Annotated in this window: 52 protein-coding genes, 1 pseudogene and 1 riboswitch (1 of these 54 only partly in view); of the genes and pseudogenes, 11 read left to right on the top strand and 42 right to left on the bottom strand. The window is 64.2% G+C overall.

The annotated features are described in order from the left end of the window. Positions 1-46 precede the first annotated feature (46 nt). Positions 47-1732, bottom strand: a complete 1686-nt coding sequence (locus LQ954_RS02635; protein ID WP_231021833.1) for a type I secretion system permease/ATPase — start codon at positions 1730-1732, stop codon at positions 47-49. A 226-nt stretch (positions 1733-1958) separates the two neighbouring features. Here LQ954_RS02635 and welK point away from each other — a divergent pair, with 226 nt between their 5' ends. Continuing rightward, positions 1959-3089 (top strand): beta-1,4-glucuronosyltransferase WelK, encoded by a 1131-nt coding sequence (gene welK, locus LQ954_RS02630; RefSeq protein WP_443026596.1) that lies wholly within the window; start codon positions 1959-1961, stop codon positions 3087-3089. 462 nt (positions 3090-3551) lie between these two features. Here the strand turns inward: welK and LQ954_RS02625 are convergent, their stop codons facing one another. The 13 genes from LQ954_RS02625 to LQ954_RS02565 all read right to left on the bottom strand — a co-directional run bounded on the left by LQ954_RS02625 (position 3552) and on the right by LQ954_RS02565 (position 12985). Continuing rightward, the gene (locus LQ954_RS02625; protein ID WP_231021831.1) at positions 3552-4241 is read right to left on the bottom strand and encodes a DJ-1/PfpI family protein; all 690 of its coding nucleotides are present in this window, start codon (positions 4239-4241) and stop codon (positions 3552-3554) included. A 20-nt stretch (positions 4242-4261) separates the two neighbouring features. After that, positions 4262-4338: riboswitch (ZMP/ZTP riboswitch) on the bottom strand. A gap of 86 nt (positions 4339-4424) precedes the next feature. Further along, entirely contained in the window at positions 4425-4943 is a 519-nt protein-coding gene (locus tag LQ954_RS02620) for a hypothetical protein (RefSeq protein ID WP_227770982.1), read from the bottom strand. 14 nt (positions 4944-4957) lie between these two features. Continuing rightward, positions 4958-5491: a demethoxyubiquinone hydroxylase family protein gene (locus LQ954_RS02615; protein ID WP_231021829.1), complete on the bottom strand. Its 534-nt coding sequence runs from the start codon at positions 5489-5491 to the stop codon at positions 4958-4960. Next, positions 5488-5973 carry a disulfide bond formation protein B gene (locus LQ954_RS02610; RefSeq protein WP_231021827.1) on the bottom strand — a complete coding sequence of 162 codons (486 nt, stop codon included), beginning with the start codon at positions 5971-5973 and terminating at the stop codon, positions 5488-5490. The genes LQ954_RS02615 and LQ954_RS02610 overlap by 4 nt, the downstream gene beginning before the upstream one ends. Then, positions 5970-7319, bottom strand: a complete 1350-nt coding sequence (locus LQ954_RS02605; RefSeq protein ID WP_231021825.1) for a S41 family peptidase — start codon at positions 7317-7319, stop codon at positions 5970-5972. Before LQ954_RS02605 ends, LQ954_RS02610 begins: the two co-directional genes overlap by 4 nt. Before the next feature lie 143 nt (positions 7320-7462). Further along, on the bottom strand, positions 7463-8593 hold the full coding sequence (locus tag LQ954_RS02600; RefSeq protein ID WP_231021823.1) for a murein hydrolase activator EnvC family protein: 1131 nt from the start codon (positions 8591-8593) through the stop codon (positions 7463-7465). 27 nt (positions 8594-8620) lie between these two features. Beyond that, entirely contained in the window at positions 8621-9043 is a 423-nt protein-coding gene (locus LQ954_RS02595; protein ID WP_227771100.1) for a 23S rRNA (pseudouridine(1915)-N(3))-methyltransferase RlmH, read from the bottom strand. Between the two features lies 1 nt (position 9044). Further along, positions 9045-9440, bottom strand: a complete 396-nt coding sequence (gene rsfS, locus LQ954_RS02590) for a ribosome silencing factor (protein ID WP_231021820.1) — start codon at positions 9438-9440, stop codon at positions 9045-9047. Between the two features lie 2 nt (positions 9441-9442). After that, positions 9443-10078, bottom strand: a complete 636-nt coding sequence (locus tag LQ954_RS02585) for a nicotinate-nucleotide adenylyltransferase (RefSeq protein WP_231022704.1) — start codon at positions 10076-10078, stop codon at positions 9443-9445. A gap of 168 nt (positions 10079-10246) precedes the next feature. Further along, positions 10247-11620 carry a glutamate--cysteine ligase gene (locus tag LQ954_RS02580; RefSeq protein WP_231021817.1) on the bottom strand — a complete coding sequence of 458 codons (1374 nt, stop codon included), beginning with the start codon at positions 11618-11620 and terminating at the stop codon, positions 10247-10249. 58 nt (positions 11621-11678) lie between these two features. After that, a complete protein-coding gene (locus LQ954_RS02575; protein WP_231021815.1) occupies positions 11679-12413 on the bottom strand; it encodes a 16S rRNA (uracil(1498)-N(3))-methyltransferase in 735 nt (244 codons plus the stop codon). After that, positions 12413-12586 (bottom strand): hypothetical protein, encoded by a 174-nt coding sequence (locus LQ954_RS02570; protein WP_227770991.1) that lies wholly within the window; start codon positions 12584-12586, stop codon positions 12413-12415. Before LQ954_RS02570 ends, LQ954_RS02575 begins: the two co-directional genes overlap by 1 nt. Next, entirely contained in the window at positions 12587-12985 is a 399-nt protein-coding gene (locus LQ954_RS02565; protein ID WP_227770992.1) for a DUF2147 domain-containing protein, read from the bottom strand. It lies immediately after the preceding gene. A 153-nt stretch (positions 12986-13138) separates the two neighbouring features. On the opposite strand from LQ954_RS02565, the gene ubiA reads away from it, so the two are divergent. The 3 genes from ubiA to LQ954_RS02550 all read left to right on the top strand — a co-directional run bounded on the left by ubiA (position 13139) and on the right by LQ954_RS02550 (position 16278). Then, positions 13139-14053 (top strand): 4-hydroxybenzoate octaprenyltransferase, encoded by a 915-nt coding sequence (ubiA, locus tag LQ954_RS02560; RefSeq protein WP_231021813.1) that lies wholly within the window; start codon positions 13139-13141, stop codon positions 14051-14053. Positions 14054-14150: 97 nt separating this feature from the next. After that, positions 14151-15497 (top strand): TldD/PmbA family protein, encoded by a 1347-nt coding sequence (locus tag LQ954_RS02555; RefSeq protein WP_231021811.1) that lies wholly within the window; start codon positions 14151-14153, stop codon positions 15495-15497. Continuing rightward, entirely contained in the window at positions 15490-16278 is a 789-nt protein-coding gene (locus LQ954_RS02550) for a 3'(2'),5'-bisphosphate nucleotidase CysQ (RefSeq protein WP_330999930.1), read from the top strand. The genes LQ954_RS02555 and LQ954_RS02550 overlap by 8 nt, the downstream gene beginning before the upstream one ends. A 147-nt stretch (positions 16279-16425) precedes the next feature. On the opposite strand, the gene LQ954_RS02545 is transcribed toward LQ954_RS02550, so the two are convergent. The 7 genes and pseudogenes from LQ954_RS02545 to LQ954_RS02515 form a co-directional block, all read right to left on the bottom strand. Then, complete coding sequence (locus LQ954_RS02545) at positions 16426-17172, bottom strand: HAD-IIB family hydrolase (protein ID WP_231021810.1); 747 nt, start codon at positions 17170-17172, stop codon at positions 16426-16428. Beyond that, complete coding sequence (locus LQ954_RS02540) at positions 17169-17969, bottom strand: Cof-type HAD-IIB family hydrolase (RefSeq protein WP_231021808.1); 801 nt, start codon at positions 17967-17969, stop codon at positions 17169-17171. The genes LQ954_RS02545 and LQ954_RS02540 overlap by 4 nt, the downstream gene beginning before the upstream one ends. A 10-nt stretch (positions 17970-17979) precedes the next feature. Continuing rightward, positions 17980-18996, bottom strand: a pseudogene (gene gnd, locus LQ954_RS02535) (phosphogluconate dehydrogenase (NAD(+)-dependent, decarboxylating)); the annotation flags it as partial. Positions 18997-19099: 103 nt separating this feature from the next. Beyond that, positions 19100-20209 (bottom strand): transaldolase, encoded by a 1110-nt coding sequence (gene tal / locus LQ954_RS02530; RefSeq protein WP_227770998.1) that lies wholly within the window; start codon positions 20207-20209, stop codon positions 19100-19102. Positions 20210-20329: 120 nt separating this feature from the next. Continuing rightward, the gene (gene tkt / locus LQ954_RS02525) at positions 20330-22384 is read right to left on the bottom strand and encodes a transketolase (protein ID WP_231021801.1); all 2055 of its coding nucleotides are present in this window, start codon (positions 22382-22384) and stop codon (positions 20330-20332) included. Between the two features lie 65 nt (positions 22385-22449). After that, positions 22450-23127 carry a ribose-5-phosphate isomerase RpiA gene (rpiA, locus tag LQ954_RS02520; RefSeq protein ID WP_330999929.1) on the bottom strand — a complete coding sequence of 226 codons (678 nt, stop codon included), beginning with the start codon at positions 23125-23127 and terminating at the stop codon, positions 22450-22452. Positions 23128-23171: 44 nt separating this feature from the next. After that, positions 23172-24065: a crotonase/enoyl-CoA hydratase family protein gene (locus LQ954_RS02515; protein ID WP_231021800.1), complete on the bottom strand. Its 894-nt coding sequence runs from the start codon at positions 24063-24065 to the stop codon at positions 23172-23174. A 269-nt stretch (positions 24066-24334) separates the two neighbouring features. On the opposite strand from LQ954_RS02515, the gene LQ954_RS02510 reads away from it, so the two are divergent. From LQ954_RS02510 to LQ954_RS02500, 3 genes are all read left to right on the top strand, one after another. Next, positions 24335-24769 (top strand): MaoC family dehydratase, encoded by a 435-nt coding sequence (locus LQ954_RS02510; protein WP_227771102.1) that lies wholly within the window; start codon positions 24335-24337, stop codon positions 24767-24769. An 86-nt stretch (positions 24770-24855) separates the two neighbouring features. Beyond that, a complete protein-coding gene (locus LQ954_RS02505) occupies positions 24856-26034 on the top strand; it encodes an acetyl-CoA C-acyltransferase (protein WP_231021799.1) in 1179 nt (392 codons plus the stop codon). Between the two features lie 205 nt (positions 26035-26239). Next, on the top strand, positions 26240-26716 hold the full coding sequence (locus tag LQ954_RS02500; RefSeq protein WP_231021798.1) for a pyridoxamine 5'-phosphate oxidase family protein: 477 nt from the start codon (positions 26240-26242) through the stop codon (positions 26714-26716). Between the two features lie 163 nt (positions 26717-26879). Here LQ954_RS02500 and LQ954_RS02495 read toward each other — a convergent pair whose 3' ends face one another. Next, positions 26880-28097, bottom strand: a complete 1218-nt coding sequence (locus tag LQ954_RS02495; RefSeq protein WP_231021797.1) for a polyhydroxyalkanoate depolymerase — start codon at positions 28095-28097, stop codon at positions 26880-26882. 131 nt (positions 28098-28228) lie between these two features. On the opposite strand from LQ954_RS02495, the gene LQ954_RS02490 reads away from it, so the two are divergent. Further along, positions 28229-30007: an ABC transporter transmembrane domain-containing protein gene (locus LQ954_RS02490; protein ID WP_231021796.1), complete on the top strand. Its 1779-nt coding sequence runs from the start codon at positions 28229-28231 to the stop codon at positions 30005-30007. A gap of 12 nt (positions 30008-30019) precedes the next feature. After that, positions 30020-31180, top strand: coding sequence for a saccharopine dehydrogenase family protein (locus LQ954_RS02485; RefSeq protein WP_231021795.1), 1161 nt, complete (start codon positions 30020-30022; stop codon positions 31178-31180). Positions 31181-31275: 95 nt separating this feature from the next. On the opposite strand, the gene LQ954_RS02480 is transcribed toward LQ954_RS02485, so the two are convergent. The 3 genes from LQ954_RS02480 to parE are packed head-to-tail and all read right to left on the bottom strand — an operon-like array spanning position 31276 to position 35842. Continuing rightward, a complete protein-coding gene (locus LQ954_RS02480; RefSeq protein ID WP_227771007.1) occupies positions 31276-31587 on the bottom strand; it encodes a hypothetical protein in 312 nt (103 codons plus the stop codon). Between the two features lies 1 nt (position 31588). After that, positions 31589-33817 carry a ribonuclease R family protein gene (locus LQ954_RS02475; RefSeq protein ID WP_231021793.1) on the bottom strand — a complete coding sequence of 743 codons (2229 nt, stop codon included), beginning with the start codon at positions 33815-33817 and terminating at the stop codon, positions 31589-31591. Positions 33818-33862: 45 nt separating this feature from the next. Beyond that, positions 33863-35842, bottom strand: coding sequence for a DNA topoisomerase IV subunit B (gene parE, locus LQ954_RS02470; protein ID WP_231021790.1), 1980 nt, complete (start codon positions 35840-35842; stop codon positions 33863-33865). A gap of 153 nt (positions 35843-35995) precedes the next feature. Here parE and LQ954_RS02465 point away from each other — a divergent pair, with 153 nt between their 5' ends. Beyond that, positions 35996-36856: an outer membrane protein gene (locus LQ954_RS02465; RefSeq protein ID WP_231021788.1), complete on the top strand. Its 861-nt coding sequence runs from the start codon at positions 35996-35998 to the stop codon at positions 36854-36856. A gap of 266 nt (positions 36857-37122) precedes the next feature. On the opposite strand, the gene LQ954_RS02460 is transcribed toward LQ954_RS02465, so the two are convergent. After that, a complete protein-coding gene (locus LQ954_RS02460) occupies positions 37123-37815 on the bottom strand; it encodes a GcrA family cell cycle regulator (protein WP_231021787.1) in 693 nt (230 codons plus the stop codon). 69 nt (positions 37816-37884) lie between these two features. On the opposite strand from LQ954_RS02460, the gene LQ954_RS02455 reads away from it, so the two are divergent. Continuing rightward, entirely contained in the window at positions 37885-38751 is an 867-nt protein-coding gene (locus LQ954_RS02455) for an ABC transporter permease (protein WP_231021785.1), read from the top strand. 25 nt (positions 38752-38776) lie between these two features. On the opposite strand, the gene LQ954_RS02450 is transcribed toward LQ954_RS02455, so the two are convergent. The 16 genes from LQ954_RS02450 to LQ954_RS02380 form a co-directional block, all read right to left on the bottom strand. After that, positions 38777-39955 (bottom strand): deoxyguanosinetriphosphate triphosphohydrolase, encoded by a 1179-nt coding sequence (locus LQ954_RS02450; protein WP_231021783.1) that lies wholly within the window; start codon positions 39953-39955, stop codon positions 38777-38779. Next, entirely contained in the window at positions 39952-42195 is a 2244-nt protein-coding gene (locus tag LQ954_RS02445; RefSeq protein WP_231021782.1) for a tetratricopeptide repeat protein, read from the bottom strand. The genes LQ954_RS02450 and LQ954_RS02445 overlap by 4 nt, the downstream gene beginning before the upstream one ends. A 112-nt stretch (positions 42196-42307) precedes the next feature. Next, a complete protein-coding gene (ftsZ, locus tag LQ954_RS02440) occupies positions 42308-43837 on the bottom strand; it encodes a cell division protein FtsZ (protein ID WP_231021781.1) in 1530 nt (509 codons plus the stop codon). Positions 43838-43945: 108 nt separating this feature from the next. Then, on the bottom strand, positions 43946-45205 hold the full coding sequence (gene ftsA / locus LQ954_RS02435) for a cell division protein FtsA (protein ID WP_227771548.1): 1260 nt from the start codon (positions 45203-45205) through the stop codon (positions 43946-43948). A gap of 33 nt (positions 45206-45238) precedes the next feature. Continuing rightward, positions 45239-46156, bottom strand: a complete 918-nt coding sequence (locus tag LQ954_RS02430; protein ID WP_227771547.1) for a cell division protein FtsQ/DivIB — start codon at positions 46154-46156, stop codon at positions 45239-45241. Next, complete coding sequence (locus LQ954_RS02425; RefSeq protein ID WP_231022700.1) at positions 46153-47055, bottom strand: D-alanine--D-alanine ligase; 903 nt, start codon at positions 47053-47055, stop codon at positions 46153-46155. The genes LQ954_RS02430 and LQ954_RS02425 overlap by 4 nt, the downstream gene beginning before the upstream one ends. Before the next feature lie 126 nt (positions 47056-47181). Beyond that, positions 47182-48078, bottom strand: a complete 897-nt coding sequence (gene murB / locus LQ954_RS02420) for a UDP-N-acetylmuramate dehydrogenase (protein ID WP_231021780.1) — start codon at positions 48076-48078, stop codon at positions 47182-47184. Then, entirely contained in the window at positions 48075-49478 is a 1404-nt protein-coding gene (murC, locus tag LQ954_RS02415; RefSeq protein WP_227771544.1) for a UDP-N-acetylmuramate--L-alanine ligase, read from the bottom strand. Before murC ends, murB begins: the two co-directional genes overlap by 4 nt. Then, positions 49475-50620, bottom strand: a complete 1146-nt coding sequence (murG, locus tag LQ954_RS02410) for an undecaprenyldiphospho-muramoylpentapeptide beta-N-acetylglucosaminyltransferase (RefSeq protein ID WP_231021778.1) — start codon at positions 50618-50620, stop codon at positions 49475-49477. Before murG ends, murC begins: the two co-directional genes overlap by 4 nt. After that, positions 50617-51843 (bottom strand): putative lipid II flippase FtsW, encoded by a 1227-nt coding sequence (gene ftsW / locus LQ954_RS02405; RefSeq protein ID WP_227771542.1) that lies wholly within the window; start codon positions 51841-51843, stop codon positions 50617-50619. Before ftsW ends, murG begins: the two co-directional genes overlap by 4 nt. Continuing rightward, positions 51840-53144 carry a UDP-N-acetylmuramoyl-L-alanine--D-glutamate ligase gene (murD, locus tag LQ954_RS02400; protein WP_231021777.1) on the bottom strand — a complete coding sequence of 435 codons (1305 nt, stop codon included), beginning with the start codon at positions 53142-53144 and terminating at the stop codon, positions 51840-51842. The genes ftsW and murD overlap by 4 nt, the downstream gene beginning before the upstream one ends. Next, on the bottom strand, positions 53141-54211 hold the full coding sequence (gene mraY / locus LQ954_RS02395; protein WP_227771540.1) for a phospho-N-acetylmuramoyl-pentapeptide-transferase: 1071 nt from the start codon (positions 54209-54211) through the stop codon (positions 53141-53143). Before mraY ends, murD begins: the two co-directional genes overlap by 4 nt. After that, a complete protein-coding gene (locus tag LQ954_RS02390) occupies positions 54211-55584 on the bottom strand; it encodes a UDP-N-acetylmuramoyl-tripeptide--D-alanyl-D-alanine ligase (protein WP_231021776.1) in 1374 nt (457 codons plus the stop codon). Before LQ954_RS02390 ends, mraY begins: the two co-directional genes overlap by 1 nt. A 152-nt stretch (positions 55585-55736) precedes the next feature. Further along, positions 55737-55865: a hypothetical protein gene (locus LQ954_RS16080; RefSeq protein ID WP_269142115.1), complete on the bottom strand. Its 129-nt coding sequence runs from the start codon at positions 55863-55865 to the stop codon at positions 55737-55739. After that, complete coding sequence (locus tag LQ954_RS02385; RefSeq protein ID WP_231021775.1) at positions 55855-57276, bottom strand: UDP-N-acetylmuramoyl-L-alanyl-D-glutamate--2,6-diaminopimelate ligase; 1422 nt, start codon at positions 57274-57276, stop codon at positions 55855-55857. Before LQ954_RS02385 ends, LQ954_RS16080 begins: the two co-directional genes overlap by 11 nt. Beyond that, a protein-coding gene (locus LQ954_RS02380) for a peptidoglycan D,D-transpeptidase FtsI family protein (protein ID WP_231021774.1) crosses the window boundary here: on the bottom strand, positions 57273-57671 show its 3' portion. 1326 nt of this gene lie beyond the right edge of the window; 399 of the gene's 1725 nt are visible here — the last part of the coding sequence; its start codon lies beyond the right edge, outside the window — the gene reads right to left on this strand; it ends in the stop codon at positions 57273-57275. Before LQ954_RS02380 ends, LQ954_RS02385 begins: the two co-directional genes overlap by 4 nt.

The following is a 57671-nucleotide window of genomic DNA, read 5'->3' as shown; positions in this document are numbered from 1 at the left end:
CTGCGGGAGAACTCAATGTGGCCTGAGCGAGCCAGCCCTTATGCCTTCATGTTTTTTCAAGCAGGACGACGCGCTGGGGTCCGTAAGAAACAGCCTTTCCATCTCGCAGCGCCAGCACATTGTCCACAGCGACCAGAACCGAGGGCCGGTGCGCGACTAATACTACGATGCCGCCCCGCGCCTTTACACCACGGATCGCGTTGATGAGTGCAGCTTCTCCATCCGCGTCCAGGTTCGCATTCGGCTCATCAAGCAGGATCAGGAAGGGCGCTCCGTAAAGCGCACGGGCAAGCGCAATCCGCTGCCGCTGGCCGCCAGACAGTCGGCGACCGTCGATACCGACCTGGGTGCTGTACCCTTCGGGAAGCGCCTGGATCATGCCAGTCACCCCCGCCTGCTCGGCCGCCGTGAGAACCAGGTCAGCGGACGCGGCCGGATCAAAGCGGGCGATGTTCTCGGCGATGGTTCCCGGCAGCAATTCGACATTCTGCGGCAAATACCCGATGTCTCGCCCGAGCCTGTCGCGCGACCATTGCGTCATGGTCGCGCCATCCAGTCGCACATCGCCGCTGACGGGCGGAAGGCCGCCAGCCAACCCTCGCAACAGCGTGGACTTGCCGGACCCGCTCGGGCCGAGAACGGCAACCGCCTCACCCGCATAGGCGAGAAACGAGACACCCCGCACGGTGGGCTCGCTGCTGCCAGGGGGCGCAAGCGTCAGGGCTTCGGCCGCAAGCGACTGGCTGGGCAGCGGCAGTAATTGCTGTGGGCGACGCTCCCCGTCAAAGGACATGATGTCACCCAACCGCTGCCAGCTCTGCCGGGCCGCGACAAAGCCGCGCCAGTTCGCAATCGCCGACTCGATCGGCGCGAGCGCACGCGACGAAAGGATCGAACTCGCGAAGATCACGCCCCCGCTCGCTTTACCGCTGAGCACCAGCAGCGTGCCAACCGTGAGCACGCCTGATTGAAGGAACAGGCGGAATATCCGCCCTGCCGTCACCAGCAAGCTCGCTCTGGCGCTCAGGTTCACCTGGGCATTTCGGTAAGCACCGTTAGCAGTTCGCCAGATCGACTTGAGCTGATCCTGCATGCCCATGGCATGGATTGCCTCCGCGTGGCGCCTGCTGGTGTCGATCGCCTGCTGTCGCTCCCGATTCAGTCGGACGATCTCCGCCATGGTCGATTGTGTCACGCGGTCGGTAAGGAGCGTCAGCGCGATCAGCACCGCCGCCCCGGCGAGCACCGTCACGCCCAGCCATGGATGCAGCAGGAACAGGACCGCGACGAAGAACAACACCCACGGAAGATCCACCAGCGCGGTTGGCCCAGCACCGCCAAGGAAGCCGCGAACCTGATCGATGTCCCTGATTGGCTGGGCGGGATCCTGCGCGGGGTAAAGACGGGCGAGCGTCACCACCAGATCGTGCGCTTTCGCCTCCAGCTGTGAGTCGACGTTGCTGGCGAGGTGGACCAGTAACTGTCCGCGGACTGCATCGAGCAATCCCTGAAACACATAGGCTGCCACCACCATCAGCAGCAGCCCAATCAGCGTGGGAATGCTCCGGCCGGGTATGACGAGGTCATAGACCAACATCATGTAGAGCGAGCCCGCGAGCAACAAGACGTTCAGAAACGCGCTAACGACCCCTATGCCCAGCAATGTACGCCGAACCAGCGGCATGATGGGCGCGAGGCGGTGATCAGTGCTGCCTGAGGCCCAGCTTTTCATGGCAACCAATCGGTCCTCACAGCGAACAGGTTAACTGCGCCGATGAGCGCCCTCCACGTAAACAAAGGCGCTTGTTCTCTGTAAGAGCAATACTCCTTACCTTCGACGTCACCATTTCGGACGCTTCTTCGTACACCGGGCCACCGACCCCCGCTATGACAATGACGAGATATTAGCCAGTCAAGACGGCGATCTCCCGCGATACTTCTGGAGGAGTGTAGTTCTCGTGCTGCAACTGCGCGCATCTACTCGCGACATTTCGTCATTGGCGTCTGCTCGATCAACGCGAAACAGCGGCGAGACACCGCAAAGGCTGCGAATAGCTCTATGCGCTTCGGGTGGCGGACATGTTCGCCAGCTTCTAGATCTTGAGGATGTCTGGCGTCCGCACGACTCATTCTTCGTGTCAGAGGATCTGGCGCTTGGACGCTCGATTGCCGAACAACATCGCACCTTCTTTGTCGCTCATTACGCTCTTGGCCAGGCGCGACTTGGCGCTCCCTTTCGGATGCTCTCCGCTGCCCTTCGAAACTTGTTGCAATCCTTCCTGGTCATCTTCCGCGAGCGTCCAGATGTGGTGCTCACTACGGGCGCGGGCTCGATGTTTTTCGTGCTCTTGTTTGCGCGACTCTGGGGCGCAAAGATCGTGCTGGTGGACAGCTTCGCGCGCTTTCGCGCGCCCTCCGCCTTTGCCCGGATCGCGGGACCGCTGGCGGATGTGCGCGTGTCACAATCGGCGGCGTCGGCCAGGCTGTGGAACGCAACGGAAACCTTTGATCCCCTGCGCGTGCTGGACGGCCCGCGTCCGGCGAAGGAGCCTCTGGTTTTCGCAACCGTGGGAGCCACCCTGCCGTTCGACCGGTTGGTGCGGATGGTGGAGGAAGCCAAGCGGGACGGCTTGCTTCCGGAACGGGTCATTCTGCAGGTTGGGGAGTCGACCTACATTCCTCAAGGTATTGAGGAGGTACATGCATCACTCCCCTTCGCCGAGGTGAAGGAGATCCTGCGGCGCGCCGACATTGTTGTTTGTCATGGGGGCACTGGTTCACTGATCACGGCCTTGCAGAACGGATGCCGCGTTATCGCAGTGCCCCGACTGTTCGACCTGGGTGAACATTATGACGATCACCAATTGGAAATCACTTCTGCCTTTGCGGAGCGAGGCTTGCTGGCAGTGGTGGATCAGAACCACAGTTTCGCGGCTGCGCTTGCAAAGGTCCGCGCTCAGGAGCCAGTGATGGCAACGACCGAGCCTGCTGCCCTCCGGCGGTACCTCACCGGCCTTCTGACAAGTTGGGCAGCCGCACGCAGTCGGAGTTCGGCCGGCGCGCTCAGGTCCGAGGTGCAGAGGGGCTAGTCAGGGCCTCTACAGCCGCATTGGTCGCCCGCCACAATGATCCGGCTGCTGCCACGGAGTCGGCGCCGAGCCCATCCACTCGCCCTCTCGCCAGGCGATTGATGCCGAAAGCTGCGACAGCAACCGGCAGCAGGCAAACGGCGCCCACGGTCACAACCGGAACCGTCACCAGCGACGATAGAGGGCGCTGCCTGCTATGCGTCACCTGACCATCTGCGCTGCCGTTACGGCGGGGGAGTGCTTGCTGTTCCATCAAACACCACGGCTTAGCCGAGCAATGCGGAAGGGCAATACTGGGTTTTCCACAAGCTTCGATCATGGAACAGACCACCGAACGGCTTGGCCTTGTCGTATTTACCCGAGTTTCCCTGCGCTTGTGCGGCAATCGTCCGCTAAGAGGGCCGAGTTCTGCAGCAATCCGCGCTGGACGGATGCCGTGTCCGGCGCCGGCTGATTATCGCTTTAACCAGCGGCAAAGCCCCGCTTGATTGCCAGAGCGCGCAGTTCCTTCTCACGTCCCGGTGCCAGCCGCTCCATCCGTTCCTGAAACAACGAAACCAAAGGTTCACCTGCACGGTCAGGCGATCCCGCATCGAACGGCGGCGCAGGGTCATATTCCATGCTCAATTGCACCGCGCGTGCATGTGCCTCACCGCGCAACAAAGCGGTGAGTGACAAGGCAAAGTCGATCCCTGCGGTGACGCCCCCGCCGGTCACGCGATTTCGATCGATCACCACTCGTTCTGTCGTGGGTGTTGCGCCGAAGAGGGACAACATGTCGCGCCACGCCCAATGCGAAGTCGCTCGATAGCCGCGCAACAGGCCGGCTGCGCCGAGGATGAGCGATCCGGTGCATACGCTCGTCACCCAGGTCGCCTTGGCGCCGACCTCCTGCACCCATCCCATTACCTCATCGTCGGCGATGACGGCATTCACCCCCACTCCACCGGGGATGCACAGGATGTCTACGGACGCGACTTCATCGAAGGTGGCGGTCGGTACGATGGCGAAGCCTGCATCCGTCATGACTGGATCGCGACTACGCCACACCAGATCCTGCCTGGCATCGCCGCCAAGCCGGGCGAGCACCTGCGCCGGTCCGGTGAGATCAAGCTGGGTCAGCGATGGGAACAGCAGAAACACAACACGCATCGGGCCTCTCCTTATCCGAGATGACATGCCCAGGCGCGCGGCAACAGCGGTCGCGCTTCCTCGCGGTGCTCCGCTTGCGCCAGTCACACGACCAGCAACAAGATTAGCCGCCTCGCCGCGGGTATCAATAGCCCGAATAGAGAGGGTCGGCGGCGCTCAGTTCGCCGGGTGCGCCAAGGCCGCTCAGAACGGGCTCAGATCGGGCGTCGCTGCGTCATCACGTGCCTGAGCCTCACGCTTTGCACGCTTCGCCCCCTGAACAAAGCAGCCGGTGCCGCCGCCCGGCCCAACTGTGGTGCAGCTACCGATCCCGACATTGCCGACGTCCTGGTTGCCTTTTTCGCGTGCCGCCCAGCTCTCGTTCTCGGGCGTGATCTCCAGGGTGCGCACTTCCTTGGGAATGCGAAACTGCTCTTCTGCGCTGCGCCGCTGACAAACGACGATCTCCTCGCCGTTGCTGTTGGTCGGGCAGCGTTCATTGCCGTACAGCACGACAACGCCGTTCACCGGCGCATTGCGGGAGGTTTCCGCCGAGATGGTCTGGCGGCTGGTGCGTGGCGCGCCGGGCAGCGCGACCGGCTTCGAAGGCGGCGGAAGGATCACGACCTTGGACGGCGAGACCACTCCCTCGGCAGTATTCTGCGCGGAAAGCGGCGCTGCGATGGCCAACATCGCCAGCACCGATGATCCGATGAAACGCACGCTTGCCCCCTCTCTCAGATCCGCTTTGCCGTGGCGATGGCGAAGCGGCAGCCAAGCCGAATGACGGCGGACAGCAGCGGATAGGCCGGCGCATTCTCCGCACCGCTGGCCAGCGCGGTATCGCGATGCTCCAACTCCTCGGCCTGGAACTCCGCAATCGCTTCGCGCAATTCGGGCTCTTCCGTGCCGAGTTCGAGCAGCTGATCGGCATAGTGTTTGTCGATCTCGGTCTCGACGGCGGCGGTGCAAGCCATGGCCGCTTCCGGTCCGATGGTCGCCGTCACGGCCCCTAATGCAAAGCCTGCCACGTCCCAGAACGGCTGCAACAAGGTGGGTCGCACGCCGCGCTCCACAATCAGCCGGTCGAAAAACCGGCGATGCCGCTCTTCCTGGAGCGCCATTCCGGCAATCTCACGAGCCAGCGGAGAACGATGCCCCATGATGGCGAGCTGACCCGCATAAATGCGGGTCGCGCCATATTCGCCTGCCTGGTCGACACGGATCATTGACTTGGTGTCGTGACGGCGGTCGCCTGGTTTCCAGTTCATCTCGCCCTTCTTCCGATCAGCCAGAGGATCACCGCCGCGCCGCCGAGCGACAGGATCGCATTATACCCAGCCAGGGAAACGCCCAGCAAAGTCCATTGTGCCGAGTCGCAACGGATAACCGGCGCCGCAAGGAGGCGGCGCAGCATTTCGTCTGTCGACACGCCGTCACCGGTCGCCATGGTCGAACAGGCCGTGATGCCCTGCCACCAGTGATATTCCACACCGGCGTGGAAGACACCGATCAGTCCCGACACGGCCACCAGCAATGCCGCCGCGACGATCATGGTTACCTTGCTGGACCGGCCCGGCACGATGAAGGCGAATGCGGCCACCAGCACGGCGGCGTAATGCGGCCAGCGTTGCCAATGGCACATCTCGCACGGCACCAGTCCACCGATGAGTTGCGATCCCCAGGCACCGGCAAGCAACAGCAATGGCAGCAGCAGCGCGATGAGCCGCGCGCGTGATTGAGTCGAGCTCACTTGGCGGCAAGATCCTTCTTCATGGATGCCGTTACCGCCGCTACCTGCGCGGGCCCACCCAACCGGGCGACCGTCTTCAGCGCATACCAGAGCTGGAAGTCTTCGATCCCGTCCTTCTTCAAGGTTTCCGCCGTGGCGGTGAAGCGCGGATCATCCTTGGTATCTTCTTCAAGAATGCGGTCGTCAGCCTTCACTTCATTGATCAGGTGACGGCGCAGGTCTGCCTCGCGGAACACGGGGCGGGACTTGTAATCAGGATCGCTAATCTGCGGCACGGCGATATCCGGCTCGATCCCGCCTTCCTGCACCGACCGGCCCGATGGCGTGTAATAACGCGCCGTGGTCAAGCGCAGCGCAGTGGTGGGCCCAAGCTGAAGCAGCGTCTGCACCGATCCCTTGCCGAAGGTGCGCTCGCCCATGACAAGGCCACGATGATGATCCTGGATAGCACCAGCGACGATTTCGGAAGCTGATGCTGTGCCACTGTCAGTAAGCACGATGATCGGCAGCCCATGCGCCATGTCGCCCGGCTTGGCATAGTAACGTTCGACGTCGCCCTTCTCGCGCCCGCGTTGCGACACGACCTCGCCGCCCTCGAGGAACACGTCGGCGACCTCAATGGCCTGCGTCAGCAGCCCGCCACCGTTGGAGCGCAGGTCCACCACATAGCCTAGCGGACGATGGCCCAGCGCCTTTTCGATCGCCATCATCGCCGCGCGCGTGTCGGCACCCGTTGTCTCCGAGAAGGTGTTGATGTTGACGTAGCCGACGTCGCCCTTCACTTCCCATTTCACCGGGCGCTGAACGATAAGCTCGCGCACCAGCGACAATTCCATCGGCTTGTCGCGGCCAGGCCGGACAATGGTGATGTTCAGCTTGGACCCTGGCTTTCCGCGCATCTGCGCCACCGCTTCATCAAGCGTACCGCCGTAGATCAGTTTGCCATTGATATGGGTGATGTAGTCGCCGGTCTTGACCCCCGCGCGCCACGCGGGTGAATCCTCCTGCGGAGCGATCACCTTCACGGCGCCGTCCTCAAGAGAGACGGTGAGGCCGAGCCCGCCGTAATTTCCCTCAGTCTGAATACGAAGGTTTTCGAAGTCGGACGCATCGACATAGCCCGAATGCGGGTCTAGCGCCGCCAGCATCCCTTCAATCGCGCCCTTGATCAGCTGTTCATCAGTGACCTTGTCGACATAGTCGGCCTTGACGCGATTATACACGTCCATGAAGCGCTCCATCTCGCGATAGGCACTCGCATCCACGGCAGCCATGGCGCCGGTGGTAAGCGGCGCCAGCGCGAGCGTCGCGACCAAGGCAGTGGCGGAGAGCAGCGGAAACTTCATGTGGATCACGTCCTCGGGCGAACCGGATTGATCGCCTTTAGCGGCTTTCTCGTGGCCGATCAAAGCAGCGACGAGGTGAATGGAGGCTGAGCGGCAAATTCGTCATCCCGGCGAAATCGATGGTTCTGGCGAGCGGCCAGCGTTCATCCGATCACGGCCACCATATCGACCGGGCGCCCCTGCCGCCGCAGTTCCACTGTGACCAGTGGATCAGCCGAACTCGGGGCCCGTCCAACGGGATCGCCCGCGGCAACCGCGTCGCCCCGTTTTACCGCGGGATCGCCTATTCCAGTGACCAGGCTGTTCCATCCCGCGCCGTGATCGATGATCACGATCGTTCCGTAGCGCCGGAAGGGCCGCGATAGGATCACTCGACCGGCTGCGGGCGCGCGGACGATCGCGCGACTTCCCACGGCGAACGCCAGCCCGCGTGATCGCACGCCATTCTCCGATACTTCCCCAAACCCGGTCACCAGCCTTCCGCCCACCGGCAAGCGATAGGCTGAATTGCTCGGCTGGGGCGATACGATGGAGCGCGGCGGCCCTCGAAGAGCCGCCAGTTCTTCCAACTTCGCCTGAGCCTGCCCGATCAAGGCCATCCGGTCGATGATGTCACGTGCCTCCTCGCCAAGCGCGATGGCGCGGTCAGACTGGGCAAGCGCATCCCGACTGAGCTGCACGGCGGCGCTGGCATGTCGCGCCCGTACCGCCGCCAGCGCGCGGCGCTCGGAAATAAGATCCCGCCGGCTCCTCTCCAGCCCTTCAGCTGCCAGTGCCGCGCTAGCACGCAATCTGCGGCTTTGCGCCAGTTCCTCGCGCAGCCCCGCTGTTTCCTGTCGGATTGCGGGCAAGGCGCTGCCCAGTACGGCGCGAACATGAACCAGATCCGTCACCGAGCCTGGCTGGACGATCGCCGCCGCTACGGGCCGGCGCGCAAGCGAGGATAATGCCGCAACCAGCCGTGCTACCGGCTTCTGCCGCTCCCCCAGGATCGCGCGTTGCCGCTCCAGCAGTGCCTCGACGATTGCAACACGCGCCCGCGCCGCCGCGACGGTCGCCTCGGCACGATCAATGCGCGCCCCCATCACCGCTTCTTCCGCCTGCGCCTTTGCAACGGCATCCCGTTCGGCAGCGGCGCGGCGCGCCAGATCAGATGCGCGGGCGGCCGCCTGTGCAGCCTCAGCCTGCGCCGCCCTCAGCCGCTCGCGCTCGATTGCGAGCGGGCTGGGCGCCGACGTCGCGCTGGCGAGCAGCATCGCCGCTCCCGTGAGCATCGCTGTTCGCCCCACCCGCATCGCGGATCAGCCTTCGCGATGATAAGGGTGATTGGCAAGGATAGAGGTGGCGCGGAATAGCTGCTCGGCCAGCATAGCGCGGGCTAGCATGTGCGGCCAGGTGGCGCGGCCGAACGACAACAGCAAGTCGGCCCCGGCACGCTCGGCATCGTCGAACCCGTCCGCAGCGCCGATCATGAAGCGCGTTTCGCGCACCCCGTCGTCGCGCCAGCGCTCGAGGATGCGGGCGAACTCCATGGAAGAGAGCACCTTGCCGGTTTCATCCAGCATGATCCGGCGGATGGCAGGCGCCACCTCCGGGATCTTGCCGCCGCGATCCGGCAACTCGGTCACACGAGTCGGCCATGAAATTCGCTTAAGGTAGCGGTCCACCAGCTCGGCCTCGGGCGAACGCCCGATCCGCCCGCGCGCCACAATGTGCAGGATCAGATCAGGCGTTCCCGGGGACCGGAGCAGCCGGCGCATCGCCGAACGACCACATGCGCTCCAGATTGTAGAACGAGCGGACTTCCGGGCGGAACAGGTGGACAATCACGTCGCCAGCGTCGATCAGCACCCAATCCGCAGTCGGCAGGCCCTCGATCCGCGGTGAGCGACCAGTCTCGCCCTTGATCTTCTCGGCCAGCTTGGTGGCCATGGACGCGACCTGACGCGTCGAACGGCCGCTGGCGATCACCATGTGATCGGCGATCGACGACTTTCCGGCGAGCGGGATAGAAATCGTGTCGGCGGCCTGATCGTCGTCCAGGCTGTCGAGGACAAGCTTATGCAATGCCGCGACGCTGTCAGCGTCCGACGATCGATAGGCGTTGGCGGAAACGGGCAAGTTCACTCCTGGGTGGAAGGTTTGGCTGCTGATATGGGAAGCGCATAGCGCTGATGCCAGGCAGGATTTGCGGCGCGAAGCTGCGTCGCGGATCTCGGGTCAGGGCGGAAACGTAACAGCACCAGGGCTGGAACACTCCACTCGGTCCAGTTCTTCGCCTGGCGTGCGGGCCTCTGGAAGCGCCGCAGCCAACCCATCGCGGGTGCCGCGCGGGCAGCAGCATCATAGCCTGGTCGTGCGATCACCGCAATCGGAACCGTACGTGCGATCTGCCGCCACTCGCGCCAGCGATGAAACTGGCCAAGATTATCCGCACCCATCACCCAGAGGAAGCGGTGCCTGGGATAGCGGCGGACGAGTGCCGCCAATGTGTCCACGGTATATCGTGTACCCAGTCTCGCCTCGATGTCGGTCGGGCGAATACGAGCAGCACGGGCCACGCGGCGTGCCGAGGCGAGTCGCGCCGCAAGTGGCGCCATACCGGCTGCGGGCTTCAGCGGATTGCCCGGCGACACCAGCCACCACATTTCATCGAGGTCCAACGCCTCGATTGCCGCCAGACTAATCGCGCGGTGGCCGCCGTGCGCCGGATTGAATGATCCACCGAGCAGACCGATGCGATGTGGGCGACGAGTCACCGGTAAGCGACTGCCGCCGCGGATGCGGCGGCCCTTGCCCACTCCGTCGCCCGAAAGCTGTTCAGGGCTCCACACCGTGGCGCACGCAGCATCATTCGCCACTGTGGTCCAATAGCTGCCGGGACAAGCCCGGCGCGACGGACGGACGCCGGGGTCCGTTGGCGAAAATCAGAAGCTCTGCTCAGCATAAACCCTGGACAGATCGCCGCCCCACGCGCCGTGGTAGCGATCGAGAAGTTGCTCGGCGGGCACTTTGCCGAGACGCACGATCTCCCGCAGCGGATCGAGATAGCCGGTCTCATTGTCGCCAGCGCTGTTCAGTCTCGCCCGCGCAGCCAGCCCGCCGCTGGCGATGTCCAGCACCTCACCCGCAATGTCGCGCAACGTGCCCCTGCCCGGCACCGGCGCATCCAGGCCCAGGCGGGGCGCAGCATCGCGCAGCGCCTGCCGCTCATCGAGCGTCCAGTGCTTCACCAGATCCCAGGCGGCGTCGAGCGCGCCCTGATCATAGAGCAGCCCAACCCAAAAAGCAGGCAGCGCACAGATACGGTTCCACGGGCCACCATCCGCGCCGCGCATCTCAAGGAACGTCTTGAGCCGCACTTCGGGGAAAGCGGTGGACAAATGATCGTTCCAGTCGTCCAGCGTCGGCAGTTCGCCGGGCGCGACCGAAAGCTTGCCCTTCAGGAAGTCGCGAAACGAAAGTCCAGCGGCATCGATATACTGGCCATCGCGATAAACGAAGTACATCGGCACATCGAGCATATACTCGGTGTAACGTTCATAGCCGAAGCCATCCTCGAACACGAACGGCAGCATGCCAGTCCGGGCGGGATCGGTGTCCGACCAGATGTGGCTTCGATAACTGAGATAGCCGTTGGGCTTTCCCTCAGTGAACGGTGAGTTGGCAAACAGCGCGGTTGCCAGCGGCTGAAGCGCCAGGCCGACGCGGAATTTCTGCGCCATGTCCGCTTCGCTCGCATAATCCAGGTTCACTTGGATCGTGCAGGTGCGCAGCATCATATCGAGGCCCATGCTGCCCACCCGCGGCATATGACGCAGCATGATGGCATAGCGGCCCTTGGGCATGATCGGCAGCTCGGCCCGCGTCTTGTCCGGCCACATGCCAAGACCGAGGAAGCCGATGCCCAGCTTCTCGCCCGCGGCCTTCACCTGATCCAGATGACGCCCAGTCTCCGCGCACGTCTCATGCAGGTTCTCGAGCGGCGCGCCGGACAGCTCGAACTGGCCGGCGGGCTCCAGGCTGACTGACCCATCGGCGCCAGTCAGCGCGATCAACTTGCCGTTTTCCTCGACCGGTCGCCAGCCGTGCTGCTGCAACTCGGTAAGCAACGCCCGAATGCCGCCCGTCTCGTCCCAGCTGGGCGCATGATGATCATTCCGGGCATAGACGAACTTCTCATGCTCGGTGCCGATCCGCCACCGTTCCTTCGGCTTCTCGCCACGCGCAAAACTGGCAATCAGCTGGTCGCGCGACTCGATAACAGGCGAGTTGCTGTCTGAAACGGTTTTGGTCGTCATGGCGCGGCCTTAATGGGGGATTGCTGACGGTGCTAGATGCTCCGGCAGCGGTCACCCTTCACCAGTCGCCGGCGTTTGCCATCCAGATTGCCACCGCGGCTGCAGCGGCGGTATCGGCACGCAGAATCCGCGGCCCCAGCCCCATGCCCACCGCCTGCGGCAAGGCGCGGATTGCCTCGCGCTCGGCCTCGTCGAACCCGCCTTCCGGCCCGATCAGAATGGCCGCCGGACCGGGCTTCATCACCTCGCGCGCGGGCGCCCCACCAAGCTCATCGGCGAAATACAGGGAGCGCTCAACGGGCCAGCCGCGCAGCAGCGCCGGAAGCTTCAATGGCTCGGTCACCATCGGCAACGCGGTACGTCCGCATTGCTCCGCCGCCTCGATCATATGGGCGCGCAGCCGTTCTACTTTGGGACGATCCACGACCGTTCGGTGCGTGATGACAGGGACGAGACGGGCGACGCCTAGCTCGCACGCCTTCTCCGCCATCCAGTCTACCCGCCCTTTCTTCAACGGCGCCGCGACCAGCCACAGGTCGGGCACCGCTTCACGCGCCGCCAGCTGCTCCGTAACGTCCAGCGCAACATCGCGCCGGCTCGTAGCGGCCACGACTGCCAACCACTCGCCCGTTATGTCATCGAACAGCCGCACGGGGTCGCCCGCCCTCACGCGCATCACGCTGGCGAGATAATGCGCCTGAGGTCCTTCGATCCGCAGCGGGCCGGCCGCCAATGGCTGATCCACGAACAAGCGGGGGGTCGACCGCGGCGGCCAGGCAGGAGTGGCTATCATCAGCGCGGGCCCTTACGCCGCCCACGTGCGATCAGCCAGCGGGCGATGAGGAACAGGATCAGCCCGGCAAATGCAACAAGCAGCACGATTCCCGTCACCACCCCCGCCACGCGGAGGATAGCGTAGAACAGCGCCTCTACGAAGCGGCCGATGGCGACGGACAGGTGAATCATTCAGCGCACGCGTCGCCAAGTCTGTGATTTGCAGCCGAAGTTTCCAAACAGGCAGCCGGTGCCGACGATCGTATCGCGATCAACCTGCTCAATCGTGCCGTCGAAAGTCTGTCCGATGTCCGGCACATAGACCTCGCCGTACCACAATCCATCCTCTCCCTCGCGGAAGTCGTGGAACAATTGGGTGCCGACGAGTTGATCCGTGCCGCCCGCCGCCGCGTCCGCCTTGGCCTTGGCGGACGCCTGAATTACGGTGCCGCAAAGCCCCCGGCCGCAACGGGCAACCTTGATCCGCACGCTATCGGCGGCATTGCGCCAGGTGCCTTCCCACCCGCTTGCGCGCTGTGCACTGGCCGGCATCGCAACAAGCACGAGGGCGGCAGCTAGGGAAACGCGCATCACTGACATAGCCTTTGCTTAACTCCGCTGGTGTCAAATGCTTCCCGATCCCACCACCTGCGCGGTCTAACCGCGCCTCGGGGAGAAAGGCCTCACCGCAGCTTGTAACAAAGCGCTGTGGCGAAACCACGGCAGCGGCGGTACGCAGGACGGGTGACGACCGCTCCAGACATTACGCCGGACAGCGAGCACCGCGGCCTCGTCGCCGCCCTGCCGGCCAGCATTCGCCCGTTTGCCTTGCTCGCCCGCTTCGATCGACCGATTGGCTGGTGGCTGCTGTTCTGGCCGGGTGCGTGGGCGGTCGCTCTGGCAGGCGGCGCGATCGCGCGCTGGCCGCTGGTCTGCTGGCTTCTGCTCGGCAGCATTGCGATGCGCGGCGCGGGCTGCGTCTACAACGACATCGTGGATCGTGACCTGGATGCAAGCGTCTCACGCACGCGCTCCCGCCCGATTGCGTCGGGCGCCGTATCGGTGAAGGCCGCGTGGCTCTGGCTATCTATCCTCTGCCTCATCGGCCTTCTGGTGCTGCTCCAATTGCGCGTGGATACCGCGATCCTTGCCGTCGCGAGCCTTGTTCTCGTTGCCGCTTATCCCTTCATGAAGCGGATCACCTGGTGGCCGCAGGCTTGGCTCGGCCTCGTCTTCTCCTGGGCGGCGCTGGTCGGCTGGCTCGAAATCTGGGGCACTCTCACTCTGCCCGGCCTCCTGCTCTATGCGGGATCGATCTTCTGGGTGATCGGCTATGACACCATTTATGCATTGCAGGACCGCGAAGATGACGCGCTGATCGGGGTGCGATCCTCCGCCCTGCGGATGGGTCGCCATGTCCGCGCTGGCACCGGCATCTGCTACGGCTCCGCCTTGCTGCTGTGGGCGAGTGCATTGTGGCTGCATCGCCCCGATCCGCTCGTCTGGCTGGCGCTTCTTCCGACCGCGCTGCACTTGCTCTGGCAAGTTATGACCCTCCGTCCGAACGACGGAGCCGGCGCGCTCGCTCGCTTTCGCGCGAACCGCTTCACCGGGCTGCTGATGTTCCTTGCCTGCCTGGTCGTGGGCACACCACTCTAACGCCCGGCTCCATTTCTCGGCCGGTCTCCGGCTTTGGCCGGCGCCAACCCGAAGTTGCACTCTAGCAACCGAAGCGTACCCCTCCTAAGTCGCTTCCATGCTGACTCCGACCCAGGCGCAAGAGCGCGCCGCAGACATCGTCGCCCGCGCCAGGAAGGCCGGGGTCGACGCCGCAGATGCCGTTTTCGCTGCTGACGCTTCCACCGAAATATCCGTTCGCCTTGGGAAGCTGGAGGATGTCGGCCGCTCCGAAAGCGAGGATCTGGGTCTGCGGGTCTTTATCGGACAGCGCTCGGCCACTGTCTCCACATCCGACCTCTCTTCCGAAGCGCTGGACGCGCTGGTCGAGCGGGCCGTGGCGATGGCGCGTGAGGCACCCGAGGACAAGTGGGCCGGGCTCGCACCACAGGATCGCCTGATGCACGGTGCCCCGCCCCTTCTGGATCTCGACGACGGCGGCGAAGTTTCTCCTGCCGACCTTCGCGAAGCCGCGCTAGCGGTTGAGGAAGCAGCTCGCGCGGTTCGCGGCGTCACCAACAGCGAGGGCGGCGGCGCAAGCGCGTCGCGAAGCGTGTGGGCGCTCGCCACCAGCCACGGTTTCGCGGGGGGCTATGCCACTACCGGATATGGCATTTCGGCGAGCGTGATTGCCGGCGAGGGTAGCGGCATGCAGCGCGACTACGGCTTCCACTCGGCGCGGCACCGCGATCGGCTGGATTCGCCAGAGACGGTCGGCACGCAGGCTGGCGAACGCGCCGTCGCCCGCCTGAACCCGGCTCGAATGGAAAGTGCCGCATTGCCGGTGGTGTTCGACCCGCGGGTCGGGTCGGGGCTGCTCGGACATCTCACCGGCGCCATTTCCGGCCAGGCGATCGCCCGGCGCACGTCCTTCCTGCTCGAATCACTGGGCAGTGCCGTATTCGCGCGCGGCATCGCCATCTCGGACGATCCGCATCGCCCTCACGGCCTTCGCTCGCGCCCTTTCGATGGCGAGGGCCTGCCGGTGTCGCCCTGCGCCGTGGTGGAGGATGGCGTTCTGCAGACCTGGCTGCTTGACAGCGCGTCGGCACGGCAACTGGGGATGTCCCCCACCGGACACGCCGCGCGTGGCGTAGGTGGTGCGCCCGGCGTCACTACCAGCAACTTCTACATGCACGCTGGCCACGTCCCCGTGGCGACATTGATCGGCGACATCGTTCGGGGCGTGTACGTCACCGAGCTGATCGGACAGGGCGTCAATGGCGTCACCGGCGATTACAGCCGCGGCGCGGCCGGTTTCCTGATCGAGAATGGTGAGATCACCTCGCCGGTCGCCGAGTTCACGATCGCAGGCAATCTCAAGGACATGTTCGCTAATCTCACCCCCGCGAACGATCTTGAATTCCGCTACGGGACGAACGTACCGACCGTGCGGATTGATGGGATGACCGTCGCCGGTGGATGACTTGGCGCAATCGGTTGCGGATATCGCGCGTGAGGCGGGGCAACTCGCCATGGCGCGGTTCCGCACTGATTTTGCCCGGTGGGAAAAGGTGCCGGGTAACCCGGTCTGCGAGGTTGATCTTGCCGTTGACAGGATGCTGCGGGAACGACTGTCCGTGCTCCTGCCCGATGCCGGCTGGCTATCCGAAGAAACCGCGGACAATCCCGATCGCCTGGCTCACCGCCGGATCTGGGTGGTCGACCCAATCGATGGGACGCGGGACTATATTCGCGGTCGAGCCGGTTGGGCCGTGTCAGTCGCCCTGGTTGAGGACGGGCGCCCGGTAATCGGCGTACTCGATGCACCCGTGCGCGACGAAGTGTGGCAGGCCAGCGCCGGGCGCGGAGCAACACTGAACGGGCGACCGCTCGTCGCCAGCCGCCGCGACGAATTCGCGGGCGCACGCGTACCCACCGATGCACTGCCGAAGGCAGATCGCGATCTGACGATGGTTGAAAAGCCCAACTCCATCGCACTGCGCATGGCCATGGTCGCGGACGACCGTGCCGATCTGGTCGCCACGCTGCGCTGGGGCAACGAATGGGACATCGCGGCTGCAGCCCTGATTGCGACGGAAGCAGGCGGCATGGTTACCGATGCGCTAGGCGCGGATCTTGCTTTCAATAAGCCCGATCCTTGCGCCTTTGGAGTGATCACCAGCAGCCGCGGCATTCACCCGGCTGCGCTGGAGAGACTATCAGCGCGCGCGCAGTCGGTGCTGGGGCCGCCGAAGAGCTCCTGAAGAGCCTGTGCATGTATCAGGGGCGCAAGTCACCATCAGTCGCGCCCATGGCCTGGTCGCGTGTCCGGGTTGCCGTGATGGGTACAAACCCGACGGCCGGCCCGATCGTCGCGAAGCGGTGGCGCCGGCAAGAACCGGCGCCGTCCCTCATTTCTGGCAGGCGACCACCGTCGCGATGACGCTCAGCGTATCCTGTGGATCACGAACGCGGACGGTATCCAGCCCCAGTTCCTTCGCGGGATAGTCGTTCCCGCCGGGGAAGATGGCATCGCCTACGAACATCATCGCGTCGAGCGGAATGCCGCTCTCGTCACGCAAACGCTTCAGGCCATACGCCTTGTCCACACCTTCTTGCGTGATATCGATCGACGTGGCGCCGCCCATGTTGATCGACAGACCCGGCAGCCGCTTCTTCAGATCGGCCTGGATCACCTTGCGCTTGGCGAAGTCCGGATCCCACACTTCCTTCGCGTGGATAGGCGCCTGCTGCCCCAGAGCCGAAAAAGTGATCTGGCTGCCACGATCCTCGATCCGTTCGCCCCAGGTCTGCTCCGGAACGAAGCCCGTGGCCTCCAGCGATTCATCGAAAGCCTTGAGGATCTTCTGCTTCTGCTCGTCCGAAAACAGCTCCGCATAGACGGTGCCCCATTGACCGTCCCGAAAAGTGTACAACTTCGTACCCGTGGTCGGCATCAGCCAAAGCTTCGATCGGTCGGCACGCTCCGGCAGCCGCGACGCAACCTGCTTGTCGAATTGGGGCCAGTCCCCGCCCGAAATTACCGCGACGTGAGCGACCGTCAGCAAGTCTGCGAGCGCGTCACCCATGTCGGGCTGAATCGCCTGCTTGCTCTCCGCGAGCGTACCATCGAGATCGAACGCCACCAGTTGCTTCACATCATTCTCCCCAAAATGAACTTGTCGATAGCATGGGCAACGCCGTCGGCGTCATTAGCCAGCGTGACGTCGGCCGCTTTGGCCTTCACATCGTCTGGAGCATTGCCCATCGCGATTGCGCGGCCCGCGCGGCCGAACATCGCCAGATCATTCGCCTGATCCCCGATTGCGATCGTGCGGTCGAGCGGCACGGCAAGCGCGTGGGCAAGCCGCGCGATACCATCCCCCTTGTTGGCCGTCGTCGCCGTGATATCGAGGTAATAGGTCTGTGATTTCACAATTGTCGCCTGACCATCATGCGTGGCAAGGATGCGATCGCGCAGATCATCGAGCACCGCGGTGTCGTCGCAGACGAAGGTGATCTTGTCGGCACGGTTCAGCAGATCCGCAAAGCCGCCGCAAATTGTCGGTTCCTGACCGGAGGCGATGCGTTCGCTTGGCACATGCGGCCCGCTGGCCGACGTGGCGAACCATTGATCGTCGGCGAACACCCAAATGTCGACGGGCACCTGGCGCGCAAGATCCAGTGCGCCGCGGGCGACGGCCTCATCGACGAAGTGGCGGCACAGAATCTCGCCATCGCGCCGAAAGACAAGGCCGCCGTTGAACGCGCCCATCGGCACGTCCAGCGAAAGCTGGTCCGCGAGTGACAGGAGCCCCGACATCGGCCTCGCACTGATCATCGTGAAGCCGAAACCGGCCTCGCGCAGGCGCTTCACGGCCTCAATCGTACCAGGGGTCAGCCTCTTCTCCTTGTCGACCAGCGTGCCGTCGACATCGCTGATGACAAGCGTCACTGATGCACCCTCACTGCGGAATTTCGACGTGGCCGCCGAAGCCATAACGCATGGCTGATAGCAGCTTGTCCCCGAACATCTCGTCGATACGGCTGCGGTAGCGCGCGAACAGCGCCGTCGTGAGCACGGCGACGGGCGTCGCCTGTTCCATCGCCGCCTCGATCGTCCAGCGCCCTTCGCCGGAGTCCGCCACCTTGCCCGAGAATTGTTCCAGCTTCTGATCCTGGGCCAGCGCAGATGCCGTGAGATCGAGCAGCCAGGATGAGATCACCGAACCGCGGCGCCACACCTCGGAAATCTCGGCCAGGTTGAAATCGAATCTTTCGTCCTCAGGCAGATGCGGAACGTTGCGTCCCCACAAGACATCGAAGCCCTCAGCGTAAGCCTGCATGAGGCCATATTCGATCCCGTTGTGCACCATCTTAACGAAGTGCCCGGCACCAGCGCGGCCGGCGTGAATATAGCCTTTCTCCGCCCGCGGATCGCAAGCGTCCCCCCGGTTGGGCGTACGTGGCACACTGCCAAGACCAGGGGCCAACGTGTCAAAGATCGGATCCAGCAGGTCGACGGTTTCCTTGTCGCCGCCGATCATCATGCAATAGCCGCGTTCAAGCCCCCAGACACCGCCGGACGTCCCGACGTCCACATAGTGCACGCCCTTCTCGGAAAGCATCTTGGCGCGGCGGACGTCATCCTTCCAGAAGGTGTTACCGCCATCGATGATGATATCGCCCGCGGCACACTCACCGCCACACAGCGCCTCAATCGTCTCCTCGGTCGGCGCGCCAGCGGGCAGCATGACCCAGAAGATTGCCGGGGTGTCGAGCTTGCTCTTCATATCGGCCAGCGACTCTGCCGCCACCGCACCTTCGCTGCCCAGACCGGCAACAGCATCGGTGTTGCGATCCCATACGACCACCTCGTGGCCTCCGCGCATCAAGCGACGCGCGATGTTGCCGCCCATGCGGCCGAGGCCGATGATGCCGATCTTCATACTGTCAGGCTCCACGTGATTTTGCCGGTTGGGCCAAACCCACCGAAAAGCGCAAGCCGAGCCACGTGGCCCTTTGCACGCCTTTCGCCGGGTTCATCGCGAACGGTGGAGGACAGGTTTCCGTTCCGCAGGCCGATCAAGCCTCCGCGGGATGCTTGGCCTGGATAGAGCCGAGCAGGTCATCGAAAGACTTGCTGAACGATGCCACGCCCTCTTCCACCAACCGTTCTGTGACCTCGGCAAGATCAAGCCCGAGCCGCTCGACGTCGGCCAGGATTTGGCGGGCGCCCTCAACGTCTTCGGTTAGCGTGACCCGAGCGGTTCCGCGCTCGCGGAACGCGTCCAGGGTCTTCGGCGGCATGGTGTTGACCGTGTCAGGGCCGATCAGCGTGTCGACGTAGAGGGTATCCGGATAGTCCGGGTTCTTCGTTCCGGTCGAGGCCCACAGCAGCCGCTGCGGCTGCGCGCCCTTGGCAGCGAGCGCCTGCCAGCGGTCCGAGGCGATGAACTCCTGATACCAGGCATAGGCGAGCTTCGCGTTTGCGATTGCCACCTTGCCCTTCAGCGCCTTCGCTTCCTCGCCGCCCGTGCCGGCGTCGATCTTCTTGTCGATCTCATTGTCGATACGGCTGATGAAGAAGCTGGCAACGCTGGCGATCCGGTCGATCGGCTGCCCGCGCTGAACGCGCTGCTCCAGCCCCTCAACATAGGCCATCGCCACGGCCTGGTACGCCTGCTGGGAGAACAGCAACGTGACGTTGACATTGATCCCGTTGGCGATGGTGGCGGCAATCGCAGGCACGCCGGCCGGCGTCCCCGGGATCTTGATCATCAGGTTGGGACGATCGACTGCCTTCCACAGCTTTTCGGCCTCGGCGATCGTACCATCGGTATCGTTGGCGAGATAGGGCGAGACCTCAAGGCTGACGTAGCCATCCTTGCCGTTCAGCCGATCATAGACCGGGCGAAGCGTCTCTGCGGCGGCCTTGATGTCCTGGATGGCAAGATGTTCGTACCGGTCCATTGCCGGCGCGCCGGGGTTCGCCTTGTCAAACGCCGCGAGCGTGCCGTCATAAGCAGTGCCCTCGCCCATGGCCTTCTGGAAAATGGTGGGATTGGAGGTCACGCCGGTCACGCCATCCTCGGCCACCAGCTTCTCCAGCCCGCCTTCCTCGAGGAACTTGCGGTCCACGAAGTCGAGCCATACCGCTTGGCCTGCGTTCGCGAGATCGTTGAGCTTGCCCATCTGTCCTGTCTCCGTCCGTTCGTGTCGAGCGAAGTCGAGACACGTTGGCGTGTAGCAACGCCGGCCCGTCCGGTCCCGGTCCTAGACTTCGCTCGGACCGGACGGGGGTGTCATTACCAGTTAGGCAGCCATGACCTCTTTCGCCACCTTCACCACGTTATCGGCGGTGAAGCCGAATTTGTCGGCAAGCTTGGCGATCGGCGCCGAGGCACCGAAGGTGGACATGGTGATGGTCTTGCCGGCAAGGCCGACGTAACGCTCCCAGCCAATCTCGCCGGCCATCTCGATCGCGACGCGAGCGGTCACCGCCTTGGGCAGCACGCTTTCCTTGTACGCGTCGCTCTGCTTCTCGAAGCGGTACCAACTGGGGATGGAGACGACACGGCTCTTCACCCCGTCGGCGAGCAGCTTTTCGTGCGCCTCAAGCGCAAGGCTGACTTCACTGCCCGTCGCCAGCAGGATCACGTCCGGCGTACCATCGCTGTCGGCGAGAACATAGCCGCCCTGCTTCACGCCATCCGCGCTGGCGTACTTGGAACGGTCCAGCGTGGGCAATGCCTGGCGCGAGAGCACGAGCGCGGCGGGCTGCTTCGGCGTTTCCACGATCGCGCGCCATGCAGCCGCGACCTCATTCGCGTCGGCGGGCCGGATCATGTCGAGGCCCGGCGTCGCGCGCATCATGGCCAGCATCTCGATCGGCTGGTGCGTCGGGCCGTCCTCGCCCACGCCGATCGAGTCGTGCGTGAAGATCCAGGTGGTGCCGAGCTCCATCAGCGCCGAAAGGCGGACCGGTGGGCGCATGTAATCGAGGAAGACGAGGAAGGTGCTGCCGTAGGAACGCAACCCCGACAGCGCCATGCCGACCGCGACCGAGCCCATGGCGTGTTCGCGCACGCCGAAGTGGAAGTTGCGCCCCGCATAATCGCTGGGCAAGAAGCTCGCCTCGCCCTTGATGTCGGTCTTCGTCGACGGCGCGAGATCCGCCGAGCCGCCGATCAGCCACGGCATCTTCTTGGCGATCGCGTTCAGCACCTTGCCACCGGCATCGCGGCTGGCGAGGCCCTTGGGATCAGCGTCGAAGGTCGGGATATCAGCGTCCCAGCCCTCCGGCAGCGTGCCGGTGATAATGGCATCGACTTCCTTGGCGAGTTCGGGATGCTCGGCGCGGTACTTCTGGAGCATCGCGTCCCACGCCTCGCGCAGCGGCACGCCGCGGCTGGCGACGGCCTGCTCGAAGGATTCCTGCACGCCTTCCGGCACATAGAAGTTCTTGTCCGTCGGCCAGCCATAGGCTTCCTTGGTCAGGCGGACATTCTCTTCGCCCAAGGCTTCGCCGTGCGCCTTCTCGCTACCGGCGCGCGGAGAGCCCCAGCCGATCACGGACTTCACGATGATAAGCGTCGGCTTGTCGGTGGTGGCGCGGAACTGCTCGAACGCCCTGGTGAGCGCGGGAACGTCGTTGGCGTCATCCACGTGGATGACGTTCCAGTGATACGCCTCGAAGCGCTTGCCGACATCCTCGTTGAACGCCAGGTCGGTGTCGCCCTCGATCGAGATTTGGTTGCTGTCGTAGATCCAGCAGAGGTTCGAGAGCTTCAGATGGCCCGCGAGGCTGGCGGCTTCCGAAGCGACGCCTTCCATCATGTCACCGTCACCGCACAGCGCGTAGACGTCGTGGTCAAACAGGGTGAAGCCGGGCTTGTTGTAGCGCGCCGCCATCCAGCGTTCCGCGATCGCCATACCGACCGAATTGCCGCAGCCCTGGCCGAGCGGGCCGGTGGTCGTCTCGACGCCGACCGTGTGGCTGTATTCCGGATGGCCCGGCGTCTTGGAGCCGAGCTGGCGGAACTGCTTGATATCCTCAAGGCTGACCGCGGGGGCGCCATCGGGCTGCTTCACGCCGGCGAGGTGCAGCAGCGAATAAAGCAGCATGGAGGCGTGGCCAACCGACAGGACGAAGCGGTCGCGGTTGGGCCAGTTCGCCTGCGCAGGATCGTAGCGCAGGAACTTAGTCCAAAGCGTATGGCCTACCGGCGCGAGGGCCATCGGCGTTCCGGGGTGGCCCGAATTGGCTGCCTGCACCGCATCCATCGACAGCGTACGGATCGTGTCGATCTCAAGTCGCTCGGACGTGCCGTCCTCATGAACGTTCGCGGGATTGGCGGTGTCGGTCATCGGGGGCCTCGCTGATGTGGGATCGAACGTCCGGGCCAATGCCCGGTTGCCGAGTCGCGGCCCCTCTAGTCGCTCCGTTCGTCGCGTTCCAGTCGCGCAACGGTACCGCGTGCTGCGATATAGGCCGCATCCACCTCGTCCAGAAACAATCCATGGCCAAGCACGCCCGGGATCGACATGATCTGCGCCGCCAGCGCGCGCGGATCGGCCATGGATTGGAAGCGGCAGTCTGCCACGAGATTTTCGTTGTCGGTTCGGTAGTCCGGTCGGATGCTCACTGCCGCGCCGAGCGCAGCAAGCTTTGTCACAACAAAGCTACGCGCGAAGGGTAGCACTTCCACCGGGAGTTTCGCGGCACCGATCCTTGCCACCCGCTTGGAGCCATCGGCGATCACGATGAAGCGCCGCGCCGCCGCTGCGACAGCCTTCTCCCGCAGCATGGCGCCGCCCGCGCCCTTGATAGCCCAGAAGCGCTCGTCAATTTCGTCGGTGCCATCAATGGCGATGTCCACTGCCGGGCAGTCCGCAAAGTCGATGACCTCAATCCCTGCGGACTGAGCCGCCCGCGCCGTCGCCTTACTCGTCGCAACCGCCTGCACTTTAAGCCCGGTCGCAACCCGATGCGCGAGCGCCGAAATGGCAAAGGCCGCGGTCGATCCGGTGCCGAGGCCGACGGTCATCCCGTCCCGAACCTCCGCCACCGCAGCTTCCGCGGCCAGCCTCTTGTCATCCTCGGCGCTCACGCCCTGCTATAACGCAGGTGGAGCGCCGAAGGGTCAACGGCGTGTCAGGCGTACTTCTGCTCTTCCCACCACGGGAAGAAGTCCGGCATCGCCTCGGACACCTTGTCCGGATACACCGGCGTGCGCTTTTCGAGGAAGGAGGTGACGCCTTCCTTCGCATCGCCTGAGCGGCCGCGCGAGAGGATCGCGCGGCTGTCGATCTTATGCGCATCCATCGGGTGGCTCATGCCGAGGCCGCGCCACAGCATCTGGCGGGTGAGCGCGACCGACACGGGCGCGGTGTTGTCGGCGATCTCGCGGGCAAGGGCGTTGGCGACGGCGAGCAGCTCGCCGCCCGGCACCACCTGCTTCACGAGACGGCCATTCAGCGCCTCCTGCGCATCGAAGACGCGGCCCGAGAAGCACCATTCCAGCGCCTGGTTGATGCCGACGACGCGCGGCAAGAAGAAGCTGGACGCGGCCTCCGGGACGATGCCGCGGCGGGCGAAGACGAAGCCAAAGCGCGCGGTGTCGCTGGCGATGCGGATGTCCATCGGCAGCTGCATGGTGGAGCCGATGCCGACCGCGGGGCCGTTCACCGCCGCAATCACCGGCTTCAGGCATTCGAAGATCCGCAGCGTCAGCCGGCCGCCGCCGTCACGCGCCTCCTCCATCTCATAGGTGAGGCCGCCCTGGCCGCTGCCGTGATCGGGCCGATCGGTGCGATTGTCATAGTCGAAGGTCTTGGCGCCCGCCGACAGATCCGCGCCGGCGCAGAAGGCGCGGCCGGCGCCCGTCACGATGACGCAGCGCACGTCGTCATCGGAATCGATCTTGTCGAACGCGTCGATCATCTCGGCCATCATCGTGCCGGTGAATGCGTTGAGCTTTTCCGGCCGGTTCAGCGTGATCGTCGCGATACCGTCCTTCACGTCATAGATGATCTGCTCGTACGCCAAGCTGCCTCTCCTTACTTGCGCCGCCCCTCCGGCAGCTTCGTCGATGACCATAACATTATTTATGGTGGCACAGGCAAGCGAGTCGCATCGGGGCAGAAGCCGTAGCGGCATTTTCGAAGGTGCGGTTCGCCGATACGGCCCCTGTAGAACGGCAAATTCCATACTGCGGTTCACAAGGGTTGCGAGGCTGGCGCCCTCGCGCCTACAGGTGCGCTGCACCCGCGAACGGGATGAGGAAGCCAAGGGGAGTCTTCGTGAACGCAGACGAGATGAAGGCCGCGATCGGCAAGGAAAGCGTGTCCGAATGGGTCGAAGTGACCCAGGAGATGATCAACAAGTTCGCCGACGCGACCGGTGACCACCAGTTCATCCACATCGACCCGGAACGCGCCAAGCAGACGCCGTTCGGCACCACCATCGCGCACGGCTTCCTGACGCTGTCGCTGCTGCCTTTGCTGTCGGCCAAGAACCCGGACATGCCGCGGCTCGACGGCGTGAAGATGGGCGTCAATTACGGCGGCAACAAAGTCCGCTTCCTCGCGCCGGTTCCGTCGGGATCGCGCGTGCGCGGCCGTTCGAAGCTGACCGAATTCGACGAGAAGCGCCCGGGCCAGTACCAGTTCACCACCGAGACCACGATCGAGATCGAAGGCAGCGAAAAGCCGGCGATGATCGCGGAGTGGATCACCCAGGTCTTCACCTGATATCTTCCTGACCGCCGCCCTCCCCAGGGAGCGCCGCCCGCAGCCGCGGGCGGACCGGCCACCAACCTTACCCAAGGACAACAACCATGCGTTCCGCCGTCATCGTCTCCACCGCCCGTACGCCGATCGGCCGGGCCTATCGTGGCGCGTTCAACAACACGCTGTCGCCGACGCTCGCCAGCCATGCGATTAAGGCCGCCGTCGAGCGCGCCGGGATCGACGGCGGTGAGATCCAGGACGTCGTGATGGGGGCCGCGCTCCAGCAGGGCGCGCAGGCGACCAACATTGCGCGCACCTCGCTGCTGCGCGCCGGCCTTCCCACCTCGGTCTCGGGCATGTCGCTCGACCGCCAGTGCGCATCGGGCCTGATGGCGATCGCGACTGCCGCGAAGCAGATCGTGGTCGACAACATGGACGTGACGCTGGGCGGCGGCGTCGATTCCATTAGCATCGTCCAGACGCCGCAGATGCGCGTGCAGCCGGACCCCGAACTGGTCGCGATGCACAAGGACATCTACATGCCGATGCTGCAGACCGCCGAAGTGGTCGCCAAGCGCTATGGCATCAGCCGCGACGCGCAGGACGAATATGGCTTCCAGTCGCAGCAGCGCACCGCCGCCGCGCAGGCCGCCGGCAAGTTCGATGACGAGATCATCCCCGTCACCGCCAACATGGCGATCACCGACAAGGAGACCAAGGAAGTCTCCTACAAGGAAGTGACGCTGGCGAAGGACGAGGGCAACCGCCCGGACACCACGCTGGAGGGCCTGAAGTCGCTGAAGCCGGTGCTTGGCCCCGATCTCAACATCACCGCCGGCAACGCCTCGCAGCTGTCGGACGGTGCATCGGCCAGCGTGCTGATGGAAGAGAAGCTGGCCGAGAAGAAGGGCTTGACCCCGCTGGGCCGCTATGTCGGCATGGCCGTCGCCGGGACCGAGCCGGACGAGATGGGCATCGGCCCGGTCTTCGCGATCCCCAAGCTGCTCGAACGCTTCAACCTGAAGATGGACGATATCGGCCTGTGGGAGCTGAACGAGGCGTTCGCGGTGCAGGTGCTCTACTGCCGTGACAAGCTGGGCATCCCCAACGACCTGCTGAACGTGAACGGCGGCGCGATCTCGATCGGCCACCCCTATGGCATGTCGGGCGCGCGCATGACCGGCCACGCGCTGATCGAAGGCAAGCGTCGCGGTGCGAAGTATGTCGTGATCACGATGTGCGTCGGCGGCGGCATGGGCGCAGCGGGCCTGTTCGAGGTTCTCTGATCCGGAGTTTTTAGCGGGGCGCTCGTGCCCCGCCGGCAACGGCTAACTTATTGAGAATGGCTCCGCACGCACCAGCGTCCGGGGCCATTTTCGTTTCCTTCGCCATCGTTCACGATCACTCGCCAGCGGTGACGCTCATTAACCCAACGCAACCAACCCACGCCGCTCACGTTCTCCCGGTAAATCCAAAGCAGGAGACGATGAGATGGCCAATCACGACAGCCCGCAGGAAGTCGCAGAGACTTTTCTTCGCAAGGTGGAAGAAAGTCCGTTCGTGATGATCGGGCTGATGGATGGTGAGCATTCGGAGCCGATGAACGTCAAACTTGACGAGTCCCAGCCGAACACCTTGTTCATCTTCTCCGCTCACGACAATCGCATCGCGAAGGGTGGCAAGGCCATGGCTCAATTCGTGGGCAAAGGTCACGATTTCTTCGCCTGCCTTGCAGGTCGGGTGTCGCAGGAGACGGACCAGGCCACGTTTGACCGCCTTTGGGACAATCGGGTCGAGGCGTGGTTCCCGAACGGCAAGGCTGATGCTCGCCTCAACCGTTTCGACGTCACTTCGGCTGAGCTGTGGGAGACCGATGTTGCGCTGAGCGGCAGGTTGAAGATGCTATTCGGCGGCACGATCGATGCATCGGAGTCGTCAAGTCACGCGAAGGTCGGCTCGATCGCCTGATCGGCCGACGCGGGGCTTCTAGCCGACGATCGGCGGAAGCCCCGACCTGACCGGCCGAGTAGCTAGTCTTCGAGCGTTGCTGGCAGCGATCGCAAAGCGTTGCTCCAAGCAAGCAAGACTAACCTTGCGCCTCGGCTCGGGCAGGTTCACGTTGAGCGCCGCGTCAATCGTGCGCGGCAATCCACGCTTCTACAACAGGCGCAATCCTGTCGCGCCACTTCGACCCGTTGAAGATGCCATAGTGGCCGACGCCCTCGGCCATGTAATAGCGCTTCATGTCCGCGGGCAGATTGCTTGCGAGCGTCAACGCCGCCTTGGTCTGACCAAGCCCCGAAATGTCGTCTCGCTCCCCTTCGACGGCGAGGATGGCAATATCGGTGATCGCGTCCGGGTCCACCGGAACACCGCGGTGGGTCATCGCTCCTCTGGGCAGCGCATGACGCTGAAAAACCTGGTCGATCGTTTGCAGGTAGTATTCCGCCGTCATGTCACAGACCGAGCGATATTCGTCGTAGAACTCCTTGGTCGCGTCGGCGCTTTGACCGTCGCCACGGACGAGATGTTTGAACATCTCCCAATGGCTCATCATGTGATTGCCCAAGTTCATCGACATGAAGCCGGTGAGCTGCAGAAAGCCAGGATATACGCGTCGCCCCGCGCCGGGGTACATGGCCGGCACCGTCGCGATCACATTCTGCTCAAACCAAGCATGCGGTCGCTCGGTTGCCAACTGGTTGACCGCGGTAGGTGCCTCGCGGGTATCCACGGGACCGCCCATCATGGTCAGCGTCCGTGGTCGGCATGGATGCTGCTGGGCACTCATCAGGCAAGCAGCGGCGTAGGACGGTACTGATGGCTGGCAGACAGCCAGCATATGCGCACCGGGACCGATCGCCTCGAGGAACTCGACGAGATAATCGATATAGTCGTCGAGGTCGAAGCTGCCTTCCGCGAGTGGCACGAGCTTCGCGTCCGCCCAATCGGTGATGTACACGTCGGCAAAGGGCAGCATCCGCTCGACCGTCCCTCGCAGCAGCGTTGCAAAGTGCCCCGACATCGGCGCCACGATCAGCAGCCGCGGGCCGCCCTCGACACCGTCGCGCACGAACCGCTTCAGCTGACCGAAGGGCTTGCGAAGAACGACTTCCTCGCGCACCGCGACATCCCGCCCATCAATCAGAACATGCTCGAGCGCAAAGTTCGGCTTTCCACGCGGTGCCGCAGCATGCGCGAACACCTCAAGCGCAGAGCCCATGATCTGTCCGCCGCCGAAATAGGCGAAGGGGTTTGCCGGGTTTTGCAACATGCCCGCGCCAAAATTGGCCATTGCACTTGCCGTTGCTAGCAGTGAGCGCTGGAACTCATAGGCATCGTAGAGCATCGGGTATCCTGTAGCGCAGGAAGGCACTGGCACCATATAAGTATTGTGCACCTGCACAATCAGGGGCGCTGCCGATTGCCTTGAGACGGTGGCGATTGAGCCACACCTCGGGCGCTGCTAGGTGCCCCCGCATGGCCAGCAACGCGGCGGTGGAGCCGCCCTCAACGCGCCGGATCGGCAATCTCGCTCTCGTCTGGCGCCACGCCAAGCGCTACCCTGGGCAGATCGCTGCCGCCTGGACCGCGCTCGCGATCACGTCGGCGGCGACGATCGCCATCCCCTATAGCTTCAAGCGAGTGATAGACCGGGGGTTTACGGCAAATGCTGGCGAAGCAGTCGCCGGCGCCTTTCACTACATGCTGATGATCGTCGCCGTGCTAGCGATCGGCACCGCCGTACGCTTCTACTTCGTGTCTTGGCTGGGCGAGCGAGTCGTTGCCGACATCCGCACCAGCGTGCAGCGCCACCTGCTCACACTGAGCCCCAGGTTCTTCGAGGAGAACCGTCCCTCTGAAATCGCCAGCCGGATGACGGCGGATACGGCACAGATCGAGATGGTGGTGGGGACCACCGTATCGGTGGCCCTTCGCAACGCCTTCACCGGCATAGGCGGTCTGGTCTACCTGTTTGCCATATCGCCGAAACTTGCCGGCCTGTTGTGCCTCGGCATTCCGCTGGTGATCCTGCCGATCATGTTGCTTGGTCGAAAGGTGCGCAACTACTCGCGGGCCTCGCAGGATCGAGTTGCAGACGTCGGCGCCATGGTGACCGAAACATTGGGCGCGATGAAGATCGTTCAGGCGTTCGGCCAGGAGCGCCGTGAAGCCCAGCGCTTCGCCGGAGCGGTCGAGGCAACGATGGCGGCCGCTGAGCGGCGTATCCTGTTACGCGCCGTGATGACCGCAATCGTCATCGGCCTGGTCTTCGGCTCGATCACCCTGGTCTTGTGGGAGGGAGCAACGGACGTTGCCGCGGGCCGGCTCTCCGGCGGGTCGATCGCTGCATTCGTGCTGACCGGTGGCATCGTGGCAGGCGCCTTTGGCGCGCTGACAGAGGTATATGGCGAGCTGCTGCGCGGTGCCGGTGCGGCTGGCCGGCTGGCGGAGCTCATGTCCGAAACGCCGGATATCGCTGCCCCTGCCCGCCCCATGTCGCTTGTCGAGCTTGCCCGCGGCGAGGTGACGTTCGAGCATGTCGAGTTCCGTTATCCCTCGCGCCCGGACACGGCCGCGCTGCACGATTTCTCACTCCGAGTAGCGCCGGGAGAAACGGTGGCTCTGGTGGGACCGTCCGGCGCAGGCAAGACGACATTGTTCCAGCTTCTTCAGCGCTTCTACGATCCCGCGGAAGGCCGGCTGACGATCGACGGCGTGAACCTTCGCGACGCCGATCCGGCCGCCGTGCGAGCGCGCATCGCTATGGTGCCACAGGAAACGGTGATCTTCGCCGCGTCTGCCCGAGACAATCTGCGCTACGGCCGCTGGGAGGCCGATGACGATGCGTTATGGGCCGCTGCCGAGGCTGCGAACGCCGCCAAGTTCCTTCGCGAGCTGCCGGAGGGGCTCGATACGTTCCTTGGCGAGGGCGGCGCCCGGCTGTCGGGTGGTCAACGCCAGCGCGTGGCAATCGCCCGCGCACTGTTGCGCGACGCTCCGATTCTGCTGCTAGACGAGGCGACCAGCGCCCTCGACGCCGAAAGCGAGCGCCTGGTGCAGGAAGCCCTGGAGCGGCTGATGGCGGATCGCACCACGCTGGTCATCGCCCATCGCCTGGCCACCGTACGCGCGGCCAACCGAATCGTGGTAATGGATGGCGGGAGGATCGTCGAACAGGGCGACCACGCGGCGCTGATGGCGCGCAGCGGGCTCTATGCCCGCTTGGCGAGCCTTCAGTTCAGCGAAGCGGCATAGCAGGAGGAAGTGATGGCGAGCGAATTCGACGTAATCGTCTATGGCGCGACCGGCTACACTGGGCGTTTGGTGGCCGAATATATCGCCAGCGCCTACCCCATCGGTGTTCGCTGGGCCATGGCGGGGCGCTCGCTCAGCAAGCTTCAGGAGGTGCGCGAGGAGATGGGCATCGGCACCCACGTGCCGCTCCTCACCGCCAACTCGGACGATCCTGCCTCTTTGCGGGCGTTGTGCGAGCGTACGAATGTCGTGATCTCGACCGTTGGCCCTTACCAGCTGTACGGCAGCGATCTTGTCGCCGCGTGCGCCGCCACGGGAACCGCTTACGTGGATCTGTGCGGCGAGCCGGGGTGGATGCGGCGGATGATCGACGCGCACCATGACGAGGCAAGGCGCACTGGCGCACGTATCGTCTTCTCGTGCGGCTTCGATTCCATTCCGTTCGACCTCGGCGTGATGACCCTGCAAGAAGCAGCGATCAAGCGCTTTGGCCGCCCCGCGCCGCGCGTGAAGGGGCGGGTGCGGGTCATGAAAGGTGGCTTTTCCGGGGGAACTGCCGCGAGCCTGAAGGCAACCCTGGCCGCCGCCGCCAAAGACCCGTCGCTGGTACCGCTCCTCGCCAGCCCTTTTGCACTTACTCCGGGACACAGCGGCCCTCATCAGCCGACCGGTCTCATTCCGGAGTTCGATTCCACGATCAACTGCTGGGTTGCCCCGTTTGTGATGGCGCCGATCAACACCAAGAACGTGCATCGCACCAATTTCCTGCTCGGCGGGCGCTATGGCAGTGATTTCGTCTATGACGAGATGATGGTTGCCGGCTTGGGCGAAATGGGCAAGGCGGCTGCCGAAGCGATTGCAAAGCTGAACCCGTTCGCCGGCGACAGCGGGCCCAAGCCAGGCGAAGGCCCGACCAAGGAAGAACGCGAAACCGGCCACTACGATGTGCTGTTCATCGGCCTGATGCCCGACGGCACTCGCCTTGACGCCGTGGTGACCGGCGATCGCGACCCCGGCTATGGCTCGACCAGCAAGATGCTGGCTGAAAGTGCCTTGTGTCTGGTGCAGGACGTTCAGGGCGAAGGCGGGATCTGGACGCCGGGTGCATTGATGGGATCGCAGTTACGTGATCGCCTGACGAAGAACGCCGGGCTCACCTTCACCGCCTGCTAAACGATAGGCTGACGCAAGGCTTTTAGCACCTTGCAGCCACCGCGAGCCGGCCTCTCCATTTGACAGCTAGCTATTGGGGAGTTCGGTAGCGGCGCTTACCGTCCGATAGCGATGGCGCCGGCAGCCGCGAATCCCGCGACCGCAATGGCGCCCAGCACTCGCGCCAGTTCCTCCTTGCGAAAGTTGGTCAGCCTGCGCTCGTCGAGCCAATAACGATGCTCTGGCTCGGCCACGATGGCACCGAATTTCAGCATTCGATTCAGCAGGCGCTTCTCGCCTCGGCCAGCCGGTACGAATGACGCTGCATTGGCCGGCTTGATCGCGCCGGCCGCACGCAGCCGCTCCACGATCCGGTTCTGCGCACGCGTCGAATAACGCTCCGCAACACGCACCACGATATTCGCCAACCTACTTCCTCCGCCCCTGATGCCTGATATTGCCCGGCCGACCGCGACGCTTGAGAACGCGAGGAGCACGAGGCTCACGCTCGCTCCGGCGCGTCGGCCGCGCACCCTTGCCCTCCGGCATCTCGAACCGAAGTGCACCGGAAACCGGATTAGCATCTGCTAGACGCAGCTGCAGCCTCTGCCCCAACACATATTCGTCGCCGCTGGTCTCGCCCACCAGCCGCATTGCCGCCTCGTCGTAGCGGAAATACTCGCCGCCGAGATCGCTTACCGGCATCAGCCCGTCGCCGCCGACGCCCTCTACCGTGGCGAAGAAGCCGAAATTCTGTATCCCGGTGATACGAACGTCTACGATCTCCCCCACCCGCTCTGCGAGAAATGCCGCGACATAACGGTCGATTGTCTCGCGCTCCGCCTCCATGGCGCGTCGCTCGAGCTTGCTGATTGTCTCGCCCAGCCGCTCAAAATCCTCGTCGCCGTTGAGTCCTCCCGGCCCAAGTCCATAGGCACTGGTCAGCGCCCGATGGACCAGCAAGTCAGCGTAGCGCCGGATCGGCGAGGTGAAATGGGCGTAGGATCCTAGCGAAAGGCCGAAATGGCCGTGGTTGCCCGGGCCATAATAAGCCTGCGTCTGAGTGCGGAGCACCTGCTCCATAACCTGCGGCCGGAAATCCGCCTCGCCGACCCGGTCGAGAATGCGGTTGAACGTAGCGGGCTTGATAACCTGCCCCAGCGCGAAGGGGATATCGAAGGTGTCGAGATAATCCTTCAACGCCGCCAGCTTCGCGCGCGATGGCGGTTCGTGCACTCGGTACATCACCGGCGCCTTCTTGGCCTCCAGCGCCTTGGCCGCCGCGACATTGGCCGCGATCATGTAATCCTCGACCAGCCTATGAGCATCCAGCCGCTCGCGGGGAGCGACCGAAAGCAAGCGCCCCTTCTCGTCCAGCGCAACCTGTCGCTCCGGCAGATCGAGGGCCAGCGGTTCGCGCTTGTCCCGCGCTTCGGCCAGCGCGCCCCAGCAACCCCACAGGTTCCTCAGCGCCTCCATCAAATCATCGGAGACTGGCGGATCGCCGGCGTTGCCATCAATGGCAGCCTGAGCATCCTCATAGGCGATATTGCTGGCAATCCGAACAACGGCCCGCGTGAATTGCCAGGATTTGAGCGCACCGTTCTTGGTGATCTGAAGATGGCATGCCATGGCCGCCCGGTCTTCACCCTCCTTCAACGAGCAGACATCAGCCGAAAGCACTTCGGGCAGCATCGGCACGACCCGATCCGGGAAATAGACCGAATTGCCCCGCCGTCGGGCCTCGCGATCAAGAGCGCTGCCCGCACGAACATAGAAGCTGACGTCAGCGATCGCGACGACGGCGCGCCAGCCGTCGGGGTTCGACGGATCATCGTCCGGCGCTGCCCAGATCGCGTCGTCATGGTCGCGCGCGTCGGCGGGGTCGATCGCCACGATCGGGAGGTGAGTGAGATCCTGTCGCCCCTCACCCAACGGCTGCCTCGCGACGCGAGCCGCCTCGTCCAAGGTATCCTGATCGAAGACGTGAGGGATCTCATGCCGGTGAATGGCAATCAGTGAAAAGCTGCGGGGCGCGAATGGATCACCCAGTCGCTCCACAACGCGAGCCGTGATCCGCGGCGGACGCCCAGTCCGCTCGGCTAGTACCAAATCGCCAGGTTCCGCGCCCCCGGCGTCGGAGACGGCATATTCGCGCCGCTCTTTCTTCTCGACGCCCTGTAGCCACAGTCGATCGCCCTCGCCCCGCAGCACGCCGATCATTTGCTCTGCCGCCGGAGCAAGCGCCTTCATCGGGTGCGCAATCCAGCCGCTACCGGCCTCCTCCGTTCGCGCCAGCAGGCGCGTACCCACGCCGATCTCGCCGCGCCGACGTTCCTTCACTCGCACCCGCGGCGGCGGTGTTTCCGCTTCCCACTTCGCGGGCGTGGCCCAAATGTTGCCACCGTCATCCACATCCACGACGCGCAGCACGGTAACTTTCGGAAGGCCACCCATCTTGTGAAAAGCGCGGCCGGGAGCGCTGTCGATCAGCCCCTCGTCTGCCATGTCCTTCAGCAGTGCCTTGAGCCCGATCTTTTCCTGCGCGGTCAACCCGAAGGCACGCGCGATTTCACGTTTGCCGGCGGGAGTGTCGCTCGTGGCGATGAAATCCAGGATTTGCTGGCGGCTCGGCAGCCCGGCCCGTGGTTTGCGCATCAGTGACAGATAGGGGCTCGCGGCCGCTGCGTCACCCGCATGCGTTCACGCGTCGATCGCTTCCTCATCCATGCGCGCCGCATTTTCCTGAATGAACGCGAAGCGGTGAGCAGGATTGGTCCCCATCAGGCGATCGACGAGATCCTTCACACCAGCCCTTTCCTCATACTCCTGCGGCAAGGTGATGCGGATCAGGCTGCGGCTTCCGGGGTCCATCGTCGTTTCTCGCAGCTGGCCGGGATTCATTTCGCCCAGGCCTTTGAACCGCGCCACTTCCACCTTCTTGCCCTTGAAGACGGTGGCCTCGATCTCGGCTCGGTGCGCATCGTCACGGGCGTACAGCGACTTTGCGCCAACTGTCAGACGGTACAGCGGTGGTTGGGCAAGATAGAGGTGCCCGCGGCGGACCAGATCCGGCATTTCCTGGAAGAAGAAGGTCATCAGCAGCGTCGCGATGTGCGCGCCGTCGACGTCCGCGTCGGTCATGATGACGACGCGTTCGTATCGCAGGTTATCCGGCCGACACTCTTTGCGTGTACCGCACCCCAAAGCCTGGATCAGATCCGCGATTTCCTGGTTCGCGAGAATTTTGGCGCTAGTCGCGCTGGCGACGTTCAGGATTTTGCCGCGGATCGGCAATATCGCCTGCGTTTTGCGATCGCGGGCCTGTTTCGCGCTGCCACCGGCGCTGTCGCCTTCCACGATGAACAGCTCGGTTCCTTCCGGGCTGTCCGCAGCACAGTCGGTCAGCTTGCCGGGCAGGCGCAGCTTGCGTGACGACGTCGCCGTCTTGCGCTTCACCTCACGCTCGGCCTTGCGGCGCAGCCGTTCGTCCATCCGCTCCAGCACATAGCCGAGCAGGGCACGGCCGCGATCCATGTTCTGGCTCAGCCAATGATCGAAATGGTCACGCACGGCCTTTTCGACCAGCCCCGCTGCCTCTGGCGAGGTGAGCCGGTCCTTGGTCTGAGACTGGAACTGCGGATCGCGAATGAAGACGCTCAGCATCAACTCGCTGCCGACCATCACGTCGTCGGCGGTCAGCTCCTTGGCGCGCTTGTTGTTGACGAGATCGCCAAAGGCGCGCAGCCCGCGGACCAAGGCCTGGCGAAGACCCTGTTCGTGCGTGCCGCCGTCCGGCGTCGGGATGGTGTTGCAGTACCAGCTGTAGCTGCCGTCAGACCATAACGGCCAGGCGACTGCCCACTCCACACGGCCCGCCTCGTCGTGGAAATCCTGCGATCCCGAGAAGAAGTCCGCAGTGGCGCATTCGCGCCCACCCACCTGTTCGCGCAGGTGATCGGCTAGGCCTCCGGGGAACTGGAATACGGCCTCTGCGGGAGTATCATCGCTGATCAGCTCGGGCGCGCACTTCCAGCGGATCTCAACGCCGGCGAACAGATACGCCTTCGATCGTGCCAGCCGGTAAAGGCGCGCCGGCTTGAAGAGCAGGTCGGGGCCGAAAATCTCCGCATCCGGGACAAAACTGACCAAAGTGCCTCTGCGATTGGGCGCTGCGCCGACTGTTTCGAGCCGCCCAAGAGTCTGCCCCTTGCTGAAACGCTGGCGGTAAAGCTGCCGGTCGCGTGCAACCTCGACGACGGTGTCGGAGGATAAGGCATTCACCACGGAGATGCCGACGCCATGCAAACCGCCGCTGGTCGCATAGGCCTTGCCCGTGAACTTTCCGCCCGAGTGGAGGGTGGAGAGGATCACCTCCAAGGCGCTCTTGTCCGGGAACTTGGGATGCGGATCGACTGGAATGCCGCGGCCATTATCTACGATTGTCAGCCGGTTGCCTGTGGCGAGCGTCACTTCGATGCGAGTGGCATGGCCCGCCACGGCCTCGTCCATGGCATTGTCGAGCACTTCGGCAGCAAGATGATGCAGCGCACGCTCATCCGTGCCGCCGACGTACATGCCCGGCCGTCGCCGCACCGGCTCCAAGCCTTCGAGCACCTCGATGGATGAGGCGTCGTAATCAGCAGCAGGCAATGGAGCGCGGAACAAATCTGGATCAGCCATATCTCCCATATAGCATTCGAGTGTCACATCGCGACCTGTTGCAATGCGGCAACAGTCTGGCTGCAGATGCGCCCCGGCAATGTTTCGAAATGCATCCTTTTTCGAACCGCCGCCGTTCCCGGCCACTCCAGTTCCGTAATGAAAGGTTTGCGTATGAAGCACTTGCTGCTCGCCGGTATCGCCGCCGCCCTGTTCGCCCCGGCGGTTTCCGCTCAGACGAGTGACGAGGATCCCGGCTTCTCGGGCGTCTATGTCGGCGCAGCCGGCGGCTACGACGTCCAGCCAAATGATGTCGGGTCGTCGATCCTGTTCGATCGCAATCTTGACGGCACCTTCGGCGACGTCGTGAACACCACGACCGCTCCCAATGCGTTCGCACCGCCGATCGGCGGTTTCTGCAACGGGCGTGCCCTGGGCGCTACCTCCCCGACGAACACCACCACGCCAGCAGGCTGCGCCAACGACAAGGATGGCTGGGCCTATTACGGGCGCGTCGGCTGGGATAACCAGCGCGGCAACTTCGTTGTCGGTGTAGTCGGCGAATTCGGCAAGAGCGAGATCACGGACAGCGTCAGCGCATTTTCAAGCACGCCAGCATCCTATGTGATGACCCGCTCGATCGATTGGGAAGCATCGATCCGCGGCCGGGTTGGCTACACGCCGAACAACACCACCTTGTTCTACGGCACGTTCGGCCCGGGCTATGCGCGCATCGATCGTGACTTCACGACCACTAATACTGCCAACAGCTTCAGTGAGAGCGGCAAGCGCAATCAGTGGGGTATCACTGGCGGTGGCGGCATCGAGCAGCGGATCGGCCGCAACTTCTCGCTGGGCCTTGAATACATGTACCATCAGTATCAGGACAACGACTACCGGGTGCGCGCCGGCAGCACCGGCACGACGCCTGGAACCAATCCGTTCCTGCTCGCCGGCACAGGCACGGACTTCCGTCGCAGTGACGACAAGTTCCGCTGGCACTCCCTGCGTGCAACGGCAGCGTTCCGCTTCTGATGATGCTTGATGCTGCGGCCGAGCTTTGGGTTGCTTGACCGCAGCAACTTACTGGCAAGTTCGATGGACGACTTCAGGTTGTCTGGATCCCGCCATCGGGAGAGCGGGCTTGTTAAGATGACGACACCTCAGCCGTCCAAGTGAGGGAGATGGTCAACCGTCCATTGATCTGAACACCGTGGCGGTATCCCAACCGCCAGGATGAAGAAGGCCATGCCAAACGCGTGGTTTGGCATGGCCTGAGCTTCAATCGGCGAATGACACGGTTATCGCATGCGCGGGCCGCCAAAGGGCAGCGGAGCGGCGCGTCGATCGCGACGCGGCAACTGCGCCTGATACGCATGCCCGCAATGTTCCACGCAGTACGGGAAACCGGGGTTTACCTTGTCGCCGCAGAAATGGAAATCCGGCTCGCCGGGATGCCCAAGCGGCCACTTGCAGACCTTATCGCTAAGATCCAGCAGGCCAGTCTTTCCCGCAATTTCCGGCGACGGCTTCGCCGGTACCAGGCGGCGAGGCGGCGCCGGCGCAATCGGAGGTTGCTGCTCGCCCGGTGCCTGACGCACGAAGCCGCCCGGTCCCACTGAGCGGACCATGCGCTGCGACTCAGGTGGCCGTTCCGGCTCAAGCGGCGTCGTGATGGTAATCGGCTTCGGCGCGGACACCTGAGTCACTGCAGGCGCGCTCGCGGGCGCCATAGGCGGTGGCGGCGGTGCAGGGGGCGGCGGCGCGGGTGGGGGCGGCGGCGGAGCGGCGACAGGCTCCGGTGCAGGAGCCGGCTTTGCCTCCACGTCCTTCGGAACTACCGGCGATGGGCGTGATTGCAAGCCAAGGCGATGCGCTTTGCCAATCACTGCATTGCGGCTGACCCCGCCCAGCGCCTCGGCAATCTGGCTGGCGGTCTGTCCGCCCTCCCACATCTTGCGCAGTGTTTCGATCCGTTCCTCGGTCCAGGACATGGGCCTTGTCGTTCCTTCACTTCTTACGCCGGTTGCAGCGAGCGGCGGCAGCGACTACGCGATCAAGCGATGAGCAGCCACCCCCCATTTGGCCAGCAATCCGGCGGCCAGGAAAATTCCTTGGTCAGGAACGCGCCAGGCGTCCCGTCAATTCGGAACGTCAATTGGGGCGGCCTGAAGACCTTATATGTGAAGGAGGTGCGCCGCTTCTTCAAGGTCCAGCTGCAAACGATCTGGGCACCGGCGATCACCACGCTCCTTTACCTGGTCATCTTCACCGTCGCTCTGGGTGGCCGAGGAGAGGTTCATCTCGGCGGTTCGATGGTGGCTTTTGCCGACTTTGTCGCTCCGGGCCTCATCGTGATGGGCATGCTGAACAATGCCTTCGCAAACGCCAGCTTTTCGCTGCTGGTCGGCAAGATCCAGGGGACGATCGTCGACTACCTGATGCCGCCCCTCTCCACTGCGGAATTGCTGGCAGCGCTTACCGGCGGCGCCGTGACACGCGCCTTTCTCGTCGGTCTGACGGTCTGGCTCGCGATGGCGCTTTGGCCTGGTGTGCATGTCGCACCTGCGCACCCGATTGCCGTGCTTTGGTTCGGCCTGCTTGGGTCGATCTTCCTCGCTCTTGTGGGCGTACTCACGTCCATTTGGGCGGAGAAGTTCGATCACGCTGCGGCTGTTACCAATTTCGTGGTGGCGCCGCTGACGCTGCTGTCGGGGACCTTCTACTCCGTGGATCGGCTGTCGCCTGTTTTCCAGGCGATCAGCCACGCCAATCCGTTTTTCTATATCATTTCCGGGTTCCGCTATGGCTTCTTGGGGATCGCGGACTCCCCGGTCGCGCTCGGCAGCGCAGTCGTGCTGGCGCTTGATATCGCCCTGGGCATCTTGTGCTACACGCTGTTGCGGCGCGGGTGGCGCTTGAAGAACTAAGCTAAAGGTTGCCCGACGGCGAAACTTAGAACCCGTCGGGCATGCTCACCGGACCGACGACTCGGACGTATTCGCGAATGGCGTAGCGATCGGTCATGCCTGCAATGTAATCCGCGATGTGCCGGCTGAAGCCGGGCTCACCATCCGGCACGCTCGCGCGCCATTCCTGCGGAAGGATGGCAGGATCCTGATGAAACGCTGCGAACAAGCCTGCGACGATCTGATGCGCTGACGCCGCCGCTTCGAGCTGCTTGGGATGATGATAGAGGTTGGCGTACATAAAGCGCTTCAAGTCGCGCTCTGCTATCCGCATCTCATCCGAAAAGGCGACCAGAGCCCGACCTGCGGCGCGAACGTCCGCTACAGACCCGACCTTTGAGTCCGCGATACGGCGCCGGGTTTCCTCAAGCAGATCGTTGACCATCACGCCGATTTGGCTGCGCACCAACTCGCGACCCTGGCGCCGTTCGCTAACGTCGGGGAACAACGCCCGCACCCTTTCCCAACCACGGGCGACAAGTGGGACCGCCCGCAACTGATCGACGCACAGAAGCCCAGCGCGGAGCCCATCATCGATGTCGTGATTGTCGTAGGCGATGTCGTCGGCCAGCGCCGCTACCTGCGCTTCGAGGCTGGCGTAGGTACCAAGCTCCAGATCGGCTTCTTGGTCAGCCTCTGCCAGAGCCCAGCCGGGGTGACGCGCAGGGCCGTTATGCTTCGCCAGGCCCTCCAGCGTCTCCCAAGTCAGGTTCAGCCCATCGAAGCGCGGGTAAGCGCGCTCGATCCGCATCAGGGTTCGTAGGGTATGCCCGTTATGGTCGAAGCCGCCGGCCGCCGCCATCGCAGCCTTGAGGGCGTCCTCCCCAGCATGTCCGAAGGGAGGATGGCCAATGTCGTGAGCGAGGCACAGCGCCTCCGTCAGGTCCTCGTTCAGACCCAGCGTGCGTGCAATCGTCCGGCCGATCTGCGCCACTTCGAGGCTATGGGTCAGCCGAACGCGGAAATGGTCGCCATCGGGAGCCAGGAATACCTGCGTTTTGTGCCGCAGCCGCCGGAATGCGATCGAGTGGACGATCCGGTCGCGATCCCTTTGATAAGCGTCGCGAGGGCCACGTTCACCCTGTCCGCCGGACTTGCTTTGTTCTTCGTGAAGGCGGCCCCTGCTGTGCGCCGGGTTAGAAGCCCAGGGCGCAAGCATCGTCACTTGGCTGGCAACCTCGTCATCTTCTGACCTTCTTCGCTGGTAAACGGAAATGCGGAAATGCCCTGCTTGGACAAGGTGTTAACGAACTCGCGCGCTTCCTGCTCCGTCTTGAACGGGCCAGTCAGGACACGGTTGGTAAGCCGAAGCGGCGTCGTATAGGCCGATTTACCCTTCAGCGCAGCCGCCTTGTTCTGAGCAGCAGCCCATGCCTTGGGCAGATCATCCTTATTCGCGCCACCCGCAACCTGAACCCAGATGCGTGCTGGCTCCGCCTTCGCCGCCTTGGCAGCGTCTGCCGCTTTTTTGACGTCAGCCTGCTTTTTGGCGTCAGCCAGCCTTTTAGCCTCAGCTTGCTTCTTGGCGCTGGCAGTTAGGACGTCGGTTCCGGCCTGTTTTGCGTCTGCAGCCGCCTTTTCCTTGCTGCTAACGGCCTTGCCGCCCTGCCCGTTAGCCGCGGCGAGCTTGGGCTCGCCCGCCTTCACCGCGGAAGACGCCGGCTTCTCCGCGGTCGCGGCGCGGCGAGAAGCAACCGGCTCGACTCTTTCCTGTTGCTCAGGCCGTTCCGTGCCGGTCGCCTTGCCGGGCGCCTCCGCCGCAGCGCTGCTTGCCTGCGTGGCCGAGGACGTACCAGTCTGCGCTGAGGCCTGAACCGGCGGGGCGACTGGTTCAGGTGGGCGCACCGGAGCAACACCCAGCTCAGAACCCGGGATGGAAATCCCCGCCATGATACGGGCCAGGATCGTATCTTCGCTGAGCGCCGGCCTTGTCGGTGCCGTGCGTGCAATGGCCGCGGCGGGCGCCGGTTCGGAAGTCACGGCGGCCGCCGAGCTGGCCGGCAGCGCAGCCGGCGTCGCCGGCGTGATCGAGCCGGGTCTGGTCGACGTTGCCGAACTCGCGCTCGCCAGCACTTGAGGCCGCGACGCGACCGCTGGCGCGGGGGACGCAGCGGCGCTCGTAGCACTTGGCGAGGCTGATCCACTCAGAGCGGCCAGAGTGCTGCTGACTGGCCGGCTTGGCACGGCTTGGGCCGTGAGCGGCGCAGTGCCACCGGTCGCGGCCAGGCTGCTGCCGGCTGTGGAGGTTGCCGACACAGGAAGCGGGCCGGCCGATGCGGGAGCAGCAGGAGCGGCGCTGCTGGCAGGAGCCGGGACAGTCTGGACCACGGGCTTGGACGGCGCGAATGCCACCCCCGCATATCGTGGTGGCTGAAAAGCGGTGGGTTCGATCGTGGGCTGCCGCACGGCGGTTGCACTAGCGACGGCGACCGCCGGCCTGTCGCTGCGGCGATCACGCTGAGCGCGCTGCTCCGCGCGGGCAGCCTCGCGGCGGCGCTTCGCCTCCTCCCGAGCACTGCGTCGATCGTTCCGCGATGCGGACGCGGACACAGGTGCAGCCGTTGCGACTGAGGCGACCTGTACTGGACGTGTAGCTTCTGGCGGCAGTGGCGGAAGCGCCGGAACGAGCCGCGCGTCGGCCAGGCGCTGAGGCGTGGCGCGCAGCTCTCCGAAATGAACGGCAAAGGCCCGGTCCGCCGACGAGAGTCCGCCGAGACGAGCGAAGAAAGGCGCCAGGGCCGCTCCCATTCCCGGCGGCATCATGGTGTTGGCGATTTTCTCGGCCCCCGGTACGTCACCGGTCATGGCGAGCACGAAGGCCCGCACGCGCCAAGCGCTGCGATCGTTGCGGCGCAGCTGATCAGCGATCGCGTCGAGAGCCTCTTGCCGCCGCCCGGAGATGCCCAGCGACAGAGCGTAGCGGCGCTGAACTTCATCCGTGCCGCCGGATTTCAACGCCACCCGATAGTCGCGCTGTGCCCGCTCCTGTTCGCCGATTAGGTCGTAGGCCAGGCCGCGATCGCCAGCAAAGGTGCGCGGGTCGAGGCCGTAGCCAACGGCCTGGTCGAAGTATCGAAGTGCCTCGCCGGGGCGCTCCTGAGTAACGAGGATGCGCGCCATTCCTGCCTTCACCCGACCGTTCATCGGATCGACATTCTCGGCCCGCTTCAGCAGCGAAGCAGCGGCATTGACGTCACCCAGCTTGAGCGAAAGCTCGGCTGCCTCAATCAACGATGAAAGATCACGCGGATTGGAGCCCAACCGCCGCATGGCGTTAGCGAGAGCGTCGGCATCAGGCGTTGGCCGCGGCACCGTTTGTACCTGCTGACCGGGATAGGCTTGGGCGAGTGCGCCCGGCGCGCCGGCGAGCGCAGCGGCGAGGATCAGTGGGCGAGCAATCGACATGGATAACTGCGTTAGGACGAGCGGCTATTAACGAGCAATGAGCCCGGCGCGTGGACGCGCCGAGCCGCACGGGGCGACCGACGAATGCCGATCGCCCTTGCCCACCCGTATCTTACTGGTTGTTCTGACGGTGAAGGAACCGCGGAATGTCGAGCGCATCCTTGCTCTCGTCATCTGCTCCCTTCTGCGTGCCGCGCGATGCATTCTGCATCCGCTCGAACAGCGTTCCGCCCAGCTTCACCCGCGGCTGCGGCGGTACGTCGGCCGAACCCTCGCCGCCCGACAGCCAACGCCGACGTGGCGCTTCCTGAGCATCATCGTCGCCGAACACGCGCGGCTCTTCCGCCTTGGCAGGTGCAGCAGAAGATGCGGCAGGCTGCGGCGTCGGCACCATCGTGTCACTACCGAGAAGCAGTTCGTCGCCGGCCGCTTCCTCAACGCCGCGCGCCGCGGCGGTCGGCTGAACACTCGGCGTGGCGCCAGGCGCAGGCACGCCAGCGGACATCGCGCCAGCCGCAGCACCACTGGGCTGAGGAGCCGGAGCAGCGGCAGGTGCCGCCGCCGGCGCCGGCGCCGCGGCGGCAGGAGCCGCCGCTGCCGGAGCCGCTTCGACGCGGCGCGGCGCCGAGAAGCTGAAAGCGCGAGCCGGTTCGGCAGCCGGCGCTTCCGTCCGCTCGACAGCCTCTATGCCGGTGGCAACCACCGACACGCGAATCCGGCCTTCCAGTTCCGGATTGAAAGCTGAACCCCAGATGATGTTCGCTTCGGGATCCACGAGCTCGCGGATGTGGTTCGCAGCTTCATCAACCTCGAGCAGACGCATGTCTTCGCCGCCGGTAATCGAAATGATGACGCCCTTCGCGCCCTGCATGGAAACGCCATCCAGCAGCGGGTTGGCAATTGCCTTCTGCGCGGCGATCAGCGCACGATCGTCGCCATCGGCCTCGCCAGTGCCCATCATGGCCTTGCCCATCTCCTGCATCACCGAACGCACGTCGGCGAAGTCCAGATTGATGAGGCCCGGCATGACCATCAGGTCGGTAATGCCACGCACGCCCTGTTGCAAAACCTCGTCCGCAAGTTCGAAGGCCTGCTTGAAGGTAGTATTGGCGTTGGCGATGAGGAACAGGTTCTGGTTCGGGATGACGATCAGCGTATCGACGAACTTCTGCAGTTCCTCGATGCCCTGTTCAGCGGACTTGCCGCGCCGTGCACCTTCGAAGGCGAACGGCTTGGTCACCACACCGACGGTGAGGATGCCCATGTCCCGCGCGGCCTTGGCAATGACCGGAGCAGCACCAGTGCCGGTACCACCGCCCATGCCAGCAGCAATGAAGCACATGTGAGCACCTTCGAGCAGCTTTGCCACCTGCTCGATCGTCTCTTCGGCAGCAGCGCGGCCGATTTCCGGACGGCTGCCGGCACCCAGGCCCTGCGTAATCTTTGCGCCCAGCTGAATCTTCTGGGGCGCAATCGACTGCTTCAGCGCTTGCGCATCAGTATTTGCGACCAGAAAGTCGACGCCCTGGACATCCGCTCGCATCATGTTGGCAATCGCGTTGCCACCAGCGCCGCCGACGCCGATCACCGCGATCTTCGGGGTCAGTTCGTCTACGTCCGGTGCAATGAATTCGATGCCCATCGCCAATTTACTCCGTCATTTCGGGCACGAAACACTGGCCCGCCATCGCCATTAAACTTAGTGCAACATTGAAAGGCCCGGGGCCAGCCGAAAAGCAGCGTCGCGGGATCAATAATTTGCCTTCGCCGCCTGAAACAAACGCCTGAGCGCTGTTAGGCCCTTTTGCCGGACCACCATCTGCTGCTGCGGCACAAGCCCACGCAGATCGACAGGATCGGATGCGGCAAAAAACGCCAGGCCGGCCAGGGTTGCAAAGCCGGGACCGCCATGTGCGTCAGGCAACCCGGTCAACCCGCGCGGGCGACCGACGCGAACCGAACGGCCGAGCACTTGCTGAGCATAGTCCGCAATGCCCTTCAGCTCGGCCCCGCCGCCGGTCAGCACGACCTGCCGCCCGACCGGTCCCTCGAACTTCAATTCCCTAAGCGCCACCTGCACTTCGTTCACGAGATGCTCGAGCCGGGTACGAATTACACTGATCAAGGCCGCTTTGGTGATCTGCAGCGGATCGGCGTCGTCATCTGCGCGGCCGGGGCGGATCGCGATCATCTCGTGATTGTCACGCGGCGAGGCATTGGCCGAGCCGTGGAAGCACTTCATGCGCTCCGCCTGACCGCGGGTCGTGCCGAACGCCGAAGCGATGTCGTCGGTGATGTCGCATGACCCGATCGGTATCGACTTCAAACCCACCAGCATCCCACCGGCGAACAGCGAGACGTTGGTGATGCCGGCGCCGATCTCCACCAGCGCAACGCCAAGGTCGCGTTCCTCTTCGCTGAGGCAAGCCAGGCCCGTAGCCACCGGTGACGCGATGATCGACTTCACTTCGAGGTGAGCCGAGCGGACGGTCAGGTCCAGATTGCGGACCGGCGAACCGTCAGCCGCGATCACATGGATGTGAACGCCAAGCCGGTCGGCGTGGAGACCAAGCGGCTTCTTCACGCCAGTCAGGCCGTCCAGCGTGTACAGCGCCGGCTGCGCGTGCAGGACCATCCGGCCCTGCGGATCAATCGCCTGCCGCCCCTCTTGCAACAAGGCGTCGATATCCTGTTGCTCGATGCGATGGCCGTTGAGCTCAACCTCGATGAAGGCCTCGTCACTGACCAGCCCGCCAGCGGAGAAGCCGGCCCAGACGTTCTCGATGTTGAATCCGGCGATACGCTCGGCCTGTGCCACAGCCTCGCGCACGGCAAGCTCGGTCAGCGCCATATCAGCGATATAGCCGCGCTTCACGCCCTTCGATTCGCGCTGTCCCGTGCCAAGCACGATCAGCTCTCCGCCATCGCCACGCTGCGCGATCATCGCCGACACCTTGGAGGTGCCGATATCCAGCGCAGTGATGATCCCTTCCGGTGCCGCCTTCGCCATGCCCCTGCTCCCCGTTCTGCCCCGTGCGCCGTCTTAGACTTCGTCGATCCGAGCGAAACGCGCGCTCTCGACTGCCGCGCCCGCTCCCGTTTCCGGAACCGCTTGCTCCATATCGGTTCCCGGCTTTCGCGCCACCAGCTTGGCAGGGTCGCGCATGTCGAACCGTAGCCATCCCTTGCCCAGCAGCGAACGTGCGCCGTCCAGCTCCGCGAACTTCACCAGGGCGCCCGCAGCATTGTCCTGCGGCAGCGCGAGCGTCTCGCCAGTGTCGAAGGTGATATCCCATCTGCGATTGCCGACCCATGTGGCCGCCTTCACCCGTGGCTTCAGTGCCGGTGCAGCCGCGAGAAGGCGCTGGTATGCCGCTTCCTGCCGATCGGCACCGGGTCCGATCACCAGCGGCAGATCCGGCATGCGGCTGGGGTCCACCGGCTCCAGGGGCACGCCCTTCGCATCAATGAGCGTGAGCGCGCCGCCATTCTGCCAGATTGCCGCCGGCTCACGCTCCACGATGTGGATGAGCAAACGGTCGGGGAGACGGCGCGAGACATAGGCGTCGGCGATCCAGCCGTACGCCAGCAGTCGCTGCCGGATCAGCTCGAGGTCGACCCGTAGCATCGCCTTTGGCTGTTCTTCCAACGCCACGGCGTACACGGTTTCGCGATTCATCCGCTTGATGCCGGTGATATCCACCTGCTCGACACGAAGCCCCATCTGACCGGTCGTGTCTGCCATCGCAGTGCCGATGGCCCCCGGCACGCCGAACCACGAGGCGGTCGCGATGGCCACTGCGCCGCCCAACCCGAGGATTGACCACGTAACGGCGCGACGGAGTGCCGCCTCACTCACCGGCAATGCTGTGATCAGGCGATCGCCCAGCGACTTCTTCGGCGGGGGCCGGCGAACGGTGGGGCGACGCTGCGGACCACCGCGAGTGATCGAGCGGCTCATGCTCCTTCCCTCAGCGCTTCATCAACGATGGCCTGCACCAGCTCCGGATAACTGATGCCCAAGTGCCGCGCCTGTTCGGGCACCAGACTGAGCGGAGTCATGCCAGGTTGGGTGTTCACCTCCAGCAGGAACAGTCCGTCGGCGCCCTGGGAATCATCCCAGCGGAAATCGGCGCGGCTGCAACCCTTGCAACCCAGCAGTTGATGGGCGCGCAAGGCGATCGCCATGCAGGCCTCGGCGATCTCGTCAGGGATCGGCGCCGGGAAGATATGGTCGGTCAGACCGTCGGTATATTTCGCATCATAATCATACCAGCCTGACTTCGGCCGAAGCTCGGTTACCCCGAGCGCTCGATCGCCCAGCACGGCTGTCGTTAGTTCGCGACCGCGCACATAAGGCTCGGCCAGCAGATGATCGAATTCCTGCCACGGCCCCTTCGCATCGCGGTTGATCGGATTGCCGTAATTGCCCTCGTCCGTGATGATCGCGACACCGACCGAGGAGCCCTCATTGACGGGCTTCAACACATAGGGGCGGGACAGCGGATCGCCGGCGTACAGATCCTCTGTGGAGACGATCCGTCCGCCGGGCATCGGGACACCATGCGGCACCAGTGCCTGCTTTGTCAGCACCTTATCGATCGCGATCACGGAAGTGGCGAGACCACTGTGCGTATAGCGCAGCCCCATGATGTCCATCAGGCCCTGGATCGAACCGTCCTCTCCCGGCGAGCCGTGAAGCGCATTGAAGACGAGATGCGGCTTCGCCGCCGCAAGACGGGCGGCGACATCGCGATCCATGTCGATCCGAGTGACGCGGTGGCCAAGGCTTTCGAGAGCATCGGCGATGCCAGCGCCGGAAGAGAGCGAGACCTCTCGCTCTGCCGACCAGCCACCCATCAGGACGGCGATATGGATCGGGGACACAGCCTCAGCCACGACCACCTCCCATGACGCTGGGCGCCAAACACCGGGACGCGTCCAGCGTGGCCGGGGCGATGAACATGCTTTCCGGTCCGTCACTGATCACGAGGGAACTCCCACCCGCTGAATTTCCCAATCGAGCGTCACCCCGCTCTTCTCCTTTACCCGCGCTCGCACATCCTCCCCCAGCGCCTCAATGTCGGCGCTGGTCGCGCCGCCGAGATTCAGCAGGAAGTTGGTGTGCTTCTCGCTGACCTGCGCGTCGCCGCGACGAAGCCCCCGGCAACCCGCCTCGTCCACCAACGCCCAGGCTTTGTGGCCCGGAGGATTCTTGAACGTCGACCCGCCGGTTCTGGAGCGGAGCGGCTGGGACGCTTCGCGGCTGGCGGCGATGCGGTCCATTTCGGCCTGGATTGCCGCAGTCTCCCCCGGCACGCCGCGGAACGTGCCACTCACCACGATGGCGCCCTCGGGAAGCTCCGAGTGTCGGTAGGTGTAACCTAGTGCCTCCACCGGAAGAGTTTGCCGCTCGCCGGTGCGAAGCACGACGTCGCACTCAACCAGCACGTCAGCGGTTTCGCGCCCATAAGCACCGCCGTTCATCCGAACGAACCCGCCAACCGTGCCCGGGATTGATCGCAGGAATTCGACACCAGCAATGCCTGCATCACGAGCCGTAGAAGACACCAGGATGCCGCTCGCCGCGCCGCCACACCGGAGCGTCGTCGTGTCGAGCCTTTCGACAGACGCAAACGGTTTGCCCAGCCGGACTACCACGCCCGGTACGCCGCCGTCACGCACGATCAGGTTCGAACCCAAACCAAGCGCCATCACCGGCACGGTGGGATCGAGATCAGCGAGGAACTGCGCGAGGTCTTCGACATCGGCTGGCTCAAACAACCATTGGGCCGAGCCGCCCGACTTGAACCAGACGAGCGGCGCGAGCGGCGCATCAGCGGTTAGCCGGCCGCGAACCCGGGGGAGGTCCTGGGTGTTCACCTGTGCGCCTCGATCGCGGGCGCAAGGGCAGCCGCCCACTTCGTGATGTCGCCGGCGCCCAGGCAGACAATCTGATCCTGTGAGCGCACCTCAGTCGCCAAAGTTGCGGCTAGTTCGTCGATGTTCGCCACCGATGCCACCGCACGGTGGCCACGACGCTTCAGCCCTTCGACCAGCGCGGCTGCGTCGACGCCAGGGATCGGCGCTTCGCCGGCGGCATAGACCGGCGTCACATAGACCTGATCCGCGTCGTTGAAGGCTCCCTGGAAGTCATCCATCAGGTTGCTCAGCCGCGAATAGCGATGCGGCTGAACCACCGCGATCACCCGCCCCTGCGCCGATTCTCGCGCAGCGGCCAGAACCGCGCGGATCTCGACCGGATGATGACCATAGTCGTCGATCACGACGGCACCTGCCACTTCCCCAACCTTGGTGAAGCGCCGCTTGACTCCCCCGAACTTCTGGAAGCCATGCTGAATGGTAGCGTCGCCGATGCCGAGTTCCAGCGCGACCCCGATCGCGGCCAAAGCATTTTGAACATTGTGTCGGCCGGGCATCGGCAGCTCGATGTTCTCGATCGAACGAACGGTGCCGTCCCGGTGCCGAATCAACGCTTCGAAGCGGTTGCCGCCCGGATAGGGAGCGACATTGACGCCCCGAACATCAGCACTGGCCGCGAAGCCATAGGTGACAATCCGACGGTCACGGACGCGTGGGATCAGCGCCTGCACCTCGGGATGATCCAAACAAAGCAAAGCAGCGCCGTAGAAGGGCACGTTCTCGACGAACTCGACATAGGCATCCTTGGCCTTTTCAAAGCTGCCGTAGTGATCGAGATGTTCGGGATCGATGTTCGTGACCACCGCGATCGTCCCGTCAAGGCGCAGGAAGCTTCCGTCGCTCTCGTCCGCCTCCACGACCATCCAGTCGCTGTCGCCAAGACGCGCGTTAGAGCCGTAGCTGTTGATGATTCCGCCGTTGATGACCGTGGGGTCAACGCCGCCAGCATCGAGGAGCGCAGCGATCATCGAGGTCGTCGTGGTCTTGCCGTGGGTGCCGGCGACCGCCACCGTCGACTTCAGCCGCATCAATTCGGCGAGCATCTCGGCGCGCCGGACAACAGGGATGCGCTGATTCAGCGCAGCCTCAACCTCCGGATTGCCGCGCTTCACGGCGGTGGAGATGACCACCACGGCAACACCGTCGACGTTCGCGGCATCATGCCCGATCGTCACCTTGATCCCGCGCGCACGCAGCCCTTCGATGACGTAACCTTCGGCCACGTCAGATCCCTGCACGCTATAGCCAAGGTTGTGCATCACCTCGGCGATACCGGACATGCCGATACCGCCGATGCCGACGAAGTGGATAGTCCCGATGTCGGTTGCGACGCCCTTCATGCGAAGGCCTCCTTCGGCTTTGCAGCACCGACCGGCAGCTTCGCGGTTGGCGCATCAAGGCTTTCTACGAGGTCGGCGAGGTCGCGTGCTGCCTCCGGCTTTCCGCACGCACGCGCGCGTCCGGCGGCGTTCTCAAGCGCTGCCGGATCAAGCCCCAGCTTCTGCATCTGCTTGGCAAGTTCGCTCGGCGTGAACGCATTCTGAGGAATGGTCCGAGCGCCTCCCGCCGCGGTGATCTCACGCGCGTTCGCCGTCTGGTGATCATCAGTGGCGCCCGGCAGCGGTACCAGGATTGCCGGACGCCCTGCAGCTGTAAGTTCGGAGATGGTGGAGGCCCCCGCCCGCGCGATCACCAAGTGCGCCCAACCGAGTTGCTCCGGCAGGTCGGGCAGATAGGTTGCGAGATCTGCAGCGATCTCAAGCTCCGCATATTTTGCGCGCGCGCCGTCGATGTCCTCGATCCGCGCTTGATGCGTCACTTGTAGCCGACGACGGAATGCGACCGGCAGCATCGCCAAGCCATCCGGAACCACTTTCGACAGAACGCTCGCACCCTGTGAGCCGCCAGTCACCAGAACCCGGAAAATACCGTCTTCCTCAAGCAGCGGATATGGCCGGGCGCGCAGGGCCAGCACGGCTTCGCGTACCGGGTTCCCGACGTGGTGCGCCTTGCCCTCGTACTTCTGCTTCAGTCGCTCCGTCTTCCCGTAGGATGTCGCGATTGCATCAACGCGCCCCGCAACCAGCCGATTCACCCGGCCGAGAACGGCGTTCTGTTCATGCACGGCCGTCGGGATCTTCTCCGCAAAGGCAGCAGCGAGCGCAGGAAACGCGGGATAACCGCCGAACCCGATCACCGCCGCCGGCTTGAAGGTGCGATACAGTTCGCGCGCCATGGCCCGGCCGCGCCACATCTCGCGCGCCGCCTTGGCCCAACCCACGGGCCCACCGGCAAGCCGGCCGGCGGGAAGGACATGGGTCTGCACGCCATCGAACAAGCCGGGAAAGCGGACGCCGCGCTCGTCGCTGACCAGAGCAACACGGTGCCCGCGCCGCATCAATTCTTCTGCCAGCGCAGCCGCCGGGACCATGTGGCCCCCAGTGCCGCCAGCCGCGAGTACAAAGTGTCGGGCACGGCTCATGCCGCGTTCCCCCAGCGGGCGACATAGGGGCTGCGCAACAGGAACGGGTTGCGACGCGTGAAGGTAAGCAACAGGCCCATGCCGATCGACAACGCGATCATTGATGAGCCACCATAACTGATGAACGGCAATGTCATCCCCTTGGACGGCGCGAGCCCGGTGTTCACAGCCATCGAAATCAGCGCCTGCAATCCGAATTGCGTCGCCAGACCCGACGCGGCCAGCAATTTGAAGCTATCCTGCTCGTCCAGCATCTTCACGAACACGCGAGCAACGATCGCCAGAAACAGCAGCGCGATCACCATACAGGCGATCAAGCCAAACTCCTCGCCGATCACCGAGAAAATGTAGTCGGTATGCGCCTCGGGCAAGCCGAACTTGGACGTGCCGGCGCCCGGCCCCGTTCCGGTCCAGCCCCCCGACGTGAGCGTGCGGTGCGCAGCGTCGGTCTGGAAGTGCGCGCCCTCCGCTTCGTTCGGATCACGAAACAGAAAGCTGTCGATGCGGGTGCGAGCGGTGCCGTAGAACATATAGGCGGCACCGACGCCCACCGGCGCCATCGCAAAAAAGGCCGCAAGCGTCTTTGTCGGCGTGCCCGCGATCACAAGCAGGGTTATCCAAACCAACCCGAAAACCATCGTCTGCCCGAAGTCCGGCTGAAGCATCAGCAACGCGCCGATCGCAGCCGTCATGCCGAAGGTAATGGCGGTGAGCGGCAGTCCCTCTTCCTTCGTGCGCAACGAGAGCAGCCACGCAACCGTGACGATGAAGCAGGGCTTCAGGAACTCGGACGGCTGGAACTGCGAGACGCCGACGCCCAGCCAGCGCTTTGCGCCGTTCACCTCGACGCCGACGCCCGGGATCAGCACCAGCAGGAGCATGAAGCTGAACACCATCGCGCCCACCACCGCAGCGCGGCGGGCGAGATGGACCGGCAACATCGAAATGCCGATCAGCACGGGCAAAGATACGGCCACCCACATCACCTGCCGCCAGAAATAGTGGAGCGGCTGGATCTTCAACTGCTCGCCCGAATAGCGCATCGCCGTTGCGGGAGACGCGGCGGCAACGGACAGCAGACCCACGGCGATCAACGCGAACGTCAGCAGCAGCAGCATGCGGTCCGTGTCCCAGAACCACGTACCCAGCGGCGAGCGATCGCCGCGGCCACCCCTTTCCTTGAGCCGCCCGCGTAGGCCGTTCGTGGTCGCGCGATCCGTCAAGACAGTCCCCCCACTGCTTCGCGAAATGCCTGGCCGCGATGCTCATAGTCGCGGAACTGATCGAACGAAGCAGCTGCCGGCGAGAGCAGGACGACATCACCCGGAACGGCTTGACCCGCCGCACTGGCAATGGCCGCCTCGAGAGTCCCTGCCTCCTCGACGGGCACCTTCCCCGTTAGCACTTGCGCGAATACCGGGGCGGCATCACCAATCGCATAAGCGCGCACGACATGATCAAGATGGGGCAGACAGGCATCTAAATCCTCGCCCTTTGCCATACCGCCTACGATCCAGTGCACGCGACTGAACGCCGCCAGAGCAGGCGCGGCGCTTTCCGGATTGGTCGCCTTGCTGTCGTTGATGAAGGTGACGCCATTCACCTCTCGAACCTTCTCCATCCGGTGCGGGAGGCCCCGGAAGGTTTCGAGAGCACGATCAATGACGGCCTCTTCCGCACCAAGCGCCCGCGCCGCCGCGATCGCGGCCAAGGCGTTCTGCGCATTGTGAGGCCCTTGGAGCGAAGGCCAGCGAGACTGATCCATGCAGACGCCAGGCGCGATCTTGGTCAAATGCTCGCCCCGGCTAGACAAGCCACGGGCAATTTCCGCGGAGGGTGCATCACCGATGCCAATCACTGCATCGTGATCGGCGGATTGCATCGCGAAGAGGCGGCCCTTCGAGGCGGCATAGGCGGCGAAATCGTCGTAGCGATCGAGATGATCGGGCGTGATGTTGAGGAGCACGGCGACGTCGCAGTCGAGCCGGTGGGTGAGATCAATCTGATAGCTCGACAGCTCAAGAACGTAGATCCCGCTGCCATTCTCATTGGGGGCAAGCGGATCCTGGCTGAGGATCGGCAGACCGATGTTTCCCGCCATCCGCACCGGGCGGCCGGCCGTCTCCAGGATATGAGCGACCAATGCGGTGGTCGTCGATTTGCCGTTGGTTCCCGTTATGCCAACCACCTTGTGCGGAGGCAGATGGGGTCTCGCCTGCGCGAACAATTCGATGTCGCCAATGATTGGCACCCCGGCTGCACGCGCTTGTGCGGCGATCGGATGCGTGTTCAGCGGGACACCCGGTGATACCACAAGGGCAGCGGCGCCCGTCAGGTCTAGCGTGGCGATGTCATGCACGATCACGCCGTCGATCTCTTGCGCCCGCTCGCGCGCGGCAGGATCACTGTCCCAAGCGACAACATACGCGCCAGCCGCGGCAAGAGCGCGCACTGCCGCCAGACCGGAACGCGCAAGCCCCAGCACCGCGTAGCGCTGGCCAGCCCAGGTCGGGGAGATGATCACCGGAGCTTCAACGTCGAAAGACCGGCGAGCGCCAGCACGAGGCTGATGATCCAGAAACGGATGACCACGGTCGGCTCGCTCCAGCCCATTTGTTCGAAATGGTGGTGGATCGGCGCCATGCGGAACACGCGCTTGCCAGTGCGCTTGTACCAGAAGACTTGAATGATGACGCTCATCGCCTCGACCACGAAGAGGCCGCCGATGATCCCAAGGACGATCTCGTGATGCGCGACGACCGCGATCGTGCCCAGTGCGCCGCCCAAAGCAAGGCTACCGGTATCCCCCATGAACACCGCCGCCGGCGGGGCATTGTACCACAGGAAGGCCAGACCCGCGCCGATCATCGCACCGCAGAAGATCGCCAAGTCGCCGGCCCGGCCAACATGGGGAATGCCAAGGTAGTCGGCGAACTTCACGTTACCGGCCAGATAGACGATCAGCATGAAGGCGACTGAGGCGATGATCACCGGCATGGTGGCGAGACCATCCAAACCATCGGTGAGGTTCACGGCATTGCCGAAGGCCACGATCGTGAAGGCTGCGAATACCGGGAAGAACCAGCCGAGTTCCAGATATACGCGATTGGTGAACGGCAAGTAGAGGCCAGTCCCGTTCTCGTAGCTGATGATCCAGGCAGCGATGCCCGCGATTGCAAATTCCAGCAGCAGACGCACACGCCCAGGGACGCCCGCGGTGCTCGCCTTACGAACCTTGTCATAATCGTCCAGGAAACCGATCGCGCCGAAACCGAGAGTGACGAACAGGCACGCCCAGACGAACGGATTGCGCAAGTCCATCCAGATCAGAATGGAAAGCGCAAGGCTCGTCAGGATCATGAGCCCGCCCATCGTGGGCGTTCCGCGCTTGGCGAGATGAGTCTGTGGTCCGTCCGCCCGGATCGGCTGTCCCTTGCCCTGCCGCACCCGAAGCCAGCCGATGAACTTTGGCCCGATGATCAGGCCGATGAACAACGCCGTTGCGATGGCGCCGCCGGTGCGGAACGACAGATAACGGATAAGATTGAGAATACCCGGGAAACCGAGCTGCTCGGCGATCCAGTACAACACTATGCCATGCCCCCGGCGAGTGCCGCGACGATCCGCGACAGCCCGACCCCGTTCGATCCCTTGACGAGTACCGCATCACCCGGCGCGAGTATTCCGGGAAGAACCTCCAGCGCCGCTGCGGCGGTGGGCACATGGACGAAATCTATCCGCCCCTCAAGCGCTTGTGCAAGCGGAGTCATCGCTTCGCCGACAAGCAGCGCCGCTTCGACGCGTGCTGCGGCCAGCGGCTCCGCCAGGTCCGCGTGATAGCTGGGCGATCCGGCGCCAAGCTCACGCATTTCGCCCAGCACCGCGACGTGGCGGCCCGGCTCGGCGCCGAGCACCGAAAGTGTCGCGGCCATCGAGGCAGGATTGGCGTTGTAGCTTTCGTCGATGACCAGCGCTTTCCCCTGCTTGATGCTTGCAAGGAAGCGCGCGCCGCGGCCCGGGAGCCCTCCAAGATCCGCGAGCGCGAGGCCCGCAAGCCCGAGGTCACCACCAACGGCATCCACCGCCGCCAGTACGGCCAACGAGTTGGATACCCAATGCGCGCCGGGCTGACCAACGGTGAAACTTAATTCACGCTCACCAACTTTCGCCGACACGAAAGTACCGCCAGTGCGGACCGGCATAGTCTCGAGGGGGCGCACGTCCGCTTCGCGTGAGGTACCAAATGTGACAATGCGCGCCGCATAGGGTGTTGCCGCCGCTATGAGACGGTCACGGTGCGGGCTGTCATACGGCACGATCGCTACGCCGCCCGGTTCCAGGCCGCGGAAGATCTCGCCTTTTGCGTCGGCAATGGCGCTCTCGTCGGGAAAGAATTCGGTGTGCGCTGGCGCGATGGCTGTCACGATCGCCACATGCGGACGAACCAACGTCGTCAGGTGGGCGAGTTCACCTGGATGGTTCATCCCCATTTCAAGCACACCGAAGCGCGTCGATGCGGGCATGCGCGCTAGGCTGAGCGGCACCCCGGTGTGGTTGTTGTAACTCTTGACTGAACGGTGCGTGGAGCCAGGCGAACCCCGATCGAGCGCGGCAAAAAGTGCCTCCTTGGTCGAGGTCTTGCCGACAGAGCCAGTGACGCCAATGACCTTCGCGTCGGTACGGGCGCGGGCTGCCCTGCCGAGGTCCTCGAGCGCGGCGAACGTATCGTCAACTCGCACGTGCGGGCCGGCAGAATCCGCTGAGACGATCGCGCCGGCGGCTCCTTGGGCAAACGCTTGATCGAGGAAGCGATGCCCGTCCGTGGCCTCACCACGCAACGCTACGAACAGATCGCCCGGTCCGACTTCACGTGAATCGAAGGCGACGCCGCTGGCGACAAACGCGCCGGCGGCGTGGCCGCGGGTCGCAGCGGCGATATCAGCGGAGGTCCAGAGGTATTCCATGCGGCTCTATAGCACCAGGAACAGCGCGGTCGCGCGGCAATCGCGATGGGTGCTGCGCGCCCAGCGTTGGAGGGCGCCAGATCCCATCCGGGAGCGCCAACGCCAGTGTGCTGCAACAGGTGCTAACCTGGGGTCAGCCTGGTCGCACTGGCTCAACGCAGCCCGCTCACGGCGTCGCCAGTTACCAGTTCGTACCGCAGCCCTAGGGTGCGCCGCTCGCGCGGCGGCTTTTCCCCCTCGCTGACCACTGGCTTGGACGGCACAACGAACTTACGCTTCACCTGCAACCTCCCTGGCTACATTCACGTCATCAAATGGCAGGACCAGATCCCCCACGATCTGCCCCTGTTCGTGCCCCTTCCCGGCGATCAGTACGATATCGTCCGCGCTCGCCTGCTGAATGGCGAGCCGGATGGCCCCGCGGCGATCGCCGTGCTCGATCGCGTTGGGCGCACCCTTGAGGATGTCGGCGCGGATCGCCGCGGGTTGTTCGCTGCGCGGATTGTCATCAGTGACAATCACCAGATTCGCATGGGCGGCGGCGATCTCGCCCATCGGCTCCCGCTTGCCCTGATCGCGGTCGCCGCCAGCCCCGAAGACGAGGATTAGCCGGCCGGTGACATGGGGTCGAAGGGCCGCAATCGCAGCGTCAAGCGCGTCAGGCGTATGCGCGTAATCGACGTAGACAGGCGCGCCGCTGGGAGCGATGACGGCGCGTTCCAGGCGCCCGCGAACGGGCTGAAGGCGGGCCAAGCCGCTGATCGTTGCTGCGGTGTCACCGCCGGTTGCGATCACCAGACCGGCCGCGATCAGCGCGTTCGCTGCTTGATATGCGCCAATCAACGGCAGGTTGACGCGATGTTCCACGCCATCCGCCAGTATCACAAGCCCCTGGCCCAGCAGCGTCGGATCGCGGGATATCAGGCGCAGGTGGTCGCCGTGCTCTCCCACGGTTAAAAGGCGATTGCGGCGGGCGCGAGCGAGGTCGACGACACGCTCTGAATGCGGATCGTCGGCCCATACGACCGCCGTCCCTTCCGGCGCCAACACCTCCGCAAATAACCGAAGCTTGGCGGTGAAATAGGCCGCCATGTCGCCATGGTAGTCCAGGTGGTCTCGGCTGAGATTGGTGAACGCTGCCGCCGAAACGTGAAGCCCCTCCGTGCGATATTGCGTGAGGCCGTGACTCGAGGCCTCAAATGCCAGATGGCTCACACCCTCGCGTGCAAGCCCGGCCACGTTCGACAGGAAGGTGACCACGTCCGGCGTAGTCAAACCGGTGGTGACCCGCTCGTCTGAGGTAGTGACGCCCAGTGTGCCGATCGAGGCAGCGGAATGGCCGGCCATCCTCCACAACTGACGTGTGAGCTCCACGGTCGACGTCTTGCCGTTCGTGCCGGTGACGGCAACGCACGTTGCGGGAAATGGCGCGAAGAAGCGAGCGGCGAGTTCGGCAAAGCAGGCACGAGGATTGTCCGCCGGAATGTGCACCGCGCCTTCAACCAGCGCTTCATGACGGGCCACCACCGCGATCGCGCCGGCGGCTATGGCGGCAGGGATGAAGTCCTCGCCGTTTACCTGGGTTCCTTCGAAAGCGCCAAAGACGGTGCCCGGCGCAACCTTCCGGTGATCGATTGCGAAGCCCGTCACCGTTTCGGCCTGGTCACCACCGGTGAGCGCACCCAGCTTCATTCGGCCTCAACCTTTTTGTCGCCCGGCGCATGCCAGAGCAGCCCCTGCAATTCGCGAACATCAATGTCCCGTTGCGCGTCGGGGATCACGCCAAGCATCGCGCCCGTACGGCTGATGACGCGGCTGACGACCGGCGCCGCGGTATAAGCTGCCGTGGTCTGGAAGAGGTTAGCCTCCACTCGCTTTGGACTGTCCATCATGGTGAGCACGACGTAGCGTGGGGCGTCCATCGGGAAGGCAGCGGCGAACGTCGACACGTTCCGGTTCCGCGCATAGCCGCCCTTCTCTGCCGCCTCCGCGGTACCGGTCTTTCCACCCACGCGGTAACCCGGCGCCTCGGCCTTGCGCCCCGTCCCGTCGGTAACAATCAATCGCAGCAACTGACGCATGCGAGC

It is taken from the genome of Sphingomonas sp. IC-11 (genome assembly GCF_021043365.1).
GTDB lineage: Bacteria > Pseudomonadota > Alphaproteobacteria > Sphingomonadales > Sphingomonadaceae > Sphingomonas.
Note: the sequence above shows the minus strand (reverse complement) of the source record. Positions and strands in the feature narration are given on the sequence as shown.

What these genes read in the sequence shown, in the direction of transcription:
- LQ954_RS02485 (WP_231021795.1), top strand. Translation starts at nt 30,020, where the DNA reads ATGGCGAGCGAATTCGACGTAATCGTCTATGGCGCGACCGGCTACACT.
- LQ954_RS02495 (WP_231021797.1), bottom strand. Translation starts at nt 28,097, where the DNA reads ATGCTCTACGATGCCTATGAGTTCCAGCGCTCACTGCTAGCAACGGCA.
- LQ954_RS02575 (WP_231021815.1), bottom strand. Translation starts at nt 12,413, where the DNA reads ATGATAGCCACTCCTGCCTGGCCGCCGCGGTCGACCCCCCGCTTGTTC.
- murG (WP_231021778.1), bottom strand. Translation starts at nt 50,620, where the DNA reads ATGAGCCGTGCCCGACACTTTGTACTCGCGGCTGGCGGCACTGGGGGC.
- LQ954_RS02490 (WP_231021796.1), top strand. Translation starts at nt 28,229, where the DNA reads ATGGCCAGCAACGCGGCGGTGGAGCCGCCCTCAACGCGCCGGATCGGC.
- LQ954_RS02580 (WP_231021817.1), bottom strand. Translation starts at nt 11,620, where the DNA reads ATGACGACCAAAACCGTTTCAGACAGCAACTCGCCTGTTATCGAGTCG.
- LQ954_RS02505 (WP_231021799.1), top strand. Translation starts at nt 24,856, where the DNA reads ATGCGTTCCGCCGTCATCGTCTCCACCGCCCGTACGCCGATCGGCCGG.
- LQ954_RS02455 (WP_231021785.1), top strand. Translation starts at nt 37,885, where the DNA reads ATGAGCAGCCACCCCCCATTTGGCCAGCAATCCGGCGGCCAGGAAAAT.
- LQ954_RS02510 (WP_227771102.1), top strand. Translation starts at nt 24,335, where the DNA reads ATGAAGGCCGCGATCGGCAAGGAAAGCGTGTCCGAATGGGTCGAAGTG.
- LQ954_RS02565 (WP_227770992.1), bottom strand. Translation starts at nt 12,985, where the DNA reads ATGCGCGTTTCCCTAGCTGCCGCCCTCGTGCTTGTTGCGATGCCGGCC.
- LQ954_RS02475 (WP_231021793.1), bottom strand. Translation starts at nt 33,817, where the DNA reads ATGCGCAAACCACGGGCCGGGCTGCCGAGCCGCCAGCAAATCCTGGAT.
- LQ954_RS02555 (WP_231021811.1), top strand. Translation starts at nt 14,151, where the DNA reads ATGCTGACTCCGACCCAGGCGCAAGAGCGCGCCGCAGACATCGTCGCC.
- tkt (WP_231021801.1), bottom strand. Translation starts at nt 22,384, where the DNA reads ATGACCGACACCGCCAATCCCGCGAACGTTCATGAGGACGGCACGTCC.
- murC (WP_227771544.1), bottom strand. Translation starts at nt 49,478, where the DNA reads ATGAAGGGCGTCGCAACCGACATCGGGACTATCCACTTCGTCGGCATC.
- LQ954_RS02430 (WP_227771547.1), bottom strand. Translation starts at nt 46,156, where the DNA reads ATGAGCCGCTCGATCACTCGCGGTGGTCCGCAGCGTCGCCCCACCGTT.
- LQ954_RS02445 (WP_231021782.1), bottom strand. Translation starts at nt 42,195, where the DNA reads ATGTCGATTGCTCGCCCACTGATCCTCGCCGCTGCGCTCGCCGGCGCG.
- tal (WP_227770998.1), bottom strand. Translation starts at nt 20,209, where the DNA reads ATGGGCAAGCTCAACGATCTCGCGAACGCAGGCCAAGCGGTATGGCTC.
- parE (WP_231021790.1), bottom strand. Translation starts at nt 35,842, where the DNA reads ATGGCTGATCCAGATTTGTTCCGCGCTCCATTGCCTGCTGCTGATTAC.
- LQ954_RS02460 (WP_231021787.1), bottom strand. Translation starts at nt 37,815, where the DNA reads ATGTCCTGGACCGAGGAACGGATCGAAACACTGCGCAAGATGTGGGAG.
- LQ954_RS02615 (WP_231021829.1), bottom strand. Translation starts at nt 5,491, where the DNA reads ATGAACTGGAAACCAGGCGACCGCCGTCACGACACCAAGTCAATGATC.
- LQ954_RS02390 (WP_231021776.1), bottom strand. Translation starts at nt 55,584, where the DNA reads ATGGAATACCTCTGGACCTCCGCTGATATCGCCGCTGCGACCCGCGGC.
- ftsA (WP_227771548.1), bottom strand. Translation starts at nt 45,205, where the DNA reads ATGGCGAAGGCGGCACCGGAAGGGATCATCACTGCGCTGGATATCGGC.
- LQ954_RS02500 (WP_231021798.1), top strand. Translation starts at nt 26,240, where the DNA reads ATGGCCAATCACGACAGCCCGCAGGAAGTCGCAGAGACTTTTCTTCGC.
- LQ954_RS02570 (WP_227770991.1), bottom strand. Translation starts at nt 12,586, where the DNA reads ATGATTCACCTGTCCGTCGCCATCGGCCGCTTCGTAGAGGCGCTGTTC.
- ftsZ (WP_231021781.1), bottom strand. Translation starts at nt 43,837, where the DNA reads ATGGGCATCGAATTCATTGCACCGGACGTAGACGAACTGACCCCGAAG.
- LQ954_RS02625 (WP_231021831.1), bottom strand. Translation starts at nt 4,241, where the DNA reads ATGCGTGTTGTGTTTCTGCTGTTCCCATCGCTGACCCAGCTTGATCTC.
- LQ954_RS02600 (WP_231021823.1), bottom strand. Translation starts at nt 8,593, where the DNA reads ATGCTCACGGGAGCGGCGATGCTGCTCGCCAGCGCGACGTCGGCGCCC.
- LQ954_RS02605 (WP_231021825.1), bottom strand. Translation starts at nt 7,319, where the DNA reads ATGAAGTTTCCGCTGCTCTCCGCCACTGCCTTGGTCGCGACGCTCGCG.
- LQ954_RS02425 (WP_231022700.1), bottom strand. Translation starts at nt 47,055, where the DNA reads ATGGGTGGCTGGTCGGCAGAGCGAGAGGTCTCGCTCTCTTCCGGCGCT.
- LQ954_RS02385 (WP_231021775.1), bottom strand. Translation starts at nt 57,276, where the DNA reads ATGAAGCTGGGTGCGCTCACCGGTGGTGACCAGGCCGAAACGGTGACG.
- LQ954_RS02635 (WP_231021833.1), bottom strand. Translation starts at nt 1,732, where the DNA reads ATGAAAAGCTGGGCCTCAGGCAGCACTGATCACCGCCTCGCGCCCATC.
- LQ954_RS02465 (WP_231021788.1), top strand. Translation starts at nt 35,996, where the DNA reads ATGAAGCACTTGCTGCTCGCCGGTATCGCCGCCGCCCTGTTCGCCCCG.